At 38.5% G+C, this 57,671-nt stretch carries 34 protein-coding genes, 2 pseudogenes and 1 riboswitch (2 of these 37 cut by a window edge); of the genes and pseudogenes, 28 read left to right on the top strand and 8 right to left on the bottom strand.

Annotated features, from left to right (window positions below; all coding sequences use genetic code 11):
* Positions 1-865 carry the 5' portion of an NAD(P)-dependent oxidoreductase gene (locus K322_RS0105445; RefSeq protein ID WP_026625974.1) on the bottom strand. Its footprint begins 461 nt before the window's first position, so 865 of the gene's 1,326 nt are visible here — the first part of the coding sequence; the start codon lies at positions 863-865; the stop codon falls past the left edge of the window.
* Positions 866-1,226: 361 nt separating this feature from the next.
* On the opposite strand from K322_RS0105445, the gene leuS reads away from it, so the two are divergent.
* From leuS to K322_RS0105365, 15 genes and pseudogenes are all read left to right on the top strand, one after another.
* The gene (gene leuS, locus K322_RS0105440; protein WP_026625973.1) at positions 1,227-4,028 is read left to right on the top strand and encodes a leucine--tRNA ligase; all 2,802 of its coding nucleotides are present in this window, start codon (positions 1,227-1,229) and stop codon (positions 4,026-4,028) included.
* A gap of 22 nt (positions 4,029-4,050) precedes the next feature.
* Positions 4,051-4,920 carry a YitT family protein gene (locus K322_RS0105435; RefSeq protein WP_026625972.1) on the top strand — a complete coding sequence of 290 codons (870 nt, stop codon included), beginning with the start codon at positions 4,051-4,053 and terminating at the stop codon, positions 4,918-4,920.
* 61 nt (positions 4,921-4,981) lie between these two features.
* A complete protein-coding gene (locus tag K322_RS0105430) occupies positions 4,982-6,622 on the top strand; it encodes a hypothetical protein (protein ID WP_026625971.1) in 1,641 nt (546 codons plus the stop codon).
* Between the two features lie 11 nt (positions 6,623-6,633).
* Positions 6,634-8,262 (top strand): ArnT family glycosyltransferase, encoded by a 1,629-nt coding sequence (locus tag K322_RS0105425; protein ID WP_026625970.1) that lies wholly within the window; start codon positions 6,634-6,636, stop codon positions 8,260-8,262.
* A 56-nt stretch (positions 8,263-8,318) separates the two neighbouring features.
* Positions 8,319-9,938 (top strand): hypothetical protein, encoded by a 1,620-nt coding sequence (locus tag K322_RS0105420; RefSeq protein ID WP_026625969.1) that lies wholly within the window; start codon positions 8,319-8,321, stop codon positions 9,936-9,938.
* Between the two features lie 123 nt (positions 9,939-10,061).
* On the top strand, positions 10,062-11,702 hold the full coding sequence (locus K322_RS0105415) for a hypothetical protein (RefSeq protein ID WP_026625968.1): 1,641 nt from the start codon (positions 10,062-10,064) through the stop codon (positions 11,700-11,702).
* A gap of 18 nt (positions 11,703-11,720) precedes the next feature.
* Positions 11,721-12,494, top strand: coding sequence for an SDR family NAD(P)-dependent oxidoreductase (locus K322_RS0105410; RefSeq protein WP_026625967.1), 774 nt, complete (start codon positions 11,721-11,723; stop codon positions 12,492-12,494).
* A 49-nt stretch (positions 12,495-12,543) separates the two neighbouring features.
* Complete coding sequence (locus tag K322_RS0105405; protein ID WP_026625966.1) at positions 12,544-14,022, top strand: O-antigen translocase; 1,479 nt, start codon at positions 12,544-12,546, stop codon at positions 14,020-14,022.
* 129 nt (positions 14,023-14,151) lie between these two features.
* The gene (locus tag K322_RS18660; RefSeq protein WP_051290654.1) at positions 14,152-16,167 is read left to right on the top strand and encodes an Ig-like domain-containing protein; all 2,016 of its coding nucleotides are present in this window, start codon (positions 14,152-14,154) and stop codon (positions 16,165-16,167) included.
* A gap of 25 nt (positions 16,168-16,192) precedes the next feature.
* On the top strand, positions 16,193-17,005 hold the full coding sequence (locus K322_RS0105395) for a DUF3108 domain-containing protein (RefSeq protein ID WP_246037483.1): 813 nt from the start codon (positions 16,193-16,195) through the stop codon (positions 17,003-17,005).
* Between the two features lie 480 nt (positions 17,006-17,485).
* The gene (ahcY, locus tag K322_RS0105390; protein WP_026625964.1) at positions 17,486-18,904 is read left to right on the top strand and encodes an adenosylhomocysteinase; all 1,419 of its coding nucleotides are present in this window, start codon (positions 17,486-17,488) and stop codon (positions 18,902-18,904) included.
* Positions 18,905-18,995: 91 nt separating this feature from the next.
* Positions 18,996-19,741, top strand: a pseudogene (locus K322_RS21330) (DUF4421 family protein).
* 318 nt (positions 19,742-20,059) lie between these two features.
* Complete coding sequence (locus K322_RS0105375) at positions 20,060-20,800, top strand: histidine kinase (RefSeq protein ID WP_026625961.1); 741 nt, start codon at positions 20,060-20,062, stop codon at positions 20,798-20,800.
* Positions 20,769-21,494 (top strand): LytR/AlgR family response regulator transcription factor, encoded by a 726-nt coding sequence (locus K322_RS0105370; RefSeq protein ID WP_026625960.1) that lies wholly within the window; start codon positions 20,769-20,771, stop codon positions 21,492-21,494. Before K322_RS0105375 ends, K322_RS0105370 begins: the two co-directional genes overlap by 32 nt.
* A gap of 195 nt (positions 21,495-21,689) precedes the next feature.
* Positions 21,690-23,972 (top strand): cation:proton antiporter, encoded by a 2,283-nt coding sequence (locus K322_RS0105365; RefSeq protein WP_026625959.1) that lies wholly within the window; start codon positions 21,690-21,692, stop codon positions 23,970-23,972.
* Between the two features lie 52 nt (positions 23,973-24,024).
* Here the strand turns inward: K322_RS0105365 and K322_RS0105360 are convergent, their stop codons facing one another.
* The 3 genes from K322_RS0105360 to K322_RS0105350 form a co-directional block, all read right to left on the bottom strand.
* On the bottom strand, positions 24,025-28,077 hold the full coding sequence (locus K322_RS0105360; RefSeq protein ID WP_026625958.1) for a hybrid sensor histidine kinase/response regulator transcription factor: 4,053 nt from the start codon (positions 28,075-28,077) through the stop codon (positions 24,025-24,027).
* A gap of 286 nt (positions 28,078-28,363) precedes the next feature.
* Positions 28,364-30,055: a RagB/SusD family nutrient uptake outer membrane protein gene (locus K322_RS0105355; protein WP_026625957.1), complete on the bottom strand. Its 1,692-nt coding sequence runs from the start codon at positions 30,053-30,055 to the stop codon at positions 28,364-28,366.
* A gap of 12 nt (positions 30,056-30,067) precedes the next feature.
* Positions 30,068-33,097 (bottom strand): SusC/RagA family TonB-linked outer membrane protein, encoded by a 3,030-nt coding sequence (locus K322_RS0105350; RefSeq protein WP_051290653.1) that lies wholly within the window; start codon positions 33,095-33,097, stop codon positions 30,068-30,070.
* Between the two features lie 722 nt (positions 33,098-33,819).
* Between K322_RS0105350 and K322_RS0105345 the strand changes: the two genes are divergently transcribed.
* The 5 genes from K322_RS0105345 (at position 33,820) to K322_RS0105325 (ending at position 42,274) form a co-directional block, all read left to right on the top strand.
* A complete protein-coding gene (locus K322_RS0105345) occupies positions 33,820-36,924 on the top strand; it encodes a glycoside hydrolase family 2 TIM barrel-domain containing protein (protein ID WP_026625955.1) in 3,105 nt (1,034 codons plus the stop codon).
* A gap of 266 nt (positions 36,925-37,190) precedes the next feature.
* Entirely contained in the window at positions 37,191-38,351 is a 1,161-nt protein-coding gene (locus tag K322_RS0105340; protein ID WP_026625954.1) for a glycoside hydrolase family 88/105 protein, read from the top strand.
* Between the two features lie 79 nt (positions 38,352-38,430).
* Complete coding sequence (locus K322_RS0105335) at positions 38,431-39,660, top strand: DUF2264 domain-containing protein (RefSeq protein WP_026625953.1); 1,230 nt, start codon at positions 38,431-38,433, stop codon at positions 39,658-39,660.
* Between the two features lie 226 nt (positions 39,661-39,886).
* Positions 39,887-41,203 (top strand): alpha-l-rhamnosidase, encoded by a 1,317-nt coding sequence (locus K322_RS0105330; protein WP_035331413.1) that lies wholly within the window; start codon positions 39,887-39,889, stop codon positions 41,201-41,203.
* A 168-nt stretch (positions 41,204-41,371) separates the two neighbouring features.
* Positions 41,372-42,274 (top strand): glycosyltransferase family protein, encoded by a 903-nt coding sequence (locus K322_RS0105325; protein ID WP_026625951.1) that lies wholly within the window; start codon positions 41,372-41,374, stop codon positions 42,272-42,274.
* 76 nt (positions 42,275-42,350) lie between these two features.
* Here K322_RS0105325 and K322_RS0105320 read toward each other — a convergent pair whose 3' ends face one another.
* The gene (locus K322_RS0105320; RefSeq protein ID WP_026625950.1) at positions 42,351-43,337 is read right to left on the bottom strand and encodes a WG repeat-containing protein; all 987 of its coding nucleotides are present in this window, start codon (positions 43,335-43,337) and stop codon (positions 42,351-42,353) included.
* A 374-nt stretch (positions 43,338-43,711) separates the two neighbouring features.
* On the opposite strand from K322_RS0105320, the gene K322_RS0105315 reads away from it, so the two are divergent.
* The 7 genes from K322_RS0105315 (at position 43,712) to K322_RS0105280 (ending at position 52,553) form a co-directional block, all read left to right on the top strand.
* The gene (locus K322_RS0105315) at positions 43,712-44,287 is read left to right on the top strand and encodes a DUF5063 domain-containing protein (protein ID WP_026625949.1); all 576 of its coding nucleotides are present in this window, start codon (positions 43,712-43,714) and stop codon (positions 44,285-44,287) included.
* Entirely contained in the window at positions 44,281-44,877 is a 597-nt protein-coding gene (locus tag K322_RS0105310; RefSeq protein ID WP_026625948.1) for a 3'-5' exonuclease, read from the top strand. Before K322_RS0105315 ends, K322_RS0105310 begins: the two co-directional genes overlap by 7 nt.
* A 13-nt stretch (positions 44,878-44,890) precedes the next feature.
* Entirely contained in the window at positions 44,891-46,081 is a 1,191-nt protein-coding gene (locus K322_RS0105305) for a class I SAM-dependent rRNA methyltransferase (RefSeq protein ID WP_026625947.1), read from the top strand.
* 62 nt (positions 46,082-46,143) lie between these two features.
* A riboswitch (cobalamin riboswitch) is annotated at positions 46,144-46,410 on the top strand.
* Between the two features lie 58 nt (positions 46,411-46,468).
* Complete coding sequence (locus tag K322_RS0105295) at positions 46,469-48,010, top strand: acyl-CoA carboxylase subunit beta (RefSeq protein ID WP_026625946.1); 1,542 nt, start codon at positions 46,469-46,471, stop codon at positions 48,008-48,010.
* Positions 48,011-48,061: 51 nt separating this feature from the next.
* Positions 48,062-49,564, top strand: a complete 1,503-nt coding sequence (locus K322_RS0105290; RefSeq protein WP_026625945.1) for an acetyl-CoA carboxylase biotin carboxylase subunit — start codon at positions 48,062-48,064, stop codon at positions 49,562-49,564.
* An 11-nt stretch (positions 49,565-49,575) separates the two neighbouring features.
* Positions 49,576-50,100 (top strand): acetyl-CoA carboxylase biotin carboxyl carrier protein subunit, encoded by a 525-nt coding sequence (locus tag K322_RS0105285; RefSeq protein ID WP_246037485.1) that lies wholly within the window; start codon positions 49,576-49,578, stop codon positions 50,098-50,100.
* A 161-nt stretch (positions 50,101-50,261) separates the two neighbouring features.
* A complete protein-coding gene (locus K322_RS0105280; protein ID WP_026625943.1) occupies positions 50,262-52,553 on the top strand; it encodes an outer membrane beta-barrel family protein in 2,292 nt (763 codons plus the stop codon).
* A 78-nt stretch (positions 52,554-52,631) separates the two neighbouring features.
* Here the strand turns inward: K322_RS0105280 and trxA are convergent.
* Positions 52,632-52,997, bottom strand: a pseudogene (gene trxA, locus K322_RS18655) (thioredoxin); the annotation flags it as partial.
* Positions 52,998-53,971: 974 nt separating this feature from the next.
* Between trxA and uvrA the strand changes: the two are divergent.
* Positions 53,972-56,758: an excinuclease ABC subunit UvrA gene (gene uvrA, locus K322_RS0105270; protein WP_026625942.1), complete on the top strand. Its 2,787-nt coding sequence runs from the start codon at positions 53,972-53,974 to the stop codon at positions 56,756-56,758.
* An 86-nt stretch (positions 56,759-56,844) separates the two neighbouring features.
* Here the strand turns inward: uvrA and K322_RS0105265 are convergent, their stop codons facing one another.
* Positions 56,845-57,420: a porin family protein gene (locus tag K322_RS0105265; protein ID WP_026625941.1), complete on the bottom strand. Its 576-nt coding sequence runs from the start codon at positions 57,418-57,420 to the stop codon at positions 56,845-56,847.
* Between the two features lie 111 nt (positions 57,421-57,531).
* Positions 57,532-57,671 carry the final stretch of a Crp/Fnr family transcriptional regulator gene (locus K322_RS0105260; RefSeq protein ID WP_051290652.1) on the bottom strand. The gene runs 451 nt beyond the window's last position, so only the last 140 of its 591 coding nucleotides appear in the window; the start codon falls outside the window, past its right edge — the gene reads right to left on this strand; its stop codon occupies positions 57,532-57,534.

Raw genomic sequence — 57,671 nt, 5'->3', positions numbered from 1 at the left:
CTGTACGGGCGGTATCCATCGCAACATTACCGGCCCCGATCACAATTACATTTTCACCCTCGATCAAGGGCACGGCTGCCCGCCCTATCTCTTCACTATTGAACAAACTAACCATTCGAAGAAAATAAGAAGCCTGCAATACTCTATATAACTTTATTCCTTTTATATCTAAAGTCTTGGGGACGGAAGTACCAGATCCGATAAACACAGCATCAAATTCGTGAGACAACATACCATCAACAGTAATTTTTTCGCCGACAACGCAATCATTAATAAATGTCACGCCCAATGCTTCGATCTTTTGCACCTCCCGCCTGACTATTTCATGAGGCAGTCGATATTCGGGAATACCGTACATCAATACTCCTCCGGACTCTTTCTGCCCTTCGAAAACCACAACATTAAAACCTTCCCGGGCAAGATCTCCAGCAACAGTCAATCCGGCAGGCCCCGAACCAATAACGGCCACCTTTCCCCTTGTTTTGGGTTTTAGCTTACGCTTTATCAACTCCATCTCACTATCGAAGTCCGCAATAAAACGCTCCAACTTACCCACTCTCACGGGATTATTCTTTTTGTTAAGAATACAATGCCCCTCGCACTGCTTCTCATGAGGACATACTCTGCCGCAAATCGCAGGAAGATTACTCTTTTCATTGATAATCTGCATTGCACCTCCAATATTGCCCATTGATAATTCGTGAATAAATCCGGGAATATCATGTTCTATCGGGCAACCCTGAATACAGAGCGGAGTTTTACAATTAAGGCATCTTTTTGCTTCCTTAATTGCTTCTTTCATTGTATAGCTTACATTTATCTCAGCAAAGCTACCACTACGCTTGTCTTCTGTACGAAGTTCCATAAATCAAATATTGATAATCAAACCTTGCAAATATAGTTATTTTATGTAATACATACATAACAAAATAAGAATCATTGCTTTTTCATACAACTAATACAATATAGTTATAGCACATGTCTAAAATTCCATTTTAGACAATACTTTTTAATCCAAAGAAATAACTACCTTTGCGGCTGAAGTTTCGAGAAATCGGAACATTTTTGTTGTGCAAAAAAAATATATCATCAAATAAGTTCTTTTAAGGTCTCAGTCCTATTTACTGGCAGATTCAAGAACAACAGCTATTAAGTTGTTATTCTCTTAAATATGTCTATAAATGCGTTCTGTTACTGACTTAGAATAGAAACACTAAAAAAAGGTCATGGAATACAATTTCAAAGAAATCGAAAAACGTTGGCAAGAGTTTTGGACAGATCAGAAAATCTACAAAGTTGTAGAGAACAAAGATAAACCAAAATACTATGTCCTCGACATGTTTCCGTACCCTTCGGGTGCAGGATTACACGTTGGACACCCTCTTGGCTACATTGCATCGGATATTTACAGCCGTTACAAGCGTTTGCAAGGTTTCAATGTATTGCATCCTATGGGTTATGACGCCTACGGACTACCCGCTGAGCAATATGCGATACAAACAGGTCAGCATCCGTCAATCACAACCAATCAGAATATCAAAAGATACAAAGAACAATTAGACAAAATAGGTTTTTCTTTTGACTGGGATCGTGAAATCAGAACCTGCGAACCCGAATATTACAAATGGACTCAATGGGCATTTGTACAAATGTTTGAATCATATTATTGCTATGACGAACAACAAGCCCGCCCAATAACAGAACTTATTTCCGTTTTTGAACAACAGGGTTCTGAGGGTATGAACATAGCTTGCAGCGAAGAATTATTATTCACGGCTGATGAATGGAAATCCAAAACTGAAAAAGAAAAACAGGAAATCCTTTTAAATTACCGTATCGCTTATCTGGGCGAAACAATGGTAAATTGGTGTGCTGCACTAGGAACTGTTCTTGCCAATGATGAGGTAATCAACGGCTTGTCGGAACGTGGCGGATACCCCGTTGAACAGCGCAAAATGCGTCAATGGTGCCTTCGTGTTTCGGCTTATGCACAACGATTGTTGGAAGGGTTGGATAAAATAGACTGGACAGACTCTTTAAAAGAAACCCAGAAAAACTGGATCGGACGTTCGGAAGGTGCCGAAATGAAATTCAAGGTAAAAGATTCAGATATTGAACTCGAAATATTTACAACCCGTGCCGATACCGTTTTTGGGGTGACCTTTATGGTACTTGCTCCCGAAAGCGATTATGTGTCATTGTTGACTAAACCAAATCAGCAGGCTGAAGTAGATGCTTATCTGCAAGCAACCAAAAAGAGAACGGAACGAGAACGTCAGGCAGAGAAAAAAGTATCGGGAGTATTCTCCGGATCACATGCTATCAACCCTTTGAACGGAAAAGAAATTCCGATCTGGATTGCGGATTACGTACTTGCCGGATACGGAACGGGGGCAATTATGGCTGTACCTGCTCACGACAGCAGAGACTATGCTTTTGCAAAACATTTCAATCTGCCGATTATCCCGCTTGTAGAAGGATGCGATATCTCGGAAGAGAGTTATGATGCAAAAGAGGGTATCGTTACTAATTCTGATTTTCTGAATGGACTGACTGTAAAAGAAGCTATATCGAAAGCAAAACAATACATCGAAGAAAAAGGCATCGGAAAGGTGAAAACCAATTACCGGCTTCGCGATGCTATATTTTCGCGTCAAAGATACTGGGGCGAACCATTCCCCGTCTATTACAAAGACGGAATGCCTTATATGCTGCCAATAGATAAACTTCCTTTGGAATTGCCGGAGGTAAGCAAATTTTTACCAACCGAAACAGGCGAACCACCTCTTGGAAACGCCGTAAAATGGGCTTGGGACAGTGTAAAACAAGAAATAGTAGACAAATCGGAAATAAACGACACTACCATATTTCCCTTGGAATTGAATACAATGCCCGGATTTGCAGGATCATCGGCTTATTACCTTCGATATATGGATCCTCATAATAATGAGGCATTAGTGAGTAAGGCTAAAGACGAATACTGGCGGAATGTCGATTTATACATCGGAGGAACAGAGCATGCTACCGGTCACTTGATATACAGCCGCTTCTGGAATAAGTTCCTATTCGACATCAATGTTTCATGTGAGGATGAACCATTCCAAAAGCTGATTAATCAGGGAATGATACAAGGACGAAGCAATTTTGTATATCGTATCAACGGAACAAATAAGTTCGTTTCTTTCGGGTTGAAAGATCAGCACGAGACAACAGAGTTGCATGTAGATGTAAATATTGTGAGCAACGATATCCTTGATTTAGAGGCATTCAAAGCATGGCGTCCCGAATTTGCAAATGCAGAATTTATCCTTGAAGAGGATAAATACATATGTGGTTACGGTGTAGAAAAAATGTCAAAATCACTATACAATGTGGTTAATCCCGATAACATTGTCGAAAAATATGGAGCAGATACACTTCGTTTGTATGAAATGTTCCTTGGACCTTTGGAGCAATCCAAACCTTGGGATACAAACGGAATAGACGGAGTACACCGATTCCTTCGCCGCTTCTGGAATTTATTCTATAACGGAGAAGAAGTTTCTATTTCAGATGATACTCCTACAAAAGACGAACTGAAATCATTGCATAAGTTGATAAAGAAAGTGACTCAAGACATTGAAAATTTCTCTTTCAACACCTCAGTATCAGCCTTTATGATCTGTGTTAATGAATTGACATCATTGAAATGCAACAAAAAGGCAATACTAGAGCAGCTTATTACAGTAATAGCTCCATTTGCTCCCCATATCGCCGAACAATTGTGGAACACTTTGGGCTACACAACTACTGTATGTGATGCACAATGGCCAGAACACAACGAAGATTATCTGAAAGAAGATGTTATTAATTATACCATCTCCTTTAATGGGAAAGCCCGATTCACGATTGAATTTGCAGCTGACGCAGCGAATAACGAAATAGAATCGACAGTTTTAAATCATGCCAATTCTCAGAAATGGCTCGAAGGAAAAACACCTAAGAAGGTAATTATCGTACCAAAGAAAATCGTAAACGTCGTATTATAATTAATTATACGGATATATCTATATGCCCAAACGGTATCTTAAGAATTTCTATTGGAAAGACTACCTGAATATCACTTTAGGTCTTGCATTATATGCAGTTGGTCTTATTTGTTTCATCCGCCCCGGAGAAATCGTAACCGGAGGACTTGCCGGTATCGGATTGCTGGTCGAATATGCAACAAACGGAAGAATTCCGTTGCAGGAGACCTACTTTGTGGTTAACTGCCTACTGTTGATCGTAGCATTGAAAATACTGGGGTTAAAATTTCTTGTTAAAACCATTTACGGGGTTGTTGTTCTAACCGGTATGATGACCGTTTTGGGAATAATAATGAAAGAGCCTATTATAGAAGGAGAACCACTTCTCTCGGGAGTAATAGGCGGGATGATGTGCGGGAGCGGCATCGGTCTGGTATTCAGTGCAAACGGAAGCACGGGAGGAACCGACATTATAGTTGCCCTCATCAATAAATATAAGAATATAGCTTTCGGACGGGGAATGCTCCTCTGTGACTTTACGATTATCTGCTGCTCCTATTTTGTGTTTCAGGACTTCAATAAGATTGTTTACGGATTGATCGTAATGGGTGTAATGACGTACGCTATTGATATGGTTATAAACGGTTTCCGGCAATCGGTTCAAGTATTGATCATATCCGATAAACACGATATAATAGCTACAGCCATCAATAAAGAGCTTCACCGGGGATGCACAATGCTCGATGGAATGGGATGGTATACTAAAAAGCCAACCAAAGTAATCATGGTTTTGGCAAAGAGAGCCGAATCGGTAGAATTGTTCCGCCTGATTCGCAGCATAGATGAAAAAGCCTTTATTTCGCAGAGTACCGTTAGGGGTGTATACGGCGAAGGCTTTGACAAAATAAGATAAAGGGATATTTTTTCTCATACAACTGAGAGTATAAAGGGATACTCATTCAAATTTACACTATATGGAATTTCAGCCTTATATGATAGTGCAAGGCGTCTTTTTCATTATTATGCTTGTATTCTTTTTTAACGAATACAAATCTATCGGACAGCATTATAATAATAAAAACGACAAGCTTACATTGTATTTAACCTTGATTATCATCTTCATAGGTATCATAGTAAGAAGCATCAATCTTTCCCACTTGAAGGGTGTTAATATTGACGAAGCTTTTCAGGGGTATGATATGTGGTGTTTAGCCAACTTCGGATACGACCAAAATCTACAATCATTTCCTGTATATCTTGAATCATGGGGTGGAGGGATGAGTGCTCTTTATACCTATATCAGCCTTCCTCTTGTTAAGATATTTGGACTGTCGGTCGAAGTAATCAGATTACCAATGTCCATTATTGGCTGCTTTAGCTTGCTATTCTTTTACTGGACACTTCGAAAAACAAATCAGAATACACTACTCATTTTATGCTTCTGTGCTTTATTAGCAATCAGTCCATGGCATATAATGAAAAGCCGATTCTCGATGGATGCCATATTATCATCCGAGATAATGTTATACAGTATATGCTTTTTAATTCTTGCTTATTACGAGGGTAGCTCAAGAAAAAGAATCACATATTATACTTTCGGGTGTTTATTTATGGTACTAACAGCATATTCATATGCTATATCATGGACAGTCCTCCCCTTCTTTTTGCTCTTGACATCATTGTATTTATATAAAACTGGTAAGATAAAAAAGCAATACATTCTTATCAATAGTATCATAATCACGATAGGAGTTCTACCTTTACTATATTTTTGCGGAATACTCTTCTTTGATTTTCCACCCGTGAAAGTAGGTCCTTTTACTATTACAGGCTTAAGCTATCCGCGAACCAATAATTCTATAGCTCTTTTTCTGCATGACAACTTAGCAATTGCAATATTCCAGTCTTTATTAAGTAAGGCTAAGATATTATTACTAGGGACAGATGGAGTATCTATAGAAACATCCATGCCCTTTTTCGGCATATTTTATAATATCATCTCTCTGCCTTTTCTTGTTTATGGAATAATTGAAGCCTACAAAGACAGAAAACCTGTAGTGATTATAATAAGTATTGCTCTTATATCTTCAATAATGACAATAACGATAGGTTCTACAGGAGTCGTAAACTGGACTTTGATATGGATTCCCCTTATTTTCTTAACAGCAAATGGAATATATTACTTCGCCAGTAAATATAAAGAGTGCCAGCCTCTTTTTTTTAGCATGTACGCCATAATATTAGGCCTATTCTTATCTATATATTTTGGTAACAAAACATCGATATCTATTCAATCGTACATGATTGAAAATGAAGTGAAGTTTGCTCAGAATCTCAATCTAAAAAAGATATATTACCCACATGACATAAGTCCATGTATTGTTTTATTTTACAATCCGACTGATCCAAAAACCACTCAATCATATTTAATTACGGACATCAATAAAAACATTAATAAAAATATAAACAGTATTATCATACAAGGACTACCTCCTGAAATTATACCACAATCAGGGAATGGTTATGTTATATCCAATGACATGATCCCCCATATAAATAAAGACTCCTTTAATATTAAGTATGGCAAATATTATTCTGTTTTGTGGAATAAATAAAATATTGATTAATGAATTCTGACATTTACATTATCCAAGGACTATTTATAATACTGGTAAGTATATTCATAACTTATGAGTTAAAAAAGTCGTGGAATGATTCAAAATCAAACAGAAATATATCAATTCTGACTCTATCTGCTTTATTTATAGGCATTATTGTCCGATCCGTAAATCTGGCATATCCACACGGAGTATACGTGGATGAATCAATGGGTGCATATGATTCATGGAGTCTGGCGAACTATGGAGTAGACAGTAACTTAGCATCCTATCCGGTTTACCTGAAATCGTGGGGAACGGGGCAAAGCGCATTATATGCCTATGCAGCTCTTCCATTTATAAAACTGCTAGGACTTAATGCCGAAGCATACAGATTGCCGGCATCACTTATAGGCTGTTTTTCTCTGATCTTTTTTTATTACACATTAAGAAAAACTCAAAAATCGGTAAGCTTGGTTGCAGTATGCACTTTCTTCTTGGCTATAAGTCCTTGGCACATCATGAAATCGAGATTTGGGCTGGATTGTAACATCTGTCCCGATATGATACTGATTGCAGCTTGCTTCTTTCTTTTATATTTACATAGCTGTAATAATAAAAGATTCTGGTTTCTTTTATTCGGGTTTATCTTCCTATACCTTGCTGCTTATGCCTATGGGGTCTCCTGGCTGATGCTGCCTGTATTTTACATCTGCATTATTATATATCTCATTAAATCCAGAAAATCAGATCAAAGAAAAATTATATACACTGCAATATCATCTATTCTTTTACTCATACCTCTAATCCTGTTTGCCGTAGTCCTCTTTTTCAAATTGGATATCATAAAATTAGGGCCCCTCACTATACCCGTACTAAATGAAGGAAGACATAACCACACGATGAATCCTATTGGAGATTTAGACCTTGCAATCATTTATAACTATATAAAATCGGCTGTAAAGATTGTAATATTGGGTAGTGATTACCACTCGGGAGACATCATGAATGCGATATCGCCTTATGGAACGTTTTATAATGCTTTTACTATAATTTTTACCGTTATCGGAATATATTCTGCCTACCGAAAGAAAGGATCGTTAAATACTATCTTCGGATTATGGCTGCTCGCATGTATTCCCATAATAATATTAGTCGCCCCATCCGTCTGGCATTGGAATATACTTTGGTTCCCTCTCATTTATTTTTCCGCATACGGCATTTGGATCGCTATTGAGTATAAAAAGATATTCGCGCTATCTATTCCAATATATATTATTATATTCGGATGTTTCTTAAGATTTTATTTCAACAAAGAAAAAAACAGTCCTTTTTATTCATGGACTTACGAAAACGAAATGAAATTTATAAGGACTCTTAACCCCTCCAAGGTATACTATCCATGGGAGTTCACACAGGGAGAGATTCTGTTCTATAATCCGATCTCACCTTATGTTTTTGCTAATACAAGGATAGACAGAGGAGAAGGAATCAAAATCGCCAAATCTTTTGATAATGCAGTTATCGGGTTACCCAACAATATGGAGCCAACACCCAAAACAGCATACCTGATTCCAAATGTGACATTACAATACATCGACCGGAAGCAATTCAAAATAAAACAAGGGAAATATTATTCCGTTATATGGAATGACTAAAACTAAGAATCAAGCTGTTATAGCGTTCGTTAATACAAATATAAGTAGTATCGAGTATGGACTTTAAACCATATATAATTATTCAGATAATATTTCTGGCTTTTGTGCTGGCATTCATAATTCATGAAATTCGGATAACCGGAGCCAGTTCGTCAAAAGAAAGAAAATTAGCTGTATATACTTTGTTGATTCTTTTTATAGGGATACTTCTTCGCTCTATCAATTTATCATATCCGCATGGGGTATTTGTTGACGAAGCAATGGGGGCTTATGATTCCTGGTCGCTGGCTAACTATGGAGTGGATAGCAATCTTGCCTCCTATCCGGTTTATCTTAAATCGTGGGGAACAGGACAAAGTGCACTGTATGCCTACTTGGCATTACCATTCATTAAACTATTCGGGCTAAATGTAGAAGCATACAGACTACCCATGTCTTTGATCAGCTGTTTAGCCTTAATCGTCCTTTACAAAACTTTAAAGAAATCTCAACAAAGCGGATCTCTTGTATTTTGTATCACAGCATTTCTGGCAATTAATCCCTGGCATATCATAAAAAGCCGCTTTGCAGTAGATTGTAATATATGCCCCGATCTGGTACTTATAGGAATCTGCCTTATAATTCTATCGTTATATACACAACATAGAAAAACAGGACTCACTGTAGCTGGTTTTTCTTTATTAGCTCTCAGTGCTTACGGATACGGAGTAAGCTGGATGGTCTTACCATTCATTTTTATTTGGGGGTTTCTATATCTGTATCGAAAAAAGTATCTAAGCATCAAACAGGAAATAATTGCAGCAAGCATTTCTTTCCTTATTTTATTACCCTTGATACTTTTTGCATTTACGCTGTTCTTCAAATTGGAACAATTTACGATCGGACCAGTTACCATCACTCAATTAAGCGATGGCAGGCACAATGACACTACATTATTCGGATCAGGTCATTTCATACAACAATTCTTATTGTACCTCAAATATGCATACAAGGTAGTTGTATTGGGTGTAGATAATTTAAATGTAAGTTCTCTTCCTGTATCCGGTATTTTCTATAATATAATATCACTACCGTTTCTGATTCTCGGCATATACAAAGGATATAAAGAAAAAAGTGTGGTCAACGATATTTTTCTGATCTGGTTGATATCCTGTCTTCCAATGCTCCTGATCGTAGAACCGACAATTAACCACTGGAACCTATTGTGGTTTCCAGTCATTTATTTTACAGGATACGGAATATTCAAATTTATCGAAATAGGACAGACTAATTTTGTCATTGTCGGCTCTATCTATTCCATTTCGTTTCTATTATTCCTTCGCAATTATTTTGATCGGGAAGTATACAAACCGTTCAATTCTTATACTTTCGAGAAAGAGATTAAATTCACGAAAGATCACCATTTCAACAAAATATTCTATCCTAAAGATTTCACGCACAGTTATACGCTTTTCTATGCACCGGTCAGCCCTTATATATTCGCTAGGACATTCGTTTCGGACGGACGCATGCTATCCACCGGATTGTCGTACGACAATATATCTTTCGGACTTCCCGATATACAACCGATAAGTAAAACGGCATATGTCATCTCTAATCAGCAGTTACCATCTATAGATTTAAACCTATTCCGTATTCAAAAGGGAGAATATTATAGTGTATTATGGAATGACTGAAGTTTTCTTTTTACAAGTAAAAAATGATTTAGGTTGCAGACCTATTTATTACTTTGGCAAGTACAATAGCCGGAGCGCGTTATAACATTAAAATAGATCATTAAATACTTTCATTTACCCAACATGGCAGTAGAACATATTCAAATAGTATTTTTCGTAATTTCCCTCATCTTCATTATCTGGGAAATATTCAAGATAAAAGGAATTTCCGATTCTCAAGATAAAAGGAATTTATACCTGAGCCTGCTGTTTCTTTTAATAGGAGTATTGGTTCGTATAGTTAACCTCGACTATATGGCAGGAGTAAATCCCGACGAAGCAATGGCCGGATACGAGTCATGGTGTCTTGCCAACTACGGAGTAGACAGCCATATGGTATCTTATCCGGTATACATGAAAGTCTGGGGCAGTGGTATGAGTGCATTGTACATATACATGGCTATGCCCTTTGTCAAAATATTCGGGCTGTCGGAAGAAGTGTTTCGCTTGCCGATGTCCTTCTTAGGTGCATTTGCAGTAATGTTCTTCTATTGGACATTACGCAAGACTCAAAAAGATACTTTACTTGTTTGCGTCCTTTCTTCATTCATAGCCATTACTCCCTGGCACATAATGAAAAGCAGATACGGGCTGGATGCAATGGTAGCTCCCGACCTGATATTGATAGGGGTATGCTGTTTTATGCTTGGCTATACATTTTACAGCGGATGGAAACAAACGGCAGCTTACTGTACAGGATTTGCTATACTTGCTATTTCGGCATACGGATACGCAGTATCGTGGGTTGTTTTGCCTATCCTGGTTATTCTTATAATATTGTTCTTATACAAACAGAAGGCAATCACGCCGAAACAAATCGGTACAGGTATAGCGTTGATGTTTATTATAGCATGGCCTTTGATGTATTTCGCAGGAATACTATACTTAGGTTTCGATGAAATGAAAGTCGGAGCAATGACTATTCCCAAACTAGATTTTAACCGGGCAAATGATGCAGGAACCTTTATCCTTGCATCTGATAATATACTCTCCGAGATAAAGAACAGTATTCCGGTTATTTCTAAATTGTTTCTTTTAGGAACAGACGGCATAAGCAACGAAATAGCCATGCCTTATTTCGGGATCTATTATAATATTGTAGCTCTGCCTTTTCTTGCTTACGGGATCTGGTATTTTCTAAAAGAAAAGAGATCCGAAATGTATTTGCTGTTTATCATGTTCGCATCGTCTTGTATTCTGTTGGTACTCGTAGGGGCAAGCCTTGTACACTGGAACCTGTTATGGCTACCCTTGGCAATTTTTACGGGTTACGGAATTTATTATTTCGCTAAGTCTTTCGCACCTTGTAAAGGCTTGTTTTTGTCGATGTTCTCGATCCTTTTCCTTCTCTTTTTGATAAATTATTTCAATTTCAAGACTTTCAAACCGGGCTTTACATACTATGCTCGTATGATTAAAGAAAGTACGCTTTTCGTAAAAGATAAGAAATTCGATAGGATTTATTATCCTCATGACATTGTGCATAGTATTGTTCTATTTTACAACCCGATAAATCCCCGCACATTCGATACGACCGTAAAAAGAGAAGGCGTATCCATACAATTGGCAAACGAATATGCAAATGTGACTTTCGGGCTTCCTGCTGATATTGTACCTAAAAAAGGCACAGCCTATATCGTCTCCAACAAGATGGTTCCCTCGATAAATCTTGAAGGTTTTAAAACAAATACCGATAGCAATTACACCGTTCTCTGGAGCGAGTAAGGTCTTAATACACATTACATGCATATCAATGGTAAGAATATTATTTTGACAGGAGCTTCATCCGGAATAGGATTAGAAGTATTAAAACAACTATCACGTTATGAGGGTGTAAAAATTATAGCCGTAGCACGAAACACCTCTCCTATACCCGAAAAAGAGGGAGTCATATATCCATATTCATGCGATGTAAGCAATAAAGAAGGTGTTGACAAATTGTTTTTGTTTACTGAAACCATCTTCGATAAAGTTGATTTGTTTATCGCCAATGCCGGATTTGCTTATATCGAGAAATTATCGTCTCCCGACTGGGATCATATAGAGCAGATATTCTCTTTGAATACCATCTCTCCTATATATTCCCTCGAAAAACAAATCGAATTTAATAAGACAGGATCAAGTTTTTTTGTCAGTATTTCATCGGCTGTATCTACTGTTGCACTGCCTTATTATTCGTTGTACTGCTCCACAAAAGCTGCAATCAGGCAGTTTATGAAGACATATCGCTTCGAGCAGTCTCAAGGTGTTCATACGATGACCGTTTATCCTGTAGCAACCCGTACCGAGTTTTTCAAAAAAGCCCATAATAATACCTCTCCTCCACTCCCTTTCCCGACCCAAAGCCCGATAACGGTAGCAAAAGCGATAATGAGAGGAATAGAAAAAGATAAAACATCGGTATCACCATCGGCTGTGTTCCGTCTGTTTAATTATGCGGGGAATATCTTTCCTCCGATATTCAGCATATATTCGTTACTGGAAAAGAGGAAATTAGAAAAGAGCGACACAATATAATCCAGTGTTAGTATCTTTGTACAAATCCTAAAGTATCAAAATAGACATCTTGCAAAAAACAGATAACTCATATAAACGGATTATCAAATCGACCGGAATTTTCGGAGGATCCCAACTGATAACAATTCTTATCGGGATCATCCGCAACAAAGTCATAGCCATACTCCTCGGAACAGTCGGAGCCGGACTTATCAGTGTTTACCAATCGATTCTCGATGTTATCAAATCCATATCCGGTTTCGGTATTGAAACCAGCGGAGTACGGGATGTTTCGCAATCCGCCGAAAACGAGGACAAAACCGAGCTATACAGAACAATATCAACCATAGACACATGGTCTTTGATTCTGGCTTTACTTAGTACGGTTATCTGTATTGCCTGTGCTTATCCTGTGAGTATATGGTTATTTGATGACACAACACATACCTATCAGATAGGGGCGTTATCCATCAGTTTATTCTTTATGGTACTCGCCGCAGGACAAACGGTAGTACTGCAAGGACTGCGACAGATATCATATCTGGTAAAATCATCTATTATATGGAATATTGCCGGACTGATTGTGGCTATACCGATGTATGCATATTTTGATCTTAATGGGGTGATTCCCGTATTTATAGCCGTAAGTATAGGGATGTATTGCAGTGCGTATTACTATCGGCGAAAACTGAAAATACCCAAAGTACAATTATCATTCAGTGAAATAAGAACAAGAGGAACAGGAATGCTCCGTCTGGGTTTTTTTGTTGCTCTGGCTGCAATACCAACCACGGCAAGCCTGTTTGTTATCAGGGCTTTTTTGGTTAACAACTCCGGATTGGAAGCGGTTGGATTGTTTCAGGCAGCATCTACAATTACCAATGTTTATCTTTCTCTTATACTGAAATCAATGGGAGCCGATTTTTATCCCCGCTTATGCGGTGTCATCAAAGACAACAGCTCATCATCCCGATTGATCAATGAGCAAACGCATATTGTATTGATACTATGTGCCCCTGCCATACTGGCCTTGCTCTTGTTTTCGAAATTGCTGCTTATTACTCTCTACAGTTACGATTTTATCGGAGCATCGGATGTCCTCAACTGGCAGATAGCCGGCACATTTCTGAAAGTTGTTTCATGGCCCTTAGGATTTATCCTTCTCGCTAAAGGAAAGGGGGCTGTATATTTTTTTACCGAAATGCTATATCTGACAGTATATCTGGGGAGTGCATATCTGATATATCCTCATTTAGGTTTTGAGTCAATCGGTATAGCCTATTTTATCGGATATATCGTATATCTTCCTGTTGTATATATAGCTGGGCGAAAACTGATTGCTTTCGGATGGATAAAAGAAAATTCGCTGCTGGGAATACTCAGTCTTATTATTATCGGTATTGGATTTGCATCTGCTCAATATTACAGCGAATACAGTGTAATAATACTTGTACCTCTATTAATTGTATCTATCATAATATCAGCATTTAGATTCAATAAAATATTACCGCTTAAATCCTTGCCAAACCTGTTAAGAAAGAAAAAGTAATACCGAGCACCAAAGAGTACGAACTTAAAAAAATGAAATTTACGAACAAAGATCACTCTTTACAAGGCATTACAACCTTTGATTAGATAAAACATTGTATTTTTGTCCGAAATAGCAAGTAAGTGACATATGTTCAGACGATACATCTCAGATTCAAATAAATATATTATCCGCATACTTTCCGCATGCGGTATTGCGGCATTTATTACGGCATGCGCCAGTATAGGCTCACCTTCGGGAGGAGACTATGACCTAGATCCGCCCAAAGTCGTACAAGTCACCCCAAATTTCAATGAAACAAATGTAAAGAAAGGCAAAGTCGAAATCATATTTGATGAACTTGTCCAGCTCGAAAAGCCGGAAGAGAAAATAATAATAACTCCTCCCCAAAAGAATTATCCGAATATCAGAGCAATAAACAACAGAGTGCTTGTTGACCTGAAAGATACTCTACAGGAGAATACAACATATACTATTGATTTTACGGATGCAATAGTCGATAATAACGAAAAAAATGTACTCGAAAATTTCGCCGTTTCTTTTTCGACAGGAGATGTTGTCGATAGCCTCGCTATTTCGGGTAAAGTTCTAACAGCCGATAATCTCGAACCTGTATCAGCTATTTATGTAGGTATACATTCCGACTTATCGGATACTGCTTTTACAAAAAAACCTTTCCTTCGTATTTCACGAACTAATGAATTGGGCAGATTCACGATCAAGGGGATCTCTCCGGGTAAATATAAAATATATGCGCTGAATGATATCAACCGCGATTATATGTACAACGATCCGGGGGAAGCAATAGCCTTTCTTAGCGACCTGATCGTCCCATCAAGTGAGGCTGCAAGCCGTCAGGACAGTATATTCGACATAAAACATATATTCGACACAATAAAGACTGTCAATTACACACGATTCTTACCGGACAATATTGTATTGAGATCATTCACCTCAACATTTAAACGTCAGTATCTGCAAAAGGTAGACCGGCCATCGAGTAATATTCTGAATATTTTCTTCGGATCGGCTACTCAAATGCCTAAGATAGAACCTTTGGATATACCGGCAGGCATCAATGAATGGTCTGTATTGGAAAGAACAGCCGGAAATGACACATTAAAATTCTGGATTACCAAGCCTGCGATTGCAGAAATGGATACCATCAATCTGAAAGTTTCTTATTTTGCAACTGATACACTAAACAGGCTGCAACCTGTAACCGACACACTCAGTTTTGTAAACCGGCATAGAAAACAGGAAGAGAAAGAACATGAAAAGCAGGAAAAAGAAAGAGAGAAACGAAAGAAGAAAAACGAAGAAGAAAAAATAGAATTTCTATCAATACAAACCGATATAGCACAAGCATTCGATGTATATAAGGATATAAACGTCGAATTTGAAAGACCGATAGCAGATCTCGAAAAGAAACAGCTGCGCCTACAGGAGTTGGTAGACTCAACATATAAAGATATTGACTTTGTATTGAAGAAAGATACTCTAAACCCTCGAAAGTATAGTTTGCAGCATAAGTGGAAACAGGGCAGTCAATACAAGTTTGCGATAGACTCTGCTGCCATATATAGTTATGACGGTAAATGGAATAATAAATTTGATGCCGGATTTAAGGTAAAAACGGAAGATCAATACGGGATAATTACATTTTACCTGAATAACGTACCCGATAGTATACCTGCCTTTATTGAAATACTCGATAAGTCAGACAAAGTAGTCAGAAAAGAAAAAGTAAAATTACCAAAAACCTCTATTATAAACTTAAATCCGGGTCTGTATTACGCACGTATCATTATAGATACAAACGGAAACGGAAAATGGGATACCGGGGATTATGAGAAAAACCTGCAACCCGAAATGGTATATTATTACGACAAAAGCGTAGATCTTAAAGCATATTGGGAGATGGAAGAAGACTGGGATATAACCCAACTTCCGCTCGACAAGCAGAAACCGCTTGATATCACCAAAAACAAGCCCAAAGATCAGGATAAGAAAAAGAAAGATCTTGAACGGAAAGAAGCCAATGAAAAAAGGCGGAAAAACTCTCAGACCAATTCGACCAATACAACCAACTCGACGAATCGGTATAATAACACAGGAACAACTAACATAAATAATACGTATTAAATAGGTCTGAGACCTTAAGATGCTTATGAAGAAGATTCTTTACTCATTTATCTTACTATTGTCTTTACTGCCCTTACACCATGTTTCGGCGCAATGCAGTATCGACAATAAATATTTTCAGGCAGGAGAACATCTCACTTATGATCTTTACATCAAATTTGCAGCGACCATTAAGGGTGGATACGCAAGCCTGACTACCCAAAATGTAAAATATGCAGGTAAAGATGCATATAAGATGACATTGATCTCTGAATCACAAGGATTCGCACGGAAAATGTTTGAACTTAACGATACTCTTGTCTGCTACACGACAAAAGATATCGTACCTCTCGGTTATACGAAGGATGCCCACGAAGGCGGCGATTATACCAAAGAACGTCTCGGATACTCTTATGCAAACGGAAAGGTAAAAACCCGATCAATCAGACATAAGAATGGTAATTTCAAATTCGATGAAACCATCGAAAACGATGCCTGTACATACGACCTGATGAGTGTTTTATTCTACGCACGTACCCTCGATTACGGTAAAATGAATGATATCACCGAAACTAAAGTACGGTTTATAACCGGAAAATCGAATGTTCATATGCGTATTATCTATAACGGAAAAGAAACAGTAAAAGCCAATGACGGAAACAAATACAACTGTCTGAAGCTGACTCTTTATGTTGCGGATGAAGCTTTTGACAATGGAAAAGAAGCCATGAAAGTGTACATCACAGATGATGATAACCGTATGCCCATAAAACTGGAAACAAAGCTAAAAGTCGGTTCGACCCGTGTTATTCTTAAAAGCTATAAAGGAAATAAACATCCTGTAAATATAGTGAGATGAGATATCAGAGCCCTTTATAATTTATTTATCTATACAGAAAGAGGGTGCAGCTCACTTGTTTACAAAGCGTTCTTTCAGAAATTAGGAAAAAAAGAAATGGTATCATCACCAAAAAGGTAATCTCGGAGTAACCTTTGTTACCTTTTTCATTGCATTGAAAGTTCAGAATCGGATGTTGAGAAGATGCCTATAAAGTAATAAAAGGAAGCATCCGAAAGATGAATATAAAGGCTGTTACTTTTGTAACCTTTTACAGGTTAATCTACTGAAAGATAAGACTCAGCATCATCTGAGCCTTTTATGAAAAGGGTTTATTATCGAGATAAAAAGAAAATAATCCGTATATTTGCCGGATAACATAATAAGTAACAGAAAGCATTTATGTTATATATCAAAGCGTTAACTACGCTGTTGCATTTATACTTACAAAGTTAATAAATAGGTCTGAGACCTTAACAAACAAACAAATAATTACTCAGTATGTCTAAACAATTACTGCCCAATCTGCCTTATCTGGTGGCAGATATCAGTCTTGCCGATTTCGGGAGAAAAGAAATAGAAATAGCAGAACACGAAATGCCGGGATTAATGGCACTTCGCAAAAAATATGGTGCTCAGAAACCGTTGAAAGGTGCAAGAGTTATGGGATCATTGCACATGACTATCCAAACAGCGGTACTTATTGAAACTCTTAAAGACTTAGGAGCTGATGTACGTTGGTGCAGCTGTAACATATTCTCGACACAAGACCATGCCGCAGCGGCTATCGCAGCTTCAGGGATTCCTGTATTTGCATGGAAAGGTGAAACGCTTGAAGAATATTGGTGGTGTACAGAACAAGCATTGAGTTTCCCCGGAGGAAAAGGGCCCAACCTTATCGTTGATGACGGAGGTGATGCAACTCTGCTTATACATTGGGGATTCAAAGCCGAAGAAGATGCGAAAACCATCGACCGTAAAGGCGGAAATCACGAAGAACAGGTAATACTTGACACCCTGAACAGAATATTGAAAGAAGATAACCAAAGATGGCATCGTACAGTAGCCGAATGGAAAGGCGTTTCGGAAGAAACCACAACAGGTGTTCACCGCTTATATCAGATGATGGAGCGCGGCGAACTGCTTATTCCTGCTATCAATGTAAACGACTCTGTTACAAAATCGAAATTCGATAACCTATACGGATGCCGTGAATCTCTTGCCGACGGAATCAAACGTGCGACAGATGTTATGATTGCCGGAAAAGTAGCTGTTGTTGCAGGATACGGTGATGTAGGTAAAGGTTGTGCACACTCAATGCGTTCGTACGGAGCACGTGTGATCGTTACCGAAATAGATCCTATCTGTGCTTTACAAGCTGCAATGGAAGGCTTTGAAGTAACCACAATGGAAGAAGCGGTAAAAGAAGGAAATATATTCGTAACAACTACCGGTAACAAAGATATCATTACTATCGATCATTTGAAAGCAATGAAAGATCAGGCTATCGTATGTAATATAGGTCACTTCGATAACGAAATACAGGTTGAGAAGCTGGTAACTTTCGCCGGTATAAAACATACAAATATCAAACCTCAGGTAGATAAATATACTTTCCCTAGAGGTAATTCTATATTCCTGCTAGCTGAAGGACGACTTGTGAATTTAGGTTGTGCAACTGGTCACCCATCATTCGTGATGAGTAATTCATTTACAAATCAGACTTTAGCTCAGATCGAATTGTGGCAGAAAGATTATGCTGTAGACGTGTACCGCCTGCCTAAGCATCTTGACGAAGAAGTGGCACGACTTCACCTCGAACAAATCGGTGTAAAACTTACAAAACTCTCAAAAGAGCAAGCCGATTATCTAGGTGTACCGCAAGAAGGTCCATTCAAGCCTGAGCATTACAGATATTAAGGTATATAGTACCTTATAGATACAAAGAGGGGTTGTCTGATATTAGATTATAGGCAACCCCTTTATTTTTTAGAAGAAACAACAACACTCAATGCTAAGAATAATCTGCCTGATCTTTCTTTTATCCCTTGCGTCTTTCTACATACATGCGCAAACCGACAGCACATACATAAGTTCTTACGGTGATGTGTTTTCTGTAAGGGCATATTTTGCCAAAGACGTGCTCAATCTCATAATGGATTCGGATGACAGACCCGAAGAATCAGGATCTTATGTACCAAACAACCCACCCAAACTGGGTCTGGGCTTTTCTATAAATAACACGATCATAAGTTTAAGCTATGGCCGGAGCTTTAACTTTATGAAAGACAAACAAGAAGCAAAACAAAATCGTTTGACTTTCAGCTTCACAATTACAGCCGGAAACTGGCATTCGACTTGTATCTTCAAAGATATAAGGGATTTGACTGGGAAGATGATAAGGGGAAGAATATAAGAAACTGTACTGATCTAAAAGTAAGCCAGTACGGAGCTAGCCTGCAATATATATTCAACAACCGTAAATTTTCTTACAAAGCCGCATTTGTTCACAATGAGAGACAGCTCAAATCTGCAGGAACATTTCTGGCAGGCATAAGTCTATACAAAAGCAAAATAGAATCAGACAGTTCATTTACTTATACCGATAAGCACTCATTCGATAATATCCAGTTCGGTATTAGCGGAGGATATGCCTACACGTGGATTATGAGACGTCATTGGTATGCCACCGGAGCCATCACAGCCGGAGTAGGTCTAGGATACGAGAAACTGGATAATATAGGAAAGCAAAACTAGAGGTTTCACCTACTGCCACATCCAGAATAGCTGTAGGATATAACCATGATTCGTGGGCATTCGGAGCTTATTATGTAGGAAATGTGGTATTCCCATCAATGCTTAATGATCGAAGTATAGGTATTCATTCGGGACAAGTACAACTTTTTGCAATAAAGCGATTCTATAAAATACCTTTTTTACGGAAATAAGGTCTCATACCCTATTTTTAACGTTGCAAGCACAAATCATTCCTGAGATATACTTTAAAGACTTAATATGAGCAACATGTTGAAATCCGATATAAATACTTAATTTTGCCATATAGTAGTACGCTATATGATGACAGAAGTTTTATTGATCCTGCTTATTTTATTTATGGCTGCAGCCGTAATACTCTTTCTCTTGCTCCAAAAATCAAGAAGACAAGAGAAATTACTGGAAACCCGCCTAAGTACAATCCGAGAGAACAATTCGAATATGTACCCCGAAACGATAGCAACGGTTCTGAATCCTCATCTATTCAAGAATATACTAAACTCGGTACAATCTCATGCATACCAGACATACTTTGCTTTAGATAAACTCGCAAATATTCTTGATTACATTCTATATGAGAGTAAAAACAAATACGTGACTCCTCAGGAGGAAATAGACTTTGCCAAAGATCTGATAGAGGTAAACCGGATCAAGCTCAGTCCATTGTTCGAATTGACCGTAAAAACAAAAATAGACGAGACCTCGGCATTATACAGGCAGCGTGTACTAGCTCCGCTTATAAGCATCGACCTGATTGAAAATGCCTTTAAACATGCCGATCTCCAAAGCAAGGGTTCGTATATTTCAATTGTATTCGGGTTTAAAGATAATATATTCAGCCTCACTGTTTCAAATAAAATATCACCCCGAAACAATCTTAAAAAAGAGAAAAGCGGTATCGGGAACATAACCTTCGACCAACGATTAAATATGCTCTACAAGGGCTGTTATGAATTGGAACGCATCATTGATGACGATGCATATATTGCCCACTTAAAAATTGATCTGAATGGATTCAAAACTTCGATGCCTCATCCTTGAGGATGAATTACCAGGACTAGCTTATCTGAAAATGCTTTGCCAGCAGTTTCCGGAAGTAGAGGTTGTCAAAGCTTTTGATGATCCGAAAGCGTTTCTGAATGAAATAGGACAGCTGCAATTCGACGCTTGTATTCTTGATATCGAAATGGGAGAAATGAATGGATTACAGATCGCTAATATATTAAAGGACAAAGCAATCATATTTGTAACAGCATATAAAGAATATGCAGCAGAAGCATTCGACCTGAATGCTATCGACTACGTTCGTAAGCCGATACAGAGAGACAGGCTTAAGCAAGCCATAGACAAAGCAATCAAATATCTGGAAAAGCCGGGAACAACAAAAGCATTCACCCAACTGAACAGTGAAAAAGGAAAAGTCCTTCTCTATTTCGACCAGATAGATTACATAACTATAGCAGCTTTAGACAGCAGAGACAAAATTGTGTACCTGAAAGACGGAAAAAATCTGACCCTGAAAAATATCTCATTCGATAAGCTGATAAGTCTTCTTCCCTCCAAGCGTTTTTGCCGTATCAATAAAAGGGAGATAATAGCCTTACGCACGATACAATATTTCTCCTATGATGAGATAATATCCGACATTATTCATAACGATAATACAATCCGGTTTTCACTATCCGAAGTATATCGGGATGATTTTATCTATAAGGTAGAAAACTCAGGTAAATAAGTAAACGAAAGTATTTAATGATACATTTTCAAGTCATAACAGACTCTGGTTGTTAATAAGGCTGCGACCTTAATTTCATTACAAAATACCAAGGTTTCATTACATTTTATGCAGCTTTTATTGCTAAACCGACTCAGAAACTATTTATATCTCTAATTTTAGGGTTTCAGACCCTTTTACACTTGTTTACGACTTATGAAAAAACTAAGAGATATACTATTCTATGTAATTACAATCGGTGGTTTTTCTATCCTTATTTACTGGATAATATTTAGTGGAAAATCGTTAGAAGAAGGACGCGGAATTGTTTCGAACATTTCAGAGAGAACTCCTCTCGAAGAGTTTTTCAATTCTTTGATTGATAACTTACATCACTCCATCGGACTTCTTGTTCTTCAGATTATCGCAATTATTATTGTATCACGCCTGTTTGGCTGGATATTTAAAAAGATCGGACAACCAATGGTTATTGGTGAAATCCTGGCTGGTATTGTTCTCGGACCATCTTTGTTAGGTTTATACTTCCCTGATGTGTCGAATTTCATTTTCCCGACTCAATCCCTCGGTAATTTGAGTATTTTGAGCCAAATAGGACTTATACTATTCATGTTCGTTATAGGAATGGAACTAAATCTGAAAGTATTGAAAACTAAAGCTCACGAAGCTGTAGTCATCAGTCATGCCAGTATCATTATCCCTTTTGCGTTAGGAGTCGGACTAGCTTACCTGATATACAAAGCCCATGCTCCCGAACATGTCGAATTTTCGTCATTTGCACTCTTTATAGGTATATCTATGAGCATAACAGCCTTTCCGGTACTGGCGCGTATCATACAGGAAAGAGGTATCCATAAAACAAAACTCGGAGCGATAGTAATTACTTGTGCTGCTGCCGATGATATTACCGCTTGGTGTCTGCTTGCTGTAGTAATAGCAATAGTGAAAGCCGGATCAGTTCTAAGCTCTCTCTATACAATAGTATTAGCTATAGCCTATGTCATATTCATGGTAAAGCTTGTACGCCCGTTTTTACGCAGAGTCGGCGAATTGTATCAGTCGGATAAAAACCTGAGTAAATCGCTTGTAGCTCTCTTCTTCCTTGTATTGCTTATATCTTCCTTTATTACCGAAACAATAGGGATCCATGCTCTTTTCGGAGCATTTATGGCAGGCGTAATGATGCCCGCCAATATACGGTTTAGAAGTATGTTTACCGAAAAGATAGAAGATGTTGCATTAGTTCTTTTCCTTCCTCTATTCTTTGTGATCAGCGGATTGCGTACAGAAATCGGATTGATTAACGATCCCGAACTTTGGAAAATCACAGGCTTGATCATTCTTGTGGCTGTTGTGGGAAAGTTTGCAGGAAGTGCCATCGCAGCCAGATTTGTCGGTCAAAACTGGAAAGACAGTCTTACCATAGGCACGCTAATGAATACCCGAGGATTGATGGAGCTGGTTGTTCTTAATATCGGGTACGATCTGGGAGTACTCAATGCCGAGATATTTGCAATGATGGTGATCATGGCTCTTGTCACTACATTTATGACAGGCCCCTCACTGAATATTATCAACAAAATATTCAAGAAAGATGAAGAAGCAGCCAACGAAAAAATGTACGATCTGGCAAGGTACAAGCTGCTCTTATTCTTCAAAAATCCCGAAAAAGGGAGAGCTTTGGTCAGATTGGCAAATAGCCTGACCAGACGTGTTGACGATAATACTTCAATAACAGCTATTCATCTTACATCTCCTCAAGGATTACACCAGATAGATGCCGATGTATACGAAAAAGAAGCATTCTCCCCCTTAATTGATGAGGCTCAATCACTAAACCGCAAAATCATTTCACTATTCAAAATAACAACAGACATCGGGGATAATGTAGTAAATGTAGCCAATAAAGGAGACTATGACCTGTTGCTGATGAACCTTGAAGAATCAATTTTTGAAGGAACAGTATTGGGTCGGGTTCTGGGATTTACTACTCAGATATTTAATCCCGAAAAACTAATCAATACAGTTACAGGCAAAGAAAAACTGATAGAAAGCAATCTTATAGATAATAACACCCGCCTGATCTTATCTAAAAGCAGAATTCCCGTAGGTATACTTATAGATAAAGATCTATCGAGTACAGATAACATTTTCATCCCTATTTTCAACGAAAAAGATGAATTCCTGATTACTTATGCACAGAAATTTATACACAATGCAGGAGCTCAGATTTCGATACTAGACCAATCCGGAAAAAGTAACAATGCAATAAAAGAGCGGATCCGGCTGATAGAACATAATGCACCAAACCATATCCGTAATATCAGTATGGATTATGTCAGTGAAGATTTCATGAGTAAGCAAAACCTGATAATTGTAAGTCTAGACAGCTGCGAAAATCTCTTCTTACTGCGTAAGGAATGGATTGGCAAAACAACGTCCGTTCTTATCTGTTCTGACGATAAAACTCATCAATCTTAAAAACAAAACTGGACAGTCGGTTTTATTTAAAAAAGATCTATACTTCAGATGCTTACATTTGCTTTTGATACTCACTTGGAGTCATTCCAAATTCAGTTTTAAAGCAGGATGTGAAATATTTAGGATCGGAAAAGCCGACTGAATATGCAATTTCGGCTATCGAAATCGATTTATCTTTCAACATATTGCAGGCATGTTTCAGGCGAATATTGCGGATAAACTCTATGGGAGACAATCCTGTCATTGACTTGATTTTCCGATACAAAGATGATTTCGACATATGCAGATGTTCCGCAAAAGTATTTATATCGAATTCTGTTTCGGATAAGTATTCTTCAATTAGTTTTACCGCACTATTCAGAAACTGTTCATCTGCCGAAGGGTATTCGAGAGAAGATATATTGATTTCGACATTCGATTTGAATTCTTGCTGCTTACTTTCTTTATTACTCACCAGATTGTTGATACGGGCTTCAAGCACTTTTATTTCGAACGGTTTCGACATGTATCCGTCTGCTCCGGCATTATAACATTCGATGCGGTCTTCGGCACTGTTTTTTGCTGTCAATAATAAGATGGATATATGGCTTGTCTCAATATTTGATTTCACTTCTCGGCACAATTCAAATCCATCCATTTCCGGCATCATCACATCGCTGATAATAATATCGATATTATTATTTCGCAGCTTTACCAGAGCTTCTTTACCATTGGCTGCGGTAATTACATTATATTGTTTCGATAAAATATTCCGTATCAGTACTAAGAGCTCTTCATTGTCTTCAACCAGAAGTATTGTTACCCGATCCACCCCTTCAGTTTGTTGTCCTTCTGAAAACTGGGGCTCTTCATTGTGACGGAAAGAGCTCTCTTCACTAAATATAATATCGGGAGTATTTACAATATCTGTTTCGGTATAACTTTCTTTATCAACAGGAATAACCACTGTAAATACTGTACCTATATCTACCGAGCTACTCACAGCAATAGTTCCATGATGCAGTTCCACCAAATCTTTTGTTAAGGATAAACCTATGCCGTTAGTCTCACCTCTAGCTCTTTGGCTGTCTGTATAAAACCTTGTAAATACATCTTTGAGATGATTTTCAGCAATACCTATACCTGTATCCGAGACATTCAACGTCAGATAATTGTGTCGGTTTCGGGTTGATAACGATATATCAACAGAGATGGCACCATCAACAGGGGTATATTTAAATGCATTTGATAAGAGATTAAATACAATCTTATCTATTTTATCAGGATCGAAATAAGCATTGATATCCGACACTTCGGAGGTAAACGAAAAGTTGATATTGTTCTTTTTAATTAAGGGGGCAAAATGTGTATAACAGATGTCTTTAATAAAAATGATAATGTTACCATTAGTCACTTTTAATTTCATATTACCACTTTCCATTTTTCTAAAATCAAGAACCTGTTGAAGCAAACGCTTCAAACGACTTACATTCGAACGCATTGTCTCATACTGAGGAACTTTTGTTTTTGACGTTGTTTCCAGATCGTCAATCAGACATGAAATAATTGTGAGGGGCGTAAGGAAATCATGCGATATATTTGTAAAATAACGAAGTTTGGTCTGCGTCAACTCTTCTGTCTTTTCTTTCTCGATCTGTGTGATTTTCAGCTTATTCCTCAGCCTGATTCTGTTTGTTGCAATCCGCAAAGCCAAATACATAAACACAATCACAATCACTGCATAAAAGGTATATGCCCACCATGTTTCATAAAAAGCCGGCAGCTTATATATGATAAGTTCGGTAACCTGATCACTCCACAAGCCATTCTCATCTGTAGATTTAATCATCAAGATATATTTACCTTTACTCAACTGGTTATATGTGGCAAATTGCCTATTACTATCTGTATAAATCCAGTCCTCATCAATCCCTTCCAATTTGTAGGCATATCTGATTTTTGAAGGATAAGTATAGTTAAGTGACGAGAAATCTATTTCTATATTTTTATCATTCGGATCTAAAGTCAAGGTTTGTTTATCCAGATCAAACTTATTATTTGCATTCTGATAAAAAATAGATTGATTCTGAATTTTAATATCTGTCACAAGTACTTTCTCAGAACCGGGCTGAGCCGATAAATTTTCGGATGGGCTAAATGCCGCAAAACCTTTATTTCCGCCAAAATATATAACCCCGTCGTTGTTGACAAACACCGAATTTTTGTGAAAATAGTTGACTGACAACCCGTCTGTACTTTTATAATTCCGGTAGGCTTTATTTTCAGGATTAAACTCCGTCACATAGCGACTCGTCAGAATCCAAACATGGGACATCCTATCTACAATAATATTAAGAATAGGGTCTCCTGTCATACCACAACTCCGTGTGTAATCGTCTATTTTATCAGTTATGGTATTATAAACTTCAATAGTTCCGTTTTTAGACCCGATCCAGATTCTTCCTGACTGATCGGCACAGACCGATTGTATATTATCACTGGATAAGCCGTTCCATCCTTTTCTGAAATTGAATAATTTCAGATTATCAATAGAAGTGTTATGTTTAATCGGGATATTGTATAACCCCGATTTGCTGGTACTTATCCATATAGTTCCATTATTGTCTTCGGTAATACCCGTCACATTTCCCAATGTATCGCTGATCAGATGAAGTTCTTCTTCATTGTATTTCTTCATGAAGACACCCGTAGATGTACCCAGCCATGTATTATTTTTGGCATCATTAAAGAATATCAAAGGCAGTCCGGGACTTTTTGTATATTTCGTTAAATCTATTTTACCACTTAATGATATATTATTACCGTTCTTTTTGAGCCGGTATATAAAAGGGGCTTTCTCGGCTCCCACCCAAACTTCGTCTGTAGAAGGAGGGGCTGAAATACAATTAATCAACCGAAGATCTGACTGATCTCTCAAATCCGAATATTCTGTATAATAATTAAATTGATTGGATTCGGGATTGAAAGTTCCTAAGCCTACCCTATTCTGAAACAGCCAGAACAGCCCTGTTTTATCCTGAAAAAGAACTTTTATATTGGATGCGATACCAAATCGCTGCTTAACATTGTCGAGTGAATAATTTTTGATTGAAGGCTTGTCGAAATTTATGGTAATAGTTCCTTCGCTATAAGTACCAATCCAGATATTGCCTTTTCGGTCTGTAACCAATTCGCTGAATATATTATTCGATTCCCTGAAAAGAGGAGATACATTAACCTCTTCAAGTACCGGATCGGATACATCCGTGTATTTAAATGCATGCACCCCCGAAAAAGACATCACCCAGATATAGCCCTGCTGATGATCCTGGGTTATACTGAAAAATGTTTTCTGAGGTTGATTATCTTCTGTGTTATTTACTTTCTGCGAGACATACATCTCATCTTCATTTTTATTGGGTCTGAAACTAAACAATCCATCGCCCCATGTACATATCCAATAATGTTTGTTGGAGTCCTGAAACATACGGAATGGACTGTTGGTTGAGCCTATTTTAGGATACTTGATCAGAGTTGAATTTTCTTTATCGTACTTAAACAAGCCCGGTCCCCACCCCAGTACCCAGATATTTTCGTATGAGTCCTGATATATCTGGTTTATGGAGAGATTCGGAAAATCATCGAACCGCTTTATAAGAGTCCGGTCTTTGGTATAATGATATAGATACCTGTCTGTACCGATCCATATAGATTTATCGGAAGCCACTAATATCGATTTTATTGGCTGTGATTGTATTTCTTTATCTGCAAAAGGCGTTACAATATAGGTTTGCTTATCTAAAAGATTTATTCCTTCTTCGGTTCCTATCCAGATATATTTGTCATCTTCGGTAATACTTGATATCTGATTATTCGATAATAGATGAGAGCGGTTAAAATCGGTTCTGAATACAAGAATTCTGTAGCCATCATACCGGCATATGCCATCCATCGTCCCAAGCCATATATATCCTGCCCGATCCTGATATACCCTCAGCACCGAATAAGACGAATACTGATCTAACTGGGGTATAGAATTCATCGTTACTTTTTGCGCTGCTACATTTGTCAATAAAAATGTAAGCAGGCTGCATGTAATGAGATAACGGAGTATTTTATTTTTCATTTCAGAAGACATATTAAGGTCTCAGACCGATTTATTAACTTAGCAAACATAACAGCATGAGCTGGTTATCGTCTTAAAACACCTCATTAAACACTTGCTGTTACTTATCCTATAAAGATAGATGTATATATCAAAGATAAAAAATACCTCTAAGAGTTTTATCTCCAGAGGTATTTTTTAAATCAATATACCTGATTAAGGTCTCAGACCTTTCTGCTGATTTTACAAGCATGACAGCAAGATCTGGTTATCGCTTTAAGATACATTATTAAATGCTTTCTTTCAATCAATATCCGGTATTCTGTTCAAGAACAGCATCCTTATTTAATTGGATTTCTGTTAATGGTATAGGTAACAATGTATTATAATCTTTAAATCCGACTATAATTTTATTATCCGGAGATGCATCACCATTCTTCAGAATACGACTTGACAAAGTATTGGTTCTTATTAAGGTCATACGGCGGTTTTCTTCGGCTATAAGTTCCCGGGCCCGCTCATCCAAAATAAAATCGATATTAATATCAGAAGCACTTACCTTCCCATATGACGGATTGCTTATTTCGGTACGATATGCTTTGAACGCCCGATCTCTTATCACATTTATATCTTCTGCTGCACCTGTCAGGTTATTTTGCCTGAAACGAGCTTCAGCTCTAAGCAGATATGTTTCGGAATAACGCATTACCGGCCAATCTTTCACTACGGCATATCCAAAGTCATCATTAGGATCATACCCTCCCCATTTCGTTGGATGCGGATAATAGAATCCAAGTGAATCTCCTGCTGCCGGAACCACTTTATCTCCTGTTTTAACAACAATATCCTTTACTCCTTTACCGGCGGTAACCTTAAACCCGTTGGCATCAATACCTATCGTTGTATGGAAACCGGGTTTATTATAATACATTGTACGTCGGATATTATAGTTAGAGTTTCGTATATCTCCTTTTTGGAATAAGTGATATTTAGTAAAATTACTTAAACGCAAACGTCCGATACCACGTCCGCCCAAAGAATCGGCATTAACCATACCATCTATATTGTAATACCCGGGAACCCATACACGGCGATGTTGCGGATTATCAATAGTACCACCGTTTACATCACGGTTGTATTCCATTTCGAAAGTCCATATCCCTTCGGTATTTCCCTCCGAACGGCGTTGATTTCCAAATCTGAACATATCCCTGTAAGAGTCACCTCCTTCAGCTAGGTATTTTCCATAACGGGCATCGATCAGCTTATACTTCCCTTCGCTAATGATCAAGGTCAAGGCATCTTCAGCTTTCTTAAAGAATGATGCATCACGCATACCCATACGAAGATAAGCTTCTCCAGCCAACTGACGTGCAAAGTCTTTTGTCGCACGGCTCTCCTTTCTGTTCGAAGTATCTACGTTAGGCAAATAAGTCATCGCATATTGTAAATCGGCATCAATTACCTCATCAACTTTATCAACAGTCTCACGAACGTAGTCTGTCCTTGGATTTGCACCATCATATTTTGTAACCAAAGGTACACCTCCCCATAGAGTAACTAACATATTGTAAGCATAAGCTCTAAAAAATTTAGCTTCAGCTACAGCAGCTTTATCTCCGTTCTCTCCCTGAGAATCGATAATAAGATTGGCACTATTGATAATCTCATACAATTTTTCCCACAAGAAACTAACGCCTGCATTTTCCGAATTAAGATTCGGATAATTATAGAAGCCGACTTCTACACCCTGTGTCTGCCCGGGTGAACAGACATCTGTTCCAACCTGAAAGCAACTCAAGAAACCTTGTTGGCCGGACATCCCCCAAATTGCAGCATACTGACGATACAGCCCTACAACTTTAGATTCTACGTCATTGACCGAAGGATCAAAATTTGAATACATTTTCTCATCAAGAAAACTATCGCTGCACGATATCGATCCTAATGTGACAAGTGATACTGCGAATGTTTTTAATATTATATTTTTTATTTTCATAACTATCTATTTTCAAAAAGTTAAATTCAACCCAAATACAACGCTCTTAGTCATAGGGTAGTTACTGGTATCATATACCGTTTCACCTCTTGTTGAGTCCCATGAGCTATTTCCCCTTGCAACTTGTCTTGCTTCAGGATCCCAACCAATCCAATCAGTAATAGTTGCCAGATTACGTCCGCTCATATAAACAGTCAGAGCACTTATTCCTAATTTACTTGTAGCACTTGTCGGTAAGTTATAACTCAATGTTATGTCCTTAATACGGGTAAAACTTGCATCAGACGGAAATCCGTATCCATATCTGTTTGAAGTATTACTAAGAGACCTCCATTTATTACTTTGATTTTCAGGAGTCCAATAACCTATTTCCGATGCTATATTACGTCGTCCCATTTCGTCACCTGCAATACCTATCATAGAGTTGTTTTTCTTTAAGCCTTGAACAGTCTGAATAAACACACTTAAACTGAAATCTTTATAAGTAAATGTATTTGTCAATCCTCCAATCCATTTCGGAGAAGTCTGTCCCAGTATTTTACGGTCATTATCATCGATCTTACCATCAGGCACACCATCGGGACCACTAATATCAGCAAGTTTTATATCTCCCGCTTTAGCTTGAGGATCCCACTTGAGATGATCTCCATTAGCTATTTCTTTTTCCTGCCATACACCTACCATTGTATAATCATAAATTACACCGATAGGCTGTCCTATAAACCAACGGTTTCCCAGATCGGATTTTTTATCACCATAAAGGTCTTTAATTTCATTTTTATTCCAAGAATATACCAGATTTGTTGTCCATGTAAAATCTTTGGTAACAATATTACGTGAACTTAAAGTTATTTCAATACCCTTATTTGCGGTTTTACCCATATTGGCATACATCGAATTAAATCCTGATATTTTAGGCAGATTTCGTTTCAACAGCAAATCAGTTGTAGTAGACGAATAGAAATCAATATTACCTGTTATTCTTCCATTCTTCAATAACCCAAAGTCCAGACCAACATTGAAACTCTTCGTTGTTTCCCAGCTTAGATTAGAGTTCCCCATCATATCATTAGGATAAAGAGCTGTATTGGATGCTCCTCCCATTGCAAGCATACCATTATCCATTTTAGCTAAAGTCTGATATACTCCAATAGCCTCATTTCCGGCTTTACCATACGATAATCTCAACTTCAATGAACTAAGAATATCCTCTGTACTCTTCATAAATGATTCATTAGTTACATTCCAACCAGCAGCAACAGATGGAAATACCCCATATTTGTTATTATCACCAAAGACTGAAGAACCGTCACGACGTACGGTAAATGTAAACAGATAACGGCTGTCGAAAGAATAGTTCAAACGTCCCATCTGAGAAAGCGTAGTGTACAACGTTGTTTGAGATCCAACAGATTGAGTCTGAGCCGAACCGATATTATTCCATTCCTGACTGTCATTTATGAATACAGAAGCCTCAGCTTTGGAGTTCTGCCATTTTTTACGGGAAGCTGCATATAACCCTGTAAAATCGATATGATGTTTATTGAAGTCACGGGCATACGAGAATATATTTTCAATAGTATAGGTTTGAGATTCTTCGTTATATATTCTTGCCCATCCGGTAAGATTATTAACCGATTCTCCATCATATTCGTTTGTACGTTTAGGGGAATATGTATATCCTCCGTTAAACTTATATTTAAGACCATCTAAACCCTTTAATATTTTCCCAAAATCAAGTTCTGCATATCCATTTATATTTACATTCCAGTTTCGACGTTCGGGGTTGGTTGTTGTACGCATCAATGGATTTGTAAACAATTTTTCCTGTGCCATCGGATATATCTCATAACTTCCATTTTCGGTATAACTATCGTCACCTGCATAGGTACGGTAATACATGCGTCCGTAAGGAGACATAGCCTCAGCCATTAATAAGCTGGCACGCCCTCCATCGTTATTATGTGATACAATATAAGAATTGGTTCCTACCTTCATATATTTTGTAACATCCACATCTATATTGGTACGAATAGAATAACGTTTGTAATCGAATCCTTTAATTATACCCTTCTGATCTAAAAAGTCTGCAGAAATATAATATTTTACATTTTCGGCTCCTCCGGCGATACTCACATTATGGTCTTGAATAACTCCTGTTCGGGAAATCTCATCAATCCAGTCAATTTCTTTTCCTGCCAGATAATTATCATATTCATATTCGTTTCTGACCGGAGTATTATTCCATAAGCTGGTATTATTAATTCTTGCAGCCTCAGCATAACGATCGATCATTTGCTGTCCGCTTCCGAATTTCAGCTTATGAGAGAAATCTTCAATTCCCACATAACCGGCATAACGGATAGTCGGTTTGCCCGATTTTCCTCTTTTTGTTGTGATAAGAATTACACCATTCGCTCCATTTGTTCCATAAATAGCAGTAGCAGAAGCATCTTTCAGAATTTCCATAGATTCGATATCATTGGGGTTGATATCATTAAGCGTACCACCCGATTTACTGATAGGAATTCCATCGACAACTATATAAGGTCCTGTAGAAGCATTTATTGAGTTCTTTCCTCTCACCAACGCATCAGGAGCATCTCCCGGAATAGAAGAAGTTTGAGTAATAGTTATACCAGCGGCAGCCCCTTGAACAGCCTGTAAAACGTTTGTAACCGGAAGTTTACCCAGCCTGTCTTTATTAATTGATGTAACAGAACCTGTAACATCAGATTTTTTCTGAACACCGTATCCCACTACAACAACTTCGTCCAGAAGCTGAGTATCTTCTACAAGCTTAATCTGAATAGTAGACTGTGCCCCCAGTTTCAGAGACTGTGTTATATATCCCATATAAGCGACTTTTAAAGTTGCACCCTGAGATGCTGCAATCGAAAACCGCCCGTCAATGTCAGTGATAGTACCTTGTGTTGTTCCTTCAACAGAAATGGCCACTCCGATCAAAGGCTCCCCTGTAGAGCTGTCCACAACTGTCCCCTGCACTTTATTTTGGGCAAATAGTTGTATGGAGTAAGTCATCACCAAGATAAGAAGAAACACTAATCTCTTAATGTTTGTAGTTTCTCTCATAATTTCATTAGGTATTAAATTAAATATAGTTTTAGAATTTTAAGCCAGTCTTCTTATTATCGAAAGAATCCTGTTCACGATCATTTAAAATGTGGTCTGAATAAAAAAAAATTAAGGTTTCTTTTGCGGATTAATTTTATAAAGGTCAGAGACCTTATTTATAACTTTACTTAATAAAGCAGACTAAAGCCTGCCATAAATCATTTGATACTTGTTTTACATTAAAATCGGTTAGAGTTTTTTAAGGTTTAGAATTTCTGTACTAAATAAAAGTTAAACTTCCATGTGCAAAAATGCGATTTAAATAATGATTCACGGTTTAAAATTCATTCAAAGAAGATGATATTTCTTTCATTCAAGAAGTAGTGAAATAAGTCTCAATAAAGGATTATGAAGGGGAAAAACCCATATAAAGGAGCTTTTCAATGAACGATTCTTCTCTTTTATTAAAAAAACAAAAAAAGAGCACTGAAAAAAATGAATGAGACATACACAAGGAAGAAAACGAAGAGTATCTTCTCCAAAAAAAATCTGAAAACGAAGAAATGTCCTTATTTGATATAAAAAGACTACATATATGACTGATTACTGAACATATTGACACCTATATTATACATATATTTGTATTATCCGATAATAAATAGGTCTAAGACCTTAAAACTATATATATCATGAGAAAAACTTTAAGTCTGTCATTATTGTTGTTGGGAGGAGGAGCACTCTTTGCACAGCAATCAGTACCGAACTGGGAAAACCCCGAAGTATTTGCCGTAAATAAAGAGGCTACCCGTGCAACGTCTGTTCCTTATCAGAATGAACGGCAAGCCCTGAAAGACAATTATTCCGAATCACCTTATTTTCAATCTCTCGATGGTACATGGAAATTCTTTTGGGTTCCGAAACCGGCAGAAGTTCCATCCGGATTTTATAATGAGAGCTACGATGTCTCCAAATGGGCGAATATGCCTGTTCCCGGAAACTGGGAATTCAACGGGTACGGAATACCCATGTATGTAAATACAGGCTTTGGATTTCCTAAAAACCCTCCTTTTATCGACAGGGAAGACGCTCCGGTCGGAGCATACCGACATACATTCAATATCCCTTCCGATTGGGATGGACGACGTGTATATCTACACTTCGAAGGAGGCACAAACTCAATGTATGTATGGATCAACGGTCAGGAAGTTGGATATACCGAAAATGCCAAAAGTCCGGCCGAGTTCGATATTACCAAATATATACGCAAAGGGCAGAATACCTTAGCCTGTGAAGTACATAAATTTAGTGACGGTACATATATCGAAGATCAGGATATGTGGCGTTTGGGAGGAATCAACCGGAGTGTATATTTATATAGTACAGCACAAACCCGTATCCTTGACTATTTTGCTCATCCCGATTTGGATAAGAGTTACAAAAACGGTCTTTTCAGCATCGATCTTTCTTTAAAGAATTATGCAACTGAAGCACAAAATCAGAAAGTAGAAATATCTATTATCGACAAAGCCGGTAAAAAGGTACTGTCCAAATCGCAGAATATATCTATTCCGTCAGGAGATAAAACCGACCTAAAACTCAACGGAACAGTGTCAGCTCCATTAAAATGGACAGCCGAGACCCCTAATCTTTATACACTGTTGATTACACTAAAAGACAATAAAGGAAATATCGTTGAAAGTACATCCAGTAAAATAGGATTTCGCAAGATTGAAATAAAAGACGGTCAAGTCTTTATCAATGGTAAAAAGATATACTTCAAAGGTGTAAACCTGCATGAATTCAACACCAACACAGGACAAGTAGTGACTCGTGAGACCATGATGCGCAACCTTCAATTAATGAAAGAACTGAACATCAATGCTGTCCGTACATCTCATTATCCTCAACAACCTCTATGGTACAAACTGTGTGACGAATACGGAATTTATCTGGTTGACGAAGCAAACCTCGAATCTCATGGCTTAGGATACGGACCTGACAACGTTTCGAATTTTCCAGAATGGCATGCCACACACATGGATCGCATTCAAAGACTGATAGAAAGAGACAAAAACCATCCTTCAGTAATTTTCTGGTCATTAGGAAACGAAGCAAGTAACGGAAAAGCATTTTTCGATATGTACGATTGGGCGAAAGCACGTGACAACAGCCGTCCTGTACAATACGAACAAGCTTATCAGAAAGACCGCAATACAGATATCATCTGCCACATGTACCCTTCTTGGGAAAATATGAAACGTGATGCAGCCAAAGATCTCGGACGTCCTTATATCATGTGCGAATATGCTCATGCTATGGGCAATAGTATGGGTAACTTCCAAGATTACTGGGATTTGATGCGTACCAGTAAAAATATGCAAGGTGGATTTATCTGGGAATGGTATAACCACGGCTACAAAACCAAAGACGAGCAAGGAAGAGAATACTTTGCTTATGGCGGCGACCTGAAAGGCTACAATAAAATGAATGACGGTAACTTCTGTATGGATGGGGTGATCGCTCCCGACCAAACTTACATGCCACATACACATATCGTAAAGAAAGTGTACCAGAATATCATGTTCAAAGCAAAAGATCTTGATAATGGAATCATCACTGTTATAAATGATTATAAATTCACAGACCTTACCGATAAGAATTACACTTACAAATGGGTATTACTAAAGAATGGCGAAAAAGTTGCCGAACAGAATTTCGAGGCAACTGTACCTGCCGATACACAGAAAGATGTAAAACTGAACTTGCCCGCAATTTCTTTTGAAGCCGGAACTGAATATTATTTACAGGTGTTTGCATATAATAAGGAGAAAACAGAATTTCTTCCTGCCGGATTTGAGGTAGCAAAAGAAGAATTTGCATTCGCTAAAAATCAATTTTTTGCAAAGAAAAATTACTCCGGAGCATTGAACGTAGAGAAAACCGATGATAAAATTATTATTAAATCGGGATCGCTAAACTATGAATTCTCTGCAAAAGACGGTAAATCGCTGATGTCGGTAACTAACGACGGCAAGCGTGTATTTGATGAACTTCCTCGTTTAAATTTCTGGAGAGCTCCTACCGATAACGATTTTGGAGATTGGTCTCAATACAGACTTCGCTTATGGGATGCAGCCGGACATAATCTTATTTACACATACAAAGGAATGCAGGAAACAGCAGACGGCACATCTATTTCATATCTGGCTAAACTAAGAGGTATAGAAGCTCAGGTAGAGATCACCTATCTGGTAAACAAAGACGGAAGCCTGACAACGACCGCTTATTATCAAGCACTTTCGGATGACCTGCCCGAAATGATGCGTTTCGGTATGCTTATGACCTTACCTAAAGAATATGACAACTTCACATGGTACGGACGTGGTCCTTGGGAAAACTATGTAGACCGCCATCACGATACATTTATGGGAATCTGGACCGGAGATGTAGAAGAACAGGCATATCCATATTTCAGGCCTCAGGAAACAGGTAATAAAACGGATGTACGCTGGCTGACATTGAAAGACAAAAACAATTCGGGTATCCGTATAGATGGATTGCAGCCTTTATCGGTAAGTGCTACCAATAATATGCCCGAAGATCTTGATCCGGGAATGACAAAGAAACAGCAGCACTCATCGGATATACTTCCCCGCAAAGAAGTTGTATTGTGCGTGGATTTGTTCCAACGCGGGGTTGCAGGTTTGAATTCTTGGGGAGCTGCTCCTCTTGACCAATACCGCTTCTTTGGCAAAGAATACACATACAGTTATACAATCAGTATTATAAAATAAAGGTCACAGACCTATTTAAAGAAAACCCCGCCGACAGTATATAGGCGGGGTTTTTCTGTCAATGAATGATATTCTACCCCTTTTTGATTTATTACTCCTGCTCTAAACTCTTCTATTTTTTAATCTTTGTAACCATTATCAAATTCGAGATCAAAATATAATTATTAAGGTCTAATATCTTTTACTACCTTGATAATCGTAACAACAGATAACTAAATAGAATTAGTCTATTATTAAAAACTTACAGTAACTTAATAAAATAAATAATGGGAAAGAAAACGACTTTATTACTATTACCTTTCATATTACTTATAACCTCGTGTTCAGGAAACAGCACAAAACAAGCACCCAAAAACAACGATACTCTACCGAAGTCGAAAACGGAAGTTGTAGATATAATTAAGAAAGCAAACGGATACTGGCAATCGACACATCCTACACACGAAAATGCTTTTTGGCACAGAGCCGCATACCATACCGGAAATATGGCGGCATACGAAGTTACCGGAATAGAAGAATATAAAGCGTACTCCGAAGCATGGGCAGAAACAAATGAATGGAAAGGAGCAAAGTCAGACGATAAAAAGACATGGAAATACTCGTATGGAGAAACCGACGATTACGTTTTGTTCGGCGACTGGCAAACTTGTTTTCAGGTATATGCCGATTTGTATAACTTATCACCTGACGATAAAAAAATAGCCCGAGCTAAAGAAGTGATGGAATACGAGATGTCAACACCTAATAACGATTACTGGTGGTGGGCCGACGGTCTTTATATGGTTATGCCTGTTATGACTAAACTCTATAAAATCACAGGAAATGACCTTTATTTGAAAAAATTACATGAATACTTCGCCTATGCAAAAGAATTGATGTATGACTCGGAATCAGGACTTTTTTACCGTGATGCAAAATACATTTATCCCGAGCATAAAACCAATGCAGGCCTGAAAGATTTCTGGTCGAGGGGTAACGGATGGGTATTCGCTGGGTTAGCTAAAACTCTTGAAGATTTACCCGAATCAGATATCCACAGAGCAGAATACATAGAAGTATACAATGCCCTCGCAAAATCACTAGCCGCATCTCAACAAAAGGAAGGGCATTGGACCCGCAGTCTGCTCGATCCGGCACAAGCCCCCGGATTTGAAACCAGCGGAACCGCATTCTTTATATACGGATACCTTTGGGGTATTAATAATGGCTTTTTAGATAAAGCAACTTATCTGCCTGTTGTAACCAAAGGATGGAATTATCTGACCAAAACAGCATTACAACCCAATGGAAAAATCGGATATGTACAACCAATAGGAGAAAGAGCTGATCAACATAAGAATGTAGGACCTGAAACCACTGCCGATTTTGGAGTAGGAGCATTTCTGCTTGCGGCATCCGAAATGACTAAGTATGTCGATAAAAAATAGGTCTTTATAATTGCGCGTAGTATATAAAGAATGATTTCACCAATCCAAATTGACATTATTAACTATAGTAAGATAAAACATGAAAAAAAACCTGATTCTATCCATAATAGCACTATATACCTGCATACTTTCGATAAATGCCCAAAACAAACAATCGCAGACTGACGACCGTACATATTGGGCAGATCTTATGTACAAAGTATCAGAACCTGTACTTAGTAATATGAGCAAAGGTGAACTCAGTAAAAATATGGAACTCGAACTCAGTCCGACATGGGATGGACGTGACAAGCGTGTAACCTATATGGAGTGTTTCGGCAGATTAATGTCGGGACTGGCTCCCTGGCTGGCATTACCCGACGATAACACATCGGAGGGAAAGAAACGAAAACAGCTTCGAGAATGGGCTCTCAAGAGTTATGCACATTCCGTTGACCCTAATAGCCCCGATTATCTGCTATGGAGAAATGAAGGACAACCATTAGTAGATGCAGCTTATATTGCAAACAGCTTCTTACGTGCACCGAAACAACTGTGGGAACCTTTGGATGAATTGACAAAAAAACGATATATAGAAGAGTTCAAACAACTGCGAAGAGTTGATCCGCCTTACACAAACTGGCTGCTATTCTCGGCAATGGTAGAAACATTTCTGATGTCTATCGATGAGCAATATGATGCCTACCGCATACACAGTGCTATCCGTAAAATCGAAGAATGGTATGTAGGAGACGGATGGTATGCCGATGGAGAACATTTCGCTTTCGATTATTACAACAGCTTTGTTATACAACCTATGTATGTAGAAGTTTTGGAACATCTTATAGAAAAGAAACGAATGGTAAAACCCGAACAATTGGAAACAGCCCGCAAAAGGATGCAGCGTTACAGCATGATTCTCGAAAGGCTCGTTTCGCCAGAAGGTACTTTCCCTGTATTCGGTCGTTCGATGACATACAGAGCAGGAGTATTCCAGCCTTTAGCTCTATTGTCATGGCGTAAAAATCTGCCACAGGAGCTCCCCGAAGGACAGGTACGGGCAGCGATGACGTCGGTATTGAAACGAATGTTTTCCGCAGAAGGAAATTTTACTCAAAAAGGATTTTTACAACTGGGATTTGCCGGACATCAACCGAAATTAGCTGACTGGTATACCAACAACGGAAGTCTATATCTTACATCACTCGCTTTTCTTCCATTGGGATTACCTGCCGATGATTCCTTCTGGACATCTTCTCCCCAAGACTGGACATCAAAGAAGGCTTGGAGCGGACAAGATTTTCCAAAAGATCACGCCGTTAGTTTCTAGGGGCACAAACCCTTTTGTTCAATTTTTTATCTATAGGGTAAGAAATTCTTTGAAATCAGTTAACAGGCAACAGTGATCAACTGAAAAAGTAACATCCGAAAGTGTACATAAAGGGTGTTACCTTTGTTACCTTTTGAAAATGAAAAATGGGTGCGAAGCAATTGATAACTGATCACCTTTGACTGATTCGACGTTACCTTTTCATCTTTAAAGCATTGAATTTCAAATGAAGTTAGCAAATAAGACATACAAATTATTTCTTCTTTCGGTATTGAGTATAATCTTACCTTACCAGGCAGAAGCTCAACACCTGACAACCGTAGGTGAAGGGTGGGCAAACAATTCTGTGAATGTCACCGTATTCCGTAAAAATTCACTGGTCACACATAAGGGAATACAATACACAGCCTACTACGATCAGGATGGGTATGTAGTATTGGGCAAGCGCAAATTGGGAACAGATAACTGGATCATTAACCCCACTCAATACAAAGGAAATGTAAATGATGCACACAATGTTATCAGCCTGATGGTAGACGGAGACGGATATCTTCATGTATCATGGGATCATCACGGGCATCCCTTGAATTATGCAAAAAGTACAGCTCCTTATTCACTCGAACTAGGCGATAAACAAGCGATGAGTGGAAACAACGAAACGAATGTAACCTATCCTGAATTTTTCAAAATGCCGAATGGCGATCTGATATTCATGTTCCGTGACGGACAATCGGGCAAAGGCAACCTTGTCATGAACCGTTATACGCTGAAATCAAAAACATGGACACAAATACAGTCCAACCTGATAGACGGTGAAAACTCAAGAAATGCATATTGGCAGGCATTTGTCGACCATAAAGGAGTCATTCATATATCGTGGGTATGGCGTGAAACATGGGATGTATCAACGAATCACGACTTATGTTATGCCCGTTCGACGGACGGCGGCAAAACATGGATAAACTCATCAAACCAGCCATACAAATTGCCGATCACCGCTTCTTCAGCAGAATATGCCTGCAAAATACCACAGAACAGCGAGTTGATAAATCAAACGTCTATGACCGCCGACAGCAAAGGTAATCCTTATGTAGCAACATACTGGCGTGAACAAGGCTCAGATATACCTCAATATCATGTCGTATTTTTCGATGGAAAAAAATGGAACAGCATTAATCTGAATTTTCGTAAAACCGCTTTTTCTCTGAAGGGAGGAGGAACCAAAAGTATTCCGATATCACGCCCTCAGATAGTAGCCTATCTGAAAGGAAAACAGGTAAACCTGTATCTTTTATTCAGAGATGAAGAAAGAGGATCAAAAGTTTCGATAGCCAAATGTTCGGATGTAAACAATAACAAATGGATAATAGAAGATCTTACCACATTCCCGGTAGGCGCATGGGAACCGACTTACGATACAGAATTGTGGAAAGACAAAAAACAGTTGAATATATTTGTGCAAAAAGCGGTCCAAATTGACGGAGAAGGCAAAGCGGATGTAGCTCCGGAAAAGGTACAAATCTTGGAATTCACCCGATTCTGAACAGAAAGCAGTTTCCAGCAAAAGGTTTACTCCTGAAACTTCAGATATGAGTTTTTTTAACAACAATAGATTAGTATATTTGTTTTGTTCTTAAGACATCAAATGCCATCGGCGGCTTAAGAAAAATACAGGAAGCACCTTTTAACCACAAAATATATTAGAAACAAGATGAAACCTACATTATTTGTATTAGCGGCAGGGATGGGAAGCCGTTACGGAGGGCTCAAGCAGCTTGACGGAGTCGGGCCTAATGGAGAAACAATCATGGATTATTCTGTTTATGATGCTCTCCGTTCGGGATTCGGTAAGATTGTATTTGTGATCCGCAAATCTTTCGAAAAAGACTTCAGAGAAAAGATTGTGTCAAAATATGAAAAGTCTGTTCCTGTAGAAATTGTTTTTCAGGAGCTGGATAATCTTCCCGAAGGGTTTACCCTTAATCCCGAACGTGAAAAGCCATGGGGCACTAACCATGCTTTACTAATGGGTAAGGATGTAATAAAAGAACCTTTCGGAATAATCAACGCGGATGATTTTTACGGAAGAGAAAGCTTTCAGTTATTAGCAGGGCAGTTGAAAAACATGGAAGGACAAGAACGCAGCTACTGTATGATCGGTTATCTTCTGGGATACACTCTATCGGAAAGAGGATCTGTAGCCAGAGGTATATGTGAAATAGATAGGGAAAACTACCTTACAAAAATTGTAGAGCGTACTCAGATTGAACTGCTAAATGACGTCCCCCGTTTTAAAGACGATGACGGAACTTGGAAGAATGTTTCGAGTGCGACCCCTGTGTCTATGAATATGTGGGGATTTACACCCGATTACTTCGACCTGTCAGAAAAAGGATTTGTTGATTTTCTGAACGAAAACAAAGATAAACCTAAAGCAGAGTTCCTTATCCCAACATTGGTCAATACGCTTGTAGCTAATGGCGAAGTAAAAGTGAAGCTGGTCAATACTCCTGCTCAATGGTTTGGAGTAACTTACGCAGAAGATAAACCTGAGGTCGTACAACGCATCCGCGACTTGATCGACAAAGGTATATATCCCGAAAAGCTCTTTTAAAACAAGAAGTTATATAACAAAAAAGGGCATCTTTACTGATGTCCTTTTTTGTTATATATGCACTTGATATTTTACATTATTGAGGAGGTCTAACACCGCCCATTATCTCCTGAAGTACCATTTCTTTACCCTCGGAATTGACTGCCATAAGCTTACCCGATTTCTCCACAAAGGCTACTCCATTAGGCGAAAATCGGCTTATATTCTCATAAAGAGCCGCTGTAACCGTACCACGGGCAGTTACAATGGCATACTTCTCTCCTTCTTTCACCACAGCAAGTCCCAGTTCGGGCTGAGTAAACAATATTTTGCTATATACGGGAGCCACTACTTTTCCGGTAAGAGTGTAAAAGCCTATCTTTCCGTTTTGTGACAGTTGCATTCCTACAGGCGATTTATAATCTATGGAATCATATACAGCTTCGAGAATCACTCGGCCGTTGGTATCCATCAGTCCGATCTTTCCTGACGACTTCATGCAATAAAGATCCCTGTCCGACATCTTCTCGAAATCATCGTATAACGCGGGAACAATGATATCACCCTGATGATCTATTAATCCCGATTTTCCGTTCTGCTTAATAACAAAGGTCGACTGGTTAAATTCATCGATACCGTCATACACCGCCGGAATAAGCACTTTGCCATATTTACTGATCAAGCCATATTTGCCTTGTGACGACACTTTACATAAATAATCGTCAATAAACTTGAAGTTATTATAACCAATAGGCAGAACCAGCTTATTCATCCGGTCTACTATCCCCCATACATTCTGATCCTTCACAAGGAACAATCCTGCCCCGAAGTCTTTCACATCATCATACGCTAAAGGAATCAACACTGTACCCATTGATGTTATGACTCCACATCTTCCTTCTTTTTTGGCACAGAAATTACTGTTTTCCAATTTCGAGATTGATTCATACTGAGGTTTTACCAAAGTCTTTTTACCGTCGGTTATTCCGAATTTATCTTTCTTTTGGATGATTTCGTAAGATTGCGAATAAGAAAGTGTACCGAGTGTTATAAATGCAATTAGTGCTAATAGTGCTTTTTTCATTAAATAAGTCAATCGTTTTGTTTGTTTTTGGAAATGCTGAGACAAATTTAATATTTACCTGTGTATTTAACAAAATAAGTAACAGCTAAGTACTCAATATTACAATATTCTAACAAAACTTTTAAGTTGTATTTACTTCGGTCAAAGTTAAGAAAAGGCCTGAGACCTTTATCAGTCAGAGAATAAACACTTTTGCAAGATATTGGCTTAGGGTATCGGGTTTTAATATAATTTCCTAAATTTGTAGGATGGAATATTTCTAACTATACTGACAAAGCAAACTGTATCAGATGTAGTTTTAGATATTTTATCTATATATTTTTAACTAGTGATAATATAAACGGACTGTAAATAGTCCACAAACGATGTTTACAATGGAGAATGATTTGTCTCAAAATATAGTTTTTTCAAAAAATGTAGTTGAGTTTGTTGCTGTTGGAGTACAATTCTGCTCTTTTTTAGAAACTTATGAAGAACAGACTGCGACAGACTTATCCGGTAAATTAACAAAACTACTGCCTCTGCTATACCTCAAGGGTACATTATTGCCCGAACTGGAAGTAGAGTATGATATTTACCCCGAAGTTTCCGTTACCGAAGAAGATTATGAGAATATTGTAACCAGACTATATTCGACATTCAAAAGCAATGACACCTATCTGGAAGTATTTCTGGAAGATATGAAGTATAGTGATACTCCGATCTCGGCAAGTATCTCGGAAGATCTGGCGGATATATATCAGGATATTAAAAATTTCATATCGGTATATCAACAAGGATTAGACGAAACGATGTATGAGGCTCTGTTTACATGCTATGACAACTTCAAACTATACTGGGGACAAAAGCTGGTCAATGTTTTGCGTGCATTACATTCTATCAGATATACGATGACTGACGATAATGAAGAGGACGATTCTCTTCCCGAAAATATACAGGCCGAGTGGTGACAAAAATATCAAAAGAACAAGTAGCAGAACTAGAGACCGCAGTGTTTCCGGGACGGATTATTGTAATACAATCCGAATCGGAGGCCGAAAAGGCAGTATCGTATCTCGAAAAGTTCGAGCTGATAGGGTTTGATACTGAAACACGGCCTTCGTTTACCAAAGGAGTGGTACGTAAGATTGCCTTAATGCAACTTTCGACAAACGATACCTGTTTTCTGTTCCGCCTTAACCTCATCGGCATTCCCGAATGTTTAATCCGGTTACTAATAGCTTCGGATATTACCAAGATAGGGTTGTCGCTGAAAGATGATTTTGCAGCTATCCGAAAACGGATACAACTCGAACCCAAGGGATTTATTGAACTGCAATCGTTTGTTAAGAAATTTGGAATCGAAGACAATGGACTGCAAAGGATATACGCGATATTATTTGGAGAACGGATATCGAAAGGACAACGTCTATCCAATTGGGAAGCTGATATACTGACCGAGGCTCAGCAAAAATACGCAGCACTGGATGCGTGGGCCTGCCTGCAGATATACAATAAACTGGTAAGGCTTAACCCTGACCTTTCTGAAAAAACGAAGTAGATAGAAAAAATATATGAGCTATAAAAAAGTCACCCTAAAACCTAAAAAAGAAGACTCGCTAAGACGTTTTCACCCATGGATTTTCTCTGGAGCCGTTGCCCATAAAGACACAAATCTGACCGAAGGCGAAATCGTTAATGTTTATACTGCAAATGACGATTTTATTGCTGTCGGACATTATCAGATAGGCAGTATTGAAGTCAGAGTATTAAGCTTTGAAGAAAGAAAGATCGACAGTCTATTTTGGGAAGAACGTCTGCAAGTAGCTTACAATCTTAGAAAAGCGATAGGTGTTGTTTCTGAAAACAACAATGCTTTTCGCCTTATTCACGGAGAAGGGGACAATCTACCCGGACTGATTATTGACGTATACGGTGCTACAGCTGTTATGCAGTCTCACTCGGTCGGTATGCACGAAAACAGAAAAGAGATATGCAACGCCCTGATAAAAGTATTCGGAGAAAAGTTGCAGAACATTTATTATAAATCGGAAACAACTCTCCCATACAAAGCAGATTTGGGAGCAGAAAATGAATATCTGTACGGAGGAAAAGGTGATATTGACGGAATAGCTCTCGAAAACGGACTAAAGTTCCATGCCGATTGGGTCAAAGGGCAAAAAACCGGCTTCTTTGTTGACCAACGGGATAACCGCTCGTTACTTGAAAAATATGCTAGAGACCGCTCTCTATTAAACATGTTTTGTTACACAGGAGGATTTTCGTTCTACGCCATGCGGGGAGGTGCGAAACTCGTACATTCAGTTGATAGTTCGGCTAAAGCCATCATGCTGACAGAAAACAATGTCAAGTTAAATTTTCCGGATGACAAAAGACATGCAGCATTCGCTGAAGATGCATTCAAATACCTTGGGCATACCAACAAGGGAGATTATGACCTTATAATACTTGACCCTCCGGCATTCGCCAAGCATCGGGGAGCAATAAAAAATGCGCTACAGGGATACAAACGACTGAATGCAGCTGCATTTGATAAGATTGCACCGGGAGGAATACTATTCACATTCTCATGTTCGCAGGTGATAACCAAAGATGCTTTCCGTCTGGCGGTTTTCACTGCAGCGGCACAATCCGGCAGAAGTGTTAAGATATTACATCAACTTACACAGCCAGCCGATCACCCCATCAATATATACCATCCCGAAGGTGAATACCTGAAAGGATTGGTGGTATATGTCGAATAGTAAGAAAGAAGCAAGGGATAAAAATAATAAACAGGACTATAATCCTAATCAAGAAAAATATCTACCTTTGTAGCGGTTTTGGTGTCACTTCGGACATTCGTTCGTGGTGGTGAAAAGGGAACCGGGTGTAAATCCCGGGCAGACCCGCTGCTGTAAACTCCACGCCAAAGTCTTTGAATAAATACTCATGCCACTGTTTTTCTCAGTGTACAGTTTATGCGGAACAGTTTATTTTTGATAACTGCCTGCTGAAAACCGGTAACTTAAAAACGGGAAGGATATTCGAAGATGGAGCAAGCCAGAAGACCTGCCAAGACTATATATTCTGTAGCTTTCGGGTAAATAAAGCTCATAGAAATACATGTAAAGATTCTAAATACATATATAATGAAGAAATCGTACGAACAATTTTCGGCACGTCAAGAGCTTCTCGACAAGCAGTATGACGAGGCGTATGTGCAAAAGCAGCATAAACGAGGAAAGCTTACGGCACACGAACGGATTTTATTATTGTTTGATGAAGGTACTTTTGAAGAAACCGACGCATACATTCCTCCGGCTGACGCTTCATTCGGAAAATCGGTAAAAGCATTCGGAGACGGTGTCGTAACCGGATACGGAAGAGTAAACGGCCGTTTGGTTTATGCTTATTCGCAAGACTTCAACGTATTAGGAGGCTCACTAGGCTCGAGACATGCCGCTAAAATAGTTAAAATACAAGATATGGCTCTGAAAACAGGATCTCCTGTTGTAGGGCTTATAGACTCCGGGGGGGCACGCATCCAGGAGGGCATCACCGGACTGAACGGATATGGAGATATTTTCAAGCGCAATGTTTATTCATCAGGCGTTATCCCTCAAATCTCAGTTATCATGGGACCGGCTGCCGGAGGTGCAGTATATTCTCCTGCTTTGACCGACTTTATCTTTATGACAGCCGATACCAGCTACATGTTTGTAACAGGCCCTAATGTTGTAAAGGAAGTTTTGAATGAAACAGTATCAACCGAAGATCTGGGCGGTGCATCTGTGCATGGAACAAAATCGGGTGTTGCCGATTTTGTGTACAAAGACGACGAGAACACCATTCTTGGCGTAAAAAAATTACTCTCTTATCTTCCATCCAACAATATGGAGAATCCTCCATTAATAGCTTCCGAGGATGATGTTAAACAGATCACAGATCAGTTACGTAATATCGTACCGGAAGACCCCGATAAACCTTACGATGTAAAAGAGATCGTAGAATTATTGGTAGATAATGGCGAATATATGGAAGTAGCAGAAAATCATGCCGGTAATATTTTTACGGCATTTGCCCGTATTGATGGTCAGGTTGTCGGTATCGTGGCCAATCAACCTAAAGTAATGGCAGGTACATTAGATATCGATTCATCCGTGAAAGGAGCTCGATTTATCAATATTTGTAACTCTTTTAATGTTCCGATCATCACTCTCGAAGACGTTCCGGGATTCCTACCGGGTACAGATCAGGAGCATGACGGCATTATCCGACACGGTGCTAAATTGTTATATGCTTATACATTCGCATCTGTTCCGAAGATTACCGTTATTTTGCGTAAAGCATACGGTGGAGCATATATTGTAATGAACAGTAAAGGTATCGGTGGAGACTTCGTTTTTGCTTGGCCTACTGCCGAAATTGCGGTAATGGGACCCGACGGAGCTATAGCCATCCTTTATCGCAAAGAGTTAGCAGAATCAGAAGATCCTGTTATGCTGAAAAAAGAATTAACACAAAAATACAGGGAAGAAGTAACAAACCCTTATCTGGCTGACGAAAAAGGCTTTATTGACGAAGTGATAGATCCGGCAATGACACGTTCCAAAATTATCACATGCTTGAAAGCTTTGGACAGAAAGACCGAATATCGCCCGAAACGTAAACATGGCAATGTGCCATTATAAGGTCTCAGACCTGTTTATTTACTATTTCGTAAGCATAAAACAGAAAACAGAATGAAAAACAAAAATAGAATCACATCTATTCTCATAGCTAACAGAGGCGAGATTGCAATAAGAATCGCTCAAACAGCTAAGAAGATGGGAATAACATCGGTCGGAATACGCACAGCGAAAGAGCCTAATGCATATTATCTGACTCAGGTCGACCAGATAGTTGATTTTCCCGACAGGGAGAAAAACGATGTACCTGAATTTCTCGATATAGAAAGCCTTGTACTATTAGCAAAACGTAATAAGATAGACGCCATACATCCGGGATATGGTTATTTGTCGGAAAATGCACAATTTGCAATCCGCTGCACCGAAGAAGGAATCATCTTTATAGGACCTTCTCCACGCATTATCCAGAATATGGGTGATAAAGTGATTGCCAAGGAAATAGCAGCTAAAGGAAAGGTTCCTATGCTTGGAGGCAGCCACGGCAGCGTAGATACACTTGATGAAGCAATACAAATTGCTAAGGAAATCGGGTTTCCTCTTATTATCAAAGCGGTAGCAGGAGGAGGAGGACGAGGTATGCGCATTGTCCGCAAACAATCCGAGATAAAACAAATGTATCATTCGGCATCTACCGAAGCATTATCGGCATTCAACAATCCATCGGTATTTATCGAAAAGTACCTTGAAAATCCGAAACATATTGAAGTACAGATTGTGGCGGATGCTCATGGCAATGTAGTCCATTTATGGGAACGTGAATGTTCGGTGCAACGTAAGCACCAAAAACTACTGGAAGAAGCCCCTTCTCCGGCATTAGATGACAAATTACGAAAGAAGATCACGGATGCAGCAGTATCTCTGGCTCGCGAAGCAGGTTATATAAGCCTTGGTACTGTAGAGTTTCTGTTAGATAAGCACGGAGACTTCTTCTTCATGGAAATGAACACACGGGTACAGGTAGAGCATCCCGTAACCGAAATGATCACAGGGCTGGATCTTATTGAATTACAAATCAGAATTGCAAACGGCGAGAAACTTCCAATCACTCAGGATGATGTAAAACTGAATGGATGGGCAATAGAATGCAGGATTAATGCCGAAGATGTACAATCGGGATTTTCGCCTTGTACCGGTACAATAAAGGCTTTGCGTATACCCGAAGGTGAAGGAATCAGAGTAGATAAGGGAGTTGTGGTAGGCTCGGAAATAACACCGTTTTTCGATTCGATGATAGCAAAACTTATCGTTCATGCCGAAAGCAGAGAAGCTGTAATTGAACGAACTCTTGCCGCATTGAATAATTTTCAGATAAAGGGTATTAAGACAACTATTCCATTTGATAAAGCTGTTCTACACAATGAGGTATTCCGCAAAGGAAACTTCGATACGTCTTTCATTGAAAAGGATTTGGAATCTACCGTGTATGTCGAAAAAGACGAAGAACTACTTGCTGCTTTATTTGCTGTATCGCATTACCAAAAGCAAAATAAGCCTATTACCGAAAAGAAAGAAGACTCAGACTTGTGGGCTTTGCGCAATAGAATCAATAATATGTAAATGAGGATATAATGAGTAAAGATAAAACACTTATAGCTTTAGATAAAGCTTCGGCAAAAGAATATCCTTTCGGTATTGAAGAAGGAGAAAAATACACATTCGACGGAAAGCAGTTGGATGTCGATATACAAACAACTCCCGATGGCTTCTCAATTATGACAGTCAACGGGGTCAGTTATCCGGTAGAGATAGTATCCCACCATCAGAATGAATATGAACTGCTGGTTAACGGAGTCGGATATATTTTTTCGGTAGAGACACCTTTCTCGCTGCAACGCCAAAAGATGCTAAGTTCGGAAGCCAGCGAATCGACAACAATCCGCTTGAAAGCACCTATGCCCGGTAAAATACTTGAAGTATTGGTTAAAACAGGAGATTCGGTAAAAGCCGGAGACACATTGCTTATTCTTGAGGCTATGAAAATGCAGAATGCTATTCTAGCCAGCACTAAAGGCATCATCAAGAAAGTATTGGTCAAAGAAGGAGCAACAACAAGCAAAAGCGACTTACTGATTGAGTTAGAAAAAGATATTTAATCAAAAATATCATATTTATTAAGGAAGATACACTCGGATTTATTCTTAGTGTATCTTTTTTATATCCGTTAAGACTAGATAAGACTTCGTAAGTAAGTGTTAACCCGTATTGATATTTATGTTTTACTCCTTTGTATTATCAAATTTAAACAGAGGAAAACATGAAACACTTATTTACGATTTTCACTATTCTAATTGCTATTAGCTTCAGCGTACAATCACAAACGATCAAAGGATGCATTGTAGATGCGGATCATCGTCCTGTGGAATATGCTACCGTTGTTTTGCAAACTCCCGACTCGGTCTATATTAATTCAGTAATGACAGACTCTCTAGGCTACTTTACATTCAAATCTTCACAAAACCCATACAGACTGATTATACAGCACTTGTTATACAATACCAAAGAGTTGCTGTATAACTCGGCCAATACCGGCAATATTGTATTGGATGACTCATCTCGTGCCTTAGACGAAATTACAGTTAAAGGATATCGCCCTGCAGTAACCGTGGCTAATGGTAAACTTACTTATGACATGCCTCGACTATTAGAAAACAAGGCTGTAAGTAATGCTTACGAATCGATACTACAGTTACCGGGTGTAAGAGAGCAAGACGGCAAGATCATTTTAGCCGGAACCAATGGCATAACTATCATCCTCAATGGAAAACCTTCGACCATGTCCATAGATCAACTGATCGAACTATTGAAGAATACACCCCAGACCCGTATCGTTAAAGCTGAAATAATGTACAGCGCACCTCCTCAATATCATGTCCGTGGAGCTGCTATCAATCTGATTCTTGACGGAGGAATAACCGACCAAAATACGTTCCAGGGCCAATTCAACTCTTCTTATTCCCAACGCACATATGAGCGGGTTGATATGGGATTGACTTTGGTATACTCCACACCTAAATTTTCTACGGACTTTATGTACAATATCAATAATGGTAGAAACATAACTAATCTCGATTTAGACTCGAAACATTCATATAACGGCAGCTTATATGATATTCAACAATCTGACAGAGGCAAGTCTCACTTCCAGAATCATAATATACGTATAGGATCGGAGTATAAGATCTCGGATCAGGATAAATTAAGCCTGACATATACTTCAAAACTTAATACTTCATATAATAGTACTCTCCGTTCTTACGGAACATTTTCCGACTCAAAAAATCATAAAACAAATGAGTCTCCAGGGCAAATGCATAATATAGCACTGTCGTACACTTCACATTTCGGTCTTAGTTCTGGAATAGACTATACTTATTATAAAGATAATACTATACAAAACTTTATCGATAACAAAAATGATGCGAATAAAAGTTTCATATCGATGTCTTCGCAAAAGATCAACCGATTAAAGCTTTATGCCGACCAAAGCCACGACTTAAGCAATAGCTGGACTCTCAACTATGGCGGAGCATTTACCTATGCCTCAGACAATGGCAGTCAAACATACAGCAACAAAAGTACCGACCAGCCTCTTACCGACACTCAGAATCAGCTCAAAGAGTACACTTACAACTTTTATTCCGGATTTGAGAAATCCTTCGGGGAAAAGGTCTCTCTTTCGGCATCAATAGCCGGAGAATATTACAAACTGGGCGATTTCAGCCAATGGTCTGTATTCCCTACTCTTGAAATGACTTACATGATCGCTCCCGAACATGTTATGCAACTATCCCTGTCATCAGACAAGTCGTATCCGGATTATTGGGAAATGCACGGAGCGGTAAGTTATCTTAACGGATATACCGAAATACACGGCAATCCTTATCTGAGACCCAGCAAAGACTACAATCTCCGTATGAATTATATATTCAGGAGTAAATATACATTCTCATTGTATACCTCGTACGAAGATGATTACTTTGTTCAGTTACCCTATCAGGCATCAGACAGATTGGCTCTTATATACAAAACGACTAACTTCGATTTTCAGCAATCACTCGGAGCATCTCTTTCCGCACCTTTTACCGTTGGCAGCTGGTTAAACACCCGTCTGGATATGGACGGCTTTTACACCCGCTCGAAAAACAGTAACTTTAATGATATATCGTTCGATAACAGTAAATGGGCCTTATATTCATCTTTAAATAATACAATCAACATATCATCAAAACCCAATATCAAAGCTGAACTGTCGGCAGCTTATCTGACCCCGATCATACAAGGTCCTGGAAATATTACTCGTATGTGGCGTATCGATGCCGGGGTGAAATGGAGTTTTGCCGGAGATAAAGCCGAATTAAAACTTAAAGCCTTTGATATGTTCAAATCATGGAATCCCAAAATGCGGTTACAATATTCGACACAAAATATAAAGATGCACCCGTACCAGGACTCCAGATACCTGACCGTATCATTCTCTTATAAGTTCGGCGGCTATAAAGCCAAAGAAAGAAAAGATGTAGATACTTCCCGATTCGGGCAACAATAAACTACTATTTTACTTAATCACAAGAGCTTCATTTGGGGCAAGGTAAGAGCTTAAAGAAGACCCGACATTGTTTTCCTTTTACGGTTTCTTTAATAAGAAATGGTCTATGGCATCTTTAAGTTCGTGCTTAGGAACAGCACCTTGCCCCATCTGAGGCTCTTCTCCCATAGGTATAAGCAAAATAGTAGGAATACTGCGTATATTAAACAATTCGGCTAATTCAAATTCCTGCTCCGTATTCACTTTATAAATATAGATATCATCTTTATATTCGTCTGCCAGTTCCTCCAATACAGGAGCTAAGGTTTTACAAGGTCCGCACCAATCGGCATAAAAATCAATTATAGCCGGACGGTCTCCCAGATATTTCCATTCGTGAGTTGTTTCATAATTCGCTACTTTGGTTAGAAAACCAATCTTATCAAGTTGAATTGTACCCATTGTTTTATCCTATTTAAGTTATTTCTAATTTTCAGACATTTAACATCCAGAAGGTTACAAAAGTAACAAAATCAAAGACCAGTTATCAGTCAACAGTTATTAGTTATTAGCAATTGTTTATTGATCATTGATTATTGTCAAAAGGTTACAAAGGTAACACACTTTATGACGTTCTTTTAATGTCACTTTATTTCTACATTATCTTATTAATGTCAATCAGTAATTAGTTTGATAAAAATGTTCTTTTATATTATGCTATTTAACTACGCGCAATCACAGATTGCTTGTGTTCCTTTTGGCCAAAGCCCCTAAAGGAACCAAAAGGTCTTTGGCGCCGCGAGGCTCTGCCTATCTGACTACGTTCTCGGGCGAAACTAAATAAAACTCGCTCTACGAGCTCAGACAGCATTTAGTTTAAACGCCCGTTTCACTGGTCAGATTACGGCTTCACCTCTGTATGCGCCCTAGCTGGCGCACAACTTTGCTTGCGCCAGCCTACAAAAGGGTCTGTGACCCCGGGCTGGAGACGTAGTCTTGATCTTTTGTTTCGTTTTGCATCAAGGTAAAATGAAAAACAAGCCCGGGAGGTGCGTTAGGAAATAGCTGAACCTAATAGTACAATATAAAAGAACGATTTATTAGCCATTTAAATCAAAAAGGTAACATCCAAAATGTATTTTTTTATTGTTGCTTCTTTTTCTTATTCTCAAATTTCCTTATTAAACCCCAACTATTTAAAGAACTTTGTATATAGATAAAATATCTTGTTTTATGAATTCCATTTTACTCCCCCACATAACTCAACCAATTTTGATTCCACTCTGACATCTTAAAAACGTTCGGTAATCTTATGTATTTTTCATAACTTTATAGCCCTAATAAATAATAGGAAGTATTTAATGATACTTTAGTTTATAACAAGCTATGGTTGTTTTACTTACCAAAGCTGCAAATAGGTCTGAGACCTTAATATTTGTATGTCAGAAGCAAAAAATATTATCATAAAGGGTGCAAGAGTAAACAACCTCAAGAATATAGATGTTGAAATTCCCCGAAATAAATTTATAGTAATTACAGGGTTATCAGGTTCAGGTAAATCATCATTGGCTTTCGATACACTTTACGCAGAAGGACAAAGACGCTATGTGGAAAGTCTTTCGTCTTATGCCCGCCAATTCCTTGGACGTATGAACAAACCCGAATGTGATTATATCAAAGGCATTCCTCCGGCAATTGCTATCGAACAAAAGGTAAGTTCACGCAATCCCCGTTCTACGGTAGGAACCTCTACCGAGATATACGAATACCTGCGTCTGCTGTTTGCCCGTATCGGAAAGACTATTTCTCCGATATCAGGTGACGTAGTAAAAAAACATCAGGTAAAAGATATTCAGGATAAAATGCGGATATATCCTGAAGGAACCCGTGTGGTAATCCTCACTAAAATTATATTAAGAGACAACCGCAAACTCGAAGAACAGCTCGATATACTTCAAAAAGAAGGCTTTGCCCGAGTAGAGATAGATGGCGATTTTATTCGTATCGACGAGCTGCTCGAATCTAAAAAGAAGATCAAAGACGGAGATGTGCTTCTGGTGATAGACCGCTTAAGTACCTCTCAGGAAAAATCGACATTGAACCGGTTTTCGGAATCAATTGAGACTGCCTTTTTCGAAGGAGAAGGAGAATGTATTGTCCGGTATTATACCGAAAAAGAAGTCGAAACTTATAACTATTCGAAACGGTTCGAAGCGGATGGTATCCAATTTGAAGAACCGACCGAAATGATGTTCAGCTTCAATAATCCGGTGGGAGCCTGTCCCGAATGTGAGGGATTCGGTAAAGTATTGGGAATTGACGAAGATCTGGTCATACCCAATAAAAGTTTATCGGTTTACGAAGATGCTGTTTTTTGTTGGAAAGGTGACAAGATGAGTGAGTGGAAAAACGAATTCATGCAGGCTGCCGTCTCTAAGAATTTCCCGATACACCGCCCCTATTTCGAACTGACCGAAGCCGAACGGGATCTGCTTTGGCATGGAGCACCCGGAATATTTGGAATAGACGCATTTTTCCGCATGCTCGAAGAAAACCAATATAAGATACAATACAGGGTAATGCTTGCCCGATACAGAGGCAAAACGACTTGTCCGGTATGTAAAGGAGCTCGTCTGAAAAAAGAAGCTCTCTATGTTAAAGTCGGAGGAAAATCGATTGCAGATCTCGTATTAATGCCTGTTACCCAACTTAAAGAATTCTTCGACCAGTTGAAATTAGATGAAACAGACGCAGCCATCGCAAAACGGCTGTTAACTGAGATTAATAACCGTATTAAATTTCTGACAAATGTAGGGCTTGGCTACCTTACTCTCAATCGGTTATCGAATTCGCTATCGGGAGGAGAAAGCCAGCGTATCAATCTCGTTACTTCATTAGGAAGCAGTCTGGTAGGATCGCTCTACATTCTCGACGAACCAAGTATCGGTCTGCACTCCCGTGATACAGACTTACTAATAAAGGTATTAAGGGATCTTCAATCAATAGGTAATACCGTAATAGTTGTAGAACACGACGAGGATATTATACGTGCAGCCGATTACATTATTGATATAGGACCTAAGGCCGGACGGCTTGGAGGAGAAGTCGTGTATCAGGGAGATGTTGCTAATCTCAACAAAAAATCGGACAGTTATACAGTAAAATATCTTACGGGAAAAGAAAAAATAGATGTTCCGAACCCCCGCCGTAAATGGAATAACTACATAGAAGTAAAAGGAGCACGCCAGAATAACCTGAAGAATATAGACGTAAAATTTCCACTCAACGTGATGACTGTTGTAACCGGAGTCAGCGGATCGGGAAAATCGTCTCTCATCTGCGAGGTATTGTACAATGCCCTCTTAAAAGTATATAAAGAATCCAGCGGACAGATCGTTCAATATAATGGCTTGGAAGGAGACCTGAAACTGATCAAGAATGTCGAAATGGTAGATCAGAATCCTATTGGCAAGTCGTCCCGCTCGAATCCTGTTACCTACATAAAAGCATACGACGAGATACGTAAGTTATATGCGGATCAACAGCTATCGAAACAGATGCACTTTACACCGGCTTTTTTCTCTTTCAATATGGAAGGAGGACGATGCGAAGAATGTAAAGGTGAGGGAAAGACTACCATAGAGATGCAGTTTATGGCAGATATAACTCTCGAATGTGAGTCCTGTAAAGGAAAACGATTTAAGCAGGAAATACTCGATGTTGAATATCGTGGAATGAATATTTACAATATTCTGGAAATGACGGTCGATCAGGCTATAGAATTCTTTCAGGAAGGTAAATCAAGCAACGAGAAAAAGATTGTAAAACGCCTGAAGGCATTACAGGAAGTAGGATTAGGTTATATAAAGATGGGACAGTCATCTTCGACCCTATCGGGAGGAGAAAATCAACGCGTAAAACTGGCCTCTTACCTGATTGAAGAAAAAACAGAACCTACATTCTTTATCTTCGATGAACCGACAACAGGGCTGCACTTCCATGATGTGAAGACACTATTAAAAGCATTCGATTCTCTAATCGCAAAAGGACATACTGTGGTGATAATTGAACACAATATGGATGTGATAAAGTGCGGAGACCACATCATCGACATAGGTCTCGAAGGCGGTCTCGAAGGTGGATATGTCGTATGCGAAGGCACTCCCGAACAAGTAGCAAAAGATAAGAAATCGTACACAGGTAAATTTCTGAAAGAAAAACTATAAAGTGACTATAAAGATCCGGCGATAAGAGAAATTCTTATCGCCGGATCTCTTTATTAAGCTGCAGAAAGTATTTAATAATGTATTTCTTATCGATTATTCCAAAATCGATAACCTATTCTGATAACCGGAGATAAATCCACATTCGGGATTTTATACTGAACGTCTCCAAAATCGAGGCCCTTATCCTTTCTGCAATATACATGAAATGCAGGTTGAAGATATAACCCTTTCCACAAAAAAAACTGATAACCGATTCCTCCTCCGTAATCTGTACTGTGCAGGTCTTTCTTTATACCCGAACTTCTCTGCTCAACTTCGAACTTATGTAACTCAACAAAACCATACAATTCCAGATTTTTCCATACATTATAGCCAAAGAAAATACCCGGTGATGTTTTATAATACCTCTTAAAATCCTGGGATAAATTATTCACACCTGCTTTTTCGGCATTATAATCTCCCCCGTTTATCAAACTGACTCTTACCCTGAAACGTTCATAACGATAACCTGCACCAATATGAAAACCACCCGTAAAAAACATAGGAAATAAACTTTCGACCTCTAAGGCCTGTTTCGGACTTGTGCTTATATTAGAATTATCCTGAGCAAATAACCCAAACACAGAGAAGAACATAACACACTGAATAATAATCTTTTTCATTTCTGACATTCATTTACTTTAAAACCTCTATGACCTCTAACCAAATATTGATTAGCTAAAAGCAAATTTCAGAAAACAAATCAGGTTATCTTCTCCACATTTGTTACCAAATTATTTTCCCGAAGAAAATATGGAATTACGGATTCTGCTCAAAGATTTAGGAGCAATACCCAGATAGTTAGCGATATGATAAAGAGGAACCCGTTGAAATATTTCAGGATAAGTCTGCATTAGTTTTAAATATCTGTCTG

The organism is Indolivaga capnocytophagoides DSM 22835 (assembly GCF_000426485.1).
GTDB classification, from domain to species: Bacteria; Bacteroidota; Bacteroidia; order Bacteroidales; family Dysgonomonadaceae; genus Dysgonomonas_A; species Dysgonomonas_A capnocytophagoides.
The sequence above is the reverse complement of the archived record's forward strand: the minus strand, read 5'-3'. Positions and strand labels throughout refer to the sequence as shown.

Bases quoted from the DNA above. Each gene is read 5' to 3' on its own strand.
- leuS (WP_026625973.1), top strand. From the start codon at position 1,227: ATGGAATACAATTTCAAAGAAATCGAAAAACGTTGGCAAGAGTTTTGG.
- K322_RS0105435 (WP_026625972.1), top strand. From the start codon at position 4,051: ATGCCCAAACGGTATCTTAAGAATTTCTATTGGAAAGACTACCTGAAT.
- K322_RS0105430 (WP_026625971.1), top strand. From the start codon at position 4,982: ATGGAATTTCAGCCTTATATGATAGTGCAAGGCGTCTTTTTCATTATT.
- K322_RS0105425 (WP_026625970.1), top strand. From the start codon at position 6,634: ATGAATTCTGACATTTACATTATCCAAGGACTATTTATAATACTGGTA.
- K322_RS0105420 (WP_026625969.1), top strand. From the start codon at position 8,319: ATGGACTTTAAACCATATATAATTATTCAGATAATATTTCTGGCTTTT.
- K322_RS0105415 (WP_026625968.1), top strand. From the start codon at position 10,062: ATGGCAGTAGAACATATTCAAATAGTATTTTTCGTAATTTCCCTCATC.
- K322_RS0105410 (WP_026625967.1), top strand. From the start codon at position 11,721: ATGCATATCAATGGTAAGAATATTATTTTGACAGGAGCTTCATCCGGA.
- K322_RS18660 (WP_051290654.1), top strand. From the start codon at position 14,152: ATGTTCAGACGATACATCTCAGATTCAAATAAATATATTATCCGCATA.
- K322_RS0105395 (WP_246037483.1), top strand. From the start codon at position 16,193: ATGAAGAAGATTCTTTACTCATTTATCTTACTATTGTCTTTACTGCCC.
- ahcY (WP_026625964.1), top strand. From the start codon at position 17,486: ATGTCTAAACAATTACTGCCCAATCTGCCTTATCTGGTGGCAGATATC.
- K322_RS0105375 (WP_026625961.1), top strand. From the start codon at position 20,060: ATGATGACAGAAGTTTTATTGATCCTGCTTATTTTATTTATGGCTGCA.
- K322_RS0105370 (WP_026625960.1), top strand. From the start codon at position 20,769: ATGGATTCAAAACTTCGATGCCTCATCCTTGAGGATGAATTACCAGGA.
- K322_RS0105365 (WP_026625959.1), top strand. From the start codon at position 21,690: ATGAAAAAACTAAGAGATATACTATTCTATGTAATTACAATCGGTGGT.
- K322_RS0105360 (WP_026625958.1), bottom strand. From the start codon at position 28,077: ATGAAAAATAAAATACTCCGTTATCTCATTACATGCAGCCTGCTTACA.
- K322_RS0105355 (WP_026625957.1), bottom strand. From the start codon at position 30,055: ATGAAAATAAAAAATATAATATTAAAAACATTCGCAGTATCACTTGTC.
- K322_RS0105350 (WP_051290653.1), bottom strand. From the start codon at position 33,097: ATGACTTACTCCATACAACTATTTGCCCAAAATAAAGTGCAGGGGACA.
- K322_RS0105345 (WP_026625955.1), top strand. From the start codon at position 33,820: ATGAGAAAAACTTTAAGTCTGTCATTATTGTTGTTGGGAGGAGGAGCA.
- K322_RS0105340 (WP_026625954.1), top strand. From the start codon at position 37,191: ATGGGAAAGAAAACGACTTTATTACTATTACCTTTCATATTACTTATA.
- K322_RS0105335 (WP_026625953.1), top strand. From the start codon at position 38,431: ATGAAAAAAAACCTGATTCTATCCATAATAGCACTATATACCTGCATA.
- K322_RS0105330 (WP_035331413.1), top strand. From the start codon at position 39,887: ATGAAGTTAGCAAATAAGACATACAAATTATTTCTTCTTTCGGTATTG.
- K322_RS0105325 (WP_026625951.1), top strand. From the start codon at position 41,372: ATGAAACCTACATTATTTGTATTAGCGGCAGGGATGGGAAGCCGTTAC.
- K322_RS0105320 (WP_026625950.1), bottom strand. From the start codon at position 43,337: ATGAAAAAAGCACTATTAGCACTAATTGCATTTATAACACTCGGTACA.
- K322_RS0105315 (WP_026625949.1), top strand. From the start codon at position 43,712: ATGGAGAATGATTTGTCTCAAAATATAGTTTTTTCAAAAAATGTAGTT.
- K322_RS0105305 (WP_026625947.1), top strand. From the start codon at position 44,891: ATGAGCTATAAAAAAGTCACCCTAAAACCTAAAAAAGAAGACTCGCTA.
- K322_RS0105295 (WP_026625946.1), top strand. From the start codon at position 46,469: ATGAAGAAATCGTACGAACAATTTTCGGCACGTCAAGAGCTTCTCGAC.
- K322_RS0105290 (WP_026625945.1), top strand. From the start codon at position 48,062: ATGAAAAACAAAAATAGAATCACATCTATTCTCATAGCTAACAGAGGC.
- K322_RS0105285 (WP_246037485.1), top strand. From the start codon at position 49,576: ATGAGTAAAGATAAAACACTTATAGCTTTAGATAAAGCTTCGGCAAAA.
- K322_RS0105280 (WP_026625943.1), top strand. From the start codon at position 50,262: ATGAAACACTTATTTACGATTTTCACTATTCTAATTGCTATTAGCTTC.
- uvrA (WP_026625942.1), top strand. From the start codon at position 53,972: ATGTCAGAAGCAAAAAATATTATCATAAAGGGTGCAAGAGTAAACAAC.
- K322_RS0105265 (WP_026625941.1), bottom strand. From the start codon at position 57,420: ATGAAAAAGATTATTATTCAGTGTGTTATGTTCTTCTCTGTGTTTGGG.